The organism is Azohydromonas caseinilytica (genome assembly GCF_012927045.1).
Taxonomy (GTDB): domain Bacteria; phylum Pseudomonadota; class Gammaproteobacteria; order Burkholderiales; family Burkholderiaceae_C; genus Azohydromonas; species Azohydromonas caseinilytica.
This window is the reverse complement of sequence record NZ_JABBFW010000026.1, coordinates 1-57671: the sequence shown is the minus strand read 5'-3', so window position 1 is coordinate 57671 and position 57671 is coordinate 1. Positions and strand designations below refer to the sequence as shown.

The window sequence follows — 57671 nt, the reverse complement described above, 5'->3', positions numbered from 1 at the left end:
ATCAGCATCGGCGCCAGGAACAGCCAGGCGGTGCGCGTGCGCTGCGCCAGCAGCGGCTTGCGCGACCCGCGGGAACGGGCCGCGGGCATGACCCAGGTGGTGCGCAGTCTTTGCAGCATGGCAGGTGCCTCCTGCGGGGCGTTGCGGAGGGAGCTCACCACTTGCCGCGCTTGATCTGGTTGAGACGGCCTTCGAGGCGCTTGACGGCGTCCTCGGCGCTGGCCTTGCCCGACATCACGTCGTGCGCGGTGTTCCACAGCGCCTGGCTGACCTCGGGGTACTTGGCGCCGGTGACGGTGGAGGGACGCGGCACGGCATTGACCATGACCTCGTACATCTCGGCCATGAAGGGATTGGCCGCCAGCACGTCCTTGTCCTGGTAGAGCTCCGGCATGGTCGGGTTGAAGGAGTACTTCACGGCGCGCTCCTTCTGGATCTCGCGGCTGCTGAGGTACATCACCAGGTCGGCCGCGACCTCGGGGTTCCTGGAGTACTTGCTCACCGCCCACTGCCAGCCGCCCAGCGCGGCGGCATGCTGGCCCTCGCCGCCGCCGCGCGGCAGCGGCGCCACGCCGACCTTGCCCTTCACGGCGCTGTCCGCGCCCTGCCCCAGCGACCAGGCGTAGGGCCAGTTGCGCATGAAGGCGGCCTTGCCGTTCTGGAACACGCCGCGCGCGTCCTCCTCGGCGTAGTTCAGCACGCCCTTGGGCGCGATGGTGCCGGGCCAGGACGCGGCCATCTTGAAGGCCTGCACGGTGGCCGGGCTGTTGACCGTGACCTTGCCGCCGGCATCGACGATCTGGCCGCCGAAGCTGCTGATCCACTCCAGCGCGTTGCAGCTCAACCCCTCGTAGGCCTTGCCCTGGAACACGTAGCCCTGGAAGTCCGCGGCGCCGGCGGCGCGCTCGCCGTCCTGGATCTTCTTGGCGGCGGCGCCCAGCTCTTCCCACGTCGCCGGCGGCTGCAGGCCGTACTTCTGCAGCAGGTCCTTGCGGTAGTACAGCATGCCGGCGTCGGACATGTTGGGCATGGCCAGCAGCTTCCCGTCCACCGTGTTGTTGGCCACGATGGCCGGGAAGTGGCTCTTCTCCGCGCCCTTGCTGTAGGGCTTGAGATCGAGCAGGTGGTCCTTGATGACGCCGGGCCAGACCACGTCGATGTTGAGCACGTCCAGGTCGCTGGACTTGGCCGCGAACATCTGCCGGAACAGCGACAGGATGTCCGTGCTGGAGCTCGGCATGGTGAAGATCTTCACCGTGTGCCCGGTCTTGGCCGCCCACTGCGCCGAGTGGCGCTTGCAGTTCTCGAAATCCACGCCGACCGAGGCGCAGGAAATCGTCACCGTCGCCGCCTGGGCCGCGCCCACCGACGCCAGCGCCGCCACGACTCCCACGCTGCCCACGAAGCGATACAGAACCTTCATGCCGATGTCTCCTGCGGAATAACTAAAGCGGTTTGGATTATTCGGCCAAAGCGCTTTGGGACGGCTTGGCACTTACCCTGAGCCCGATCATTCAGGCGGCGCTGGGTACGGCGCGCATGCGGCGCCCGGCCCTGGCGCAGCCGGCGCCCGAGCAGGAGCAAGCCGCGCAGCCGCCAAGGGCGCGGGGGCCTCCAAAGCGCGCCGCGCTCAATGCAGCTTCACCCGCGGCCCGGTGCGGCCGCCGATCCAGCGCGCCAGCGTGTCCAGCGCCACCTTGGCCCAGCCGTGCAGGCTCAGCTCGTGGCGCTTGTAGAGCGACCGGTACATGGCCAGCGCCAGCCGGCCCTCCACGCGCAGGCCGTCGCCGCACACGCCCGCCAGCATCTCGCCCAGCGCGCCGTGGTGTCCCAGCGAGACCAGCGAGCCGAAGTCGCGGTAATGGAACTCGCGCAGGGGCTGCCCGGCCAGCCGGAGCCGCATCTGCCGGGCCATGTGCCGCGCCTGCTGCTGCGCCGCCTGTGCGCGCGGCGGCACCAGGGCGTCCGGGCCGGCCGCCGGCCAGGGGCAGGCGGCGCAGTCGCCCAGGGCAAAGACATGATCGTCGCGCGTGGCCTGCAGCGTGGGCCGCACCCGCAGCTGGTTGATGCGGGTGCTCTCCAGGCCGCCCAGGTCCTTCAGCACCTCGGGCGCCCGCACGCCCGCGGCCCACACCACCAGCTCGGCGGCGATGGGCCGGCCGTCGGCCAGCCGCACGCCCTCGGGCAGCACCTGCGCCACCCGCGTCCCGGTGTGCACCTGCACGCCCTGGCGCTCCAGCAGCGCCTGCGCGGCCTGCGACAGGCGCGGCGCCAGCGCGGGCAGCACGCGGTCCGCGGCCTCGATCAGGTGCAGCCGGATGTGCCGGTCCGGGTCGATGCGGTCCAGCCCGTGCGCCACCAGCTCGCGCGTGCTGCGGTGCAGCTCCGCCGCCAGCTCCACGCCGGTGGCGCCGGCGCCGATGATCACCACCTGCAGCTGCGCGGGCCGCAGCGGCTGCGGCTGGGCATGGGCACGGATGCAGGCGTTCACCAGCCGCTGGTGGAAGCGCCGCGCGTCCGCGGGCGACTCCAGCTTCAGCGCATGCTCGCTCACGCCCGGGGTGCCGAAGTCGTTGCTCTGGCTGCCCAGCGCCAGCACCAGCGTGTCGTAGCCGAAGCGGCGTGCCGGCGTGACCTGGCGCCCCTCGCCATCGATGAAGGCCGCGACCCGGACCTCGCGCCGCGCCCGGTCCAGCCCTGTCAGCTCGCCGATGCGGTAGCGGAAGTGGTGGCGGTGCGACTGCGCCAGGTAGTCCACCTCGTGCAGGCCCGGGTCCATGGAGCCGGCCGCGATCTCGTGCAGCCGCGGCTTCCAGACATGCGAACGCTGCTTGTCGATGAGCGTGACCTCGGCCCGGCCCCGGCGGCCGAGCCCGTCGCCCAGCAGCGTGGCGAGTTGCAGCCCGGCGGCGCCGCCGCCGACGATGACGATGCGGTGCGCCGCGGACGCTCCCGCGGCGGCCGGCAAGTCTCCAGGGATGTGCGCCATGGCGACGCTCAGGTGGCGGCCCGGCCCTGGGCCGCCACCGCGCGCAGGGAGGCCTCGATCGCGGCGGCGTCGCCGAGGTAGCCGTGGCGCAGCGGCCGCAGCCCGGCGTCGAGCTCGTAGACCAGCGGCTGCCCGGTGGGCAGGTTGAGCTCGGCGATGGCCGCGTCCGACACCCCGTCCAGGATCTTGATCAGCGCGCGCAGGCTGTTGCCGTGCGCGGCGACGATCACGCGCCGGCCGCCGCGCAGCGCCGGCGCAAGGGTGTCGCGCCAGTACGGCAGCACGCGCTCCACCGTGTCCTTGAGGCATTCGGTGCGCGGCACGGCCCCGCCCAGCTCGCGATAGCGCGGGTCGCCGGCCTCGTGCCGCGGATCGCCGGCCTCCAGCGCCGGCGGCGGCTCGTCGTAGGCGCGGCGCCAGCGCTGCACCTGTGCTTCGCCGAACCGCGCCGCGGTCTGCGCCTTGTTCAGGCCCTGCAGCGCGCCGTAGTGGCGCTCGTTCAGGCGCCAGCTCGGCTGGACGGGAACCCACATGCGGTCCATCTCTTCCAGCACGGTCCACAGCGTCTTGATGGCGCGCTTCTGCACCGAGGTGAAGGCCAGGTCGAAGTCGAAGCCGCGTGCCTTGAGCAACTGGCCGGCTGCGCGCGCCTCGGCCAGGCCCTGCTCGCTGAGTGGCACGTCGGTCCAGCCGGTGAAGCGGTTTTCCTGGTTCCAGACCGATTCGCCGTGGCGCAGGAGAACGAGTTGATGCATGGGATCAGGCCTCCGTGATGTGCAGCAGGTTGGTGGTGCCGGCCGTGCCGAAGGGCATGCCGGCGGCAATGGCGATGGGGGCGCCCGGCGCGGCGAAGCCCTGCGCGCGCGCCACGGCGCGGGCGGTCTCGACCATGCCGGCCACGTCGTGGATGCCCTCGCCCACATGCACGGCGTGCACGCCCCAGGCCAGCGCCAGCCGCCGCGCCATGGGCAGGTGCGGCGTGATGCCCAGCACCGGCGCCACCGGGCGCTCGCGCGCGGCGCGCAGGCTGGTGGCGCCGGAGCGCGTGTAGGTGACCAGCGCGGCGATGGGAATCAGGTCGGCCGCCTGCCGCAGCGAGGTGCAGATGGCATCGGCCACGCCGGCCACCGGCGCCACGTGCGAGGCGTCGATGACGGTGCGGTAGTACGGGTCGGATTCGACCTCCCGGATGACGCGGTCCATCATCGCCACCGCCTCCACCGGGTAATGGCCCGAGGCCGACTCCGCCGACAGCATCACCGCGTCGGCACCGTCGTAGACGGCGGTGGCCACGTCCGAGGCCTCGGCGCGGGTGGGCACCGGGGCGTTCACCATCGACTCCAGCATCTGAGTCGCGACGATCACCGGTTTGCCGCTGCGCCGGCAGGCGCGCACGATGCTCTTCTGCAGCCGCGGCACGGCTTCGGCCGGCAGCTCCACGCCCAGGTCGCCGCGCGCCACCATCACCGCGTCGGACTGCTCGACGATGGCGTCCAGGCGCTCGATCGCCGCCGGCTTCTCCAGCTTGGCCAGGATCGCGGCGCGCCCCCGCACCAGCGCGCGCAGCTCCTGCATGTCCTCGGGCCGCTGCACGAAGGACAGCGCCACCCAGTCGATGTCCAGGCCGAGGCCGAAGTCCAGGTCCTGGCGGTCCTTGGCCGTGAGCGCCGAGATCGGCAGCAGCACGCCGGGCACGTTCACGCCCTTGCGCTCGGACAGCGCCCCGCCGGTCACGACGCGCGTGTGGGCGTGATCCAGGCCGCAGTCCTGCACCCGCAGGCGCAGCTTGCCGTCGTCGAGCAGCAGCTCGGCGCCGGGCTCCAGCGCGGCGAAGATTTCCGGGTGCGGCAGGCTCACGCGGGTCGCGTCGCCCGGCGCCGGGTCCAGGTCCAGGCGGAACGCGGCCCCGGCCTCCAGCGCGACGGGGCCGGCAGCGAAGCGGCCGATGCGCAGCTTCGGACCCTGCAGGTCGAGCAGGATCGCGATCGGGCGCCCCGTCTCCTGCTCCACGCGGCGGATGAGCGCCACGCGCTCGCAGTGGTCGGCATGGCTGCCGTGACTGAAGTTGAGGCGGAACACGTCCGCGCCGGCCTCGAACAGCGCGCGGATGGTGTCGAGGGAAGAACTGGCCGGACCGAGGGTCGCGACGATCTTGGCTTGTCGTTGACGGCGCATCTGGGCTTCAGGCACGGTGGCCTGCCTTTTCGGTGGGGTGAAGGAACATCGGTGGGCACCGCGGCAAGGGCGCCGCGGCGGCGGGCGCGGCGCTCAGGCGCCGCAGGCCTGGGCGGCCGGATGCCGGCGCAGCAGCTCGGCGCTGCAGCGGCGCAACAGGGAGGACTCGCTGGACAGTCCGAGGCGGGCACAGTCGCCCAGGTAGCCGGCATCGCGGCACAGGCGCGTGAGGTCGATGCGCCAGCCCAGGCCGGCCATCAGCCACTTGAAGTCCACCAGCGCCAGCAGGCTGTCGTCGCCCTCGCCCATGACCGGTACTGCGTCCATGTGAGCTCCTCGTCCGTACGTGCCGCTCGGCCCGACACCGGCCTTCGATCTTTCAAATGCCTTGACCCAAAGCGCTTTGAATGCATCTCTAGGGTAGTCAAAGCGCTTTGGATAAAGCATGGTATTTACCCGTAGTGCTCAGTGTTCCGCCCTTGGCCGCCGCAGGATTCCAGATCAGCGTGCTACGATCCAAACCGCTTTAGATGCCGTGTAACGCACGGTGCACGAACCAGAACCGAAGCTCGCAGGAGGCATGGCCTTGAAGGTGAATCTCAAAGTGCTGTCCCAGTCGCTGGGCCTGTCGCAGACGACGGTGTCGCGGGCGCTGGGGGGTTATTCGGATGTCAGCCCGGTGACGCGCCAACGCGTGTTGGAGGCGGCCCGGGCTTCGGGCTACCAGCCCGACACCACGGCGCGGCGGCTGGCCACGGGCCGGGCCGAGGCGGTGGGCATCATTTATCCCTTCGGCGACAGCGGCTTGGGCGATCCGCGCTTCGTGGAGGTGATGGGCGGGCTGTCGGACGGGCTGGCCGAGGCCGGCATGGAGCTGATGATCGCGGCGGCGCGCCCGGCCACCGAGCTGGACAGCTACCGCCGCCTGACCAGCGCGCGCAGCGTCGATGCCCTGATCGTGGCCAACACGCGGCTGGCGGACGAGCGCATCCGCTTCCTGCAGCAGCGCAAGTTCCCCTTCGTGGCCTACGGGCGCACGGACAGCGCCATGCCCTATGCCTGGTTCGATTTCGACAACGAGGCCGGCGCGCGGCTGGCGACCGAGCGGCTGCTGGGCTTCGGGCACCGGCGCATCGCGCTGATCCATGCGCCCGTGAGCATGACCTTCGCCGCGCAGCGCCACGCGGGTTACCTGGCGGCGATGCGCGCCGCCGGCCTGGAGCCCGACCCGGCGCTGGTGGTGGAGGTGCCGCTGGACCGCCACGGCGCCTATGAGGCCACGCGCCGCCTGCTGGCGCTGCCCGAAGGGCCCACGGCGCTGCTGGTGGACAACAACCTCAGCGGCGTGGGGACGCTGCGCGCGCTCATGGAAAGCGGCTGGCAGCCGGGCCGGGGCGGGCCGTCGCTGATCGTCTACGACGGCGTGCCCGCCGACCTGCCGCTGCCCTACCGCGTCACCTCGGTGGAGCAGCCCACCGGCGTGGAAAGCGGCCGCGCCATCGCGCAGCTGGTGCTCAACCTGCTGGCCGGCGAGCCGGTGGACAAGCTGCACCAGCTGGCGCAACCGGTGATCGCGCCGGGGGACACGGACGGGCCCGTCGCGCACCGGGGTTGAGGACATCGCCACCGCCATGCTGCTGTCCCTGTGACGCCTGCCTTGCCCGAAGCGCTCAGCCGTCGATCTTGAGAAACAGGTCGCGGTCCGGCGCGAAGTTGGCGTACAGCGGCAGCAGCGCCGCGCCGATGGCGCGCGCGTCGGCGCCGATGGTGCCGGCCGCCAGCTGTGGCCGCGCCACGCCTTCCCAGCTGTAAAGCGCCATCGCCTGCTCCACCGCGCGCAGCAGCGCCTGCAGCAGCTCGCGGTCGAAGGCGCCATCCACGATCACGCCCTCCAGGTCCAGCAGGCAGGTGGCCGCATTCGCCGCCATGGCGATGGCCCGCCCCGCCTGCTGCAGCCAAGCCTCGGTGTGCTCGCGCCACGGCGCCTGCAGCGCCTGGCCCTGGGCCAGCGCGTCGGCCGCCAGCCCGGCCTGGCGCCAGCGCTGCTCCAGGCCCAGCAGCGAGGCCACGCTGAGCAGTTGCGCCGGCATCGACGCACCCGCGCCCGCCAACCCCAGCGGCAGCGAGCCCACCGCGCCGGCGTTGCCGTGCAGCCCGGCGCGCAGCCGGCTGTCGAGCACCAGCCCGCCGCCGATGAGGGTGTCCACGAACAGGTACAGGAAGCTGTGCACGCTGTGGCCGCGCCCGGCCACCAGCTCGGACACGCAGGCGGCGGCCGTGTCCTTGAGCGCCTGCACCGGCAGCCCGGTGCGCCGCGCCACCTCCTCGTGCAGCTCGATGCCGCTCCAGCGCGCGGCCTGCGCCGGGTCCACGCCCAGCAGCGAGGCCCAGCCGCCCATGGACTGCGGGGCCGCCAGCCCGATGGCGGTGATGCGCTCGCTGCCCTCGGGGCCGAGCTTGCGGCGGATGGACTTCAGCCGGCGCTCGATCTCGGCCAGCACCGTTTCCGGATCGGGAAAGTCGTGCTCCAGCGTCCAGCGCTCGCGCACCGCGCCCACGAAATCCACCAGCACCAGGTCCAGGCTGCGCCGGCCCACGTGCACGCCCACGGCGAAGGCGCCGTCGGGGCGCAGGCCCAGCGGCACCGAGGGCTGGCCCACCTTGCCGCGCACCGGCTCGCCCTTGACCAGCAGCCCCTCCTCCAGCAGCCGCTTGCTGATCTGCGACACGGTCTGCGCCGTCAGCCCGGTCAGGCGCGCCAGGTCGGCGCCCGGCAGCGCGCCGTGCAGCCGGATCGCGTGCAGCACCACGCGCTCGTTGTACTGGCGCAGGCCCCCCTGGCTGGAGCCGCGCGGCTTCAGGCGCGGCGCCGGGGCGCTCCGGTCAAGCAGGTCCGTGGTCAAGGCTTCTCCTTCAGAGGGTTGCGGGTCTCAATGGGCCAGGCACTCGGGCGGGATCTCCTCCGGCCGCATGGCGCCGGTCATCACGGCCACCGTGTCGCTCATGCTGATCTTCTTCGGGTCGAGCACCGCGGCGCGCCGGCCCAGCCGCGCGACGTGGATGCGGTCGGCAATCTCGAAGACATGCGGCATGTTGTGGCTGATGAGGACCACCGGCAGGCCGCGGTCGCGCACGCGCCGGATCAGCTCCAGCACCATGTTGCCTTCCTTCACGCCCAGCGCCGCCGTGGGCTCGTCCATGATCACCACATGCCGGGCGAAGGCGGCGGCGCGCGCCACCGCTACGCACTGGCGCTGGCCGCCGGAGAGCGTGGACACCGGCTGCGTCATGGAGCGGATGCCGACCTTGAGGTCGTTCAGGCGCTCGACGCTCTGCTCCAGCATGGTCTTCTTGTCCAGCATGCGCAGCACCTTGCCGCGCCAGTCCGGCAGCCGCAGCTCGCGGCCCAGGAACAGGTTCTCGGCAATCGTCATGTCCGGCGCCACGGCCAGGTCCTGGTACACGGTCTCGATGCCGGCGCGGCGCGCGTCAATGGGGCTGCCGAAGCGCACCGGCTGGCCGTCGAGCAGGATCTCGCCCTCGTCCGGAATCGAGGCCCCCGACAGGCACTTGATGAGGGACGACTTGCCGGCGCCGTTGTCGCCGATCACGGCCAGGATTTCACCCGCACGCAGCTCGAAGTCGGCGCCGTCCAAGGCCGTGACTTGGCCGTAGCGCTTGATCAGGCCGCGGGCCTGCATCACCAGCGGCGCGGTGGCGGCAGCCGGACGGGTGGCGGGGGTGGGTCGGGTCAGCGTTTCCATCAGCGCGCTCCCTTGTGCGAAAGCTGGTCGGCCGCGACGGCCAGGATGACGAGGATGCCGGTGACGAGCACCTGGTAGATCGAGGACACGCCCATGAGCGTCAGGCCGTTGCGGAACACGCCCACGATCAGCGCGCCCACCAGCGTGCCCAGCACCGCGCCGCGCCCGCCGAACAGGCTGGTGCCGCCCAGCACCACGGCGGTGATGGCGTCCAGGTTCTCGGTCTGTCCCGCGTTGGGGTCGCCCACGCCGGTGCGGCCCACCGACAGCAGCGCCGCCAGCCCGTAGAACAGGCCCGCGAGCGCGTACACGCCCAGCAGCACGCGCTGCGTCGGGATGCCGGTCAGCCGCGTGGCCTCGGGGTTGTTGCCTACGGCATAGACATGGCGCCCGCGCGCCGTCTCCTTCAGCGCGAACCAGGTGATGCCGTACAGCGCCAGCATCAGCAGCACGCCCCAGGCCATCGAGGTGCCGCCCAGGCTGAAGGTGTCGCCCAGGGCGATCATGGACGGCGGCAGGTCGGTGATGGTCTGCGACTGCGAATACAACTGCGTGATCGCGAAGGCGATGTTCATGGTGCCCAGCGTCACGATGAAGGGCGGCAGCTTCACCTTGGTCACCAGCAGGCCGTTGAGCAGGCCGAAGGCGCTGGTGACGGCCAGCCCGCAGGCCACGGCCGCGGCCGGCGGCAGGCCCAGCTCGGTGGCGAACTTGCTCATCACGATGCCGCCCAGCGCCATCACCATGCCGCAGCTCAGGTCGATGCCGGCGGTGAGGATGATCAGCGTCTGGCCGATGGCGATCACGCCCACCACCATCACCTGTTGCAGGATCAACGCCAGGTTGGCGCCGGTGAGGAAGCGGTCGCTCTGCGTGGCGAAGAAGGCGCAGGCGGCCAGCAGGGCCAGCAGCGGCCCCAGCGCCGCCAGCGGCGGCAGGTGGCGCGCGGACTTGGCGCCGAAGGTCGAGGTGTTCAAGGCAAGGCTCATTTCTTTCCCCAGCAGAGTTCAAGGCCCTTGGCGACGTCGAGGCTGGCGACGCCTTCCACGGGACGGGCGGTGATCAGGTTCACGCCGGTGTCGGTGAAGCCGGAGAGCTTCCGGCCGCTGCGGGCGTACTCGATGCCCGCCTCCACGCCCATGGCGGCCATGCGCAGCGGGTACTGCTGCGAGGTGGCGGCAATGGCCCCGGCGCCCACGTCGCGCACGCCCTGGCAGCCGCCGTCCACCGAGACGATGACCACGCCCTTGTCCTTGCCCGCGGCGCGCAGCGCCCGGTAGGCGCCGGCCGCGGCGGGCTCGTTGATGGCGTAGACGAGGTTGATGTCCGGGTTCTTCTGCAGGCAGTTCTCCATCACGGTCTGCCCCTTGGCCTGGTCGCCGTAGCTGTCGGCCATGCACACCACCTCGGACGGTTGCGCCAGCAGCTTGCTGTTGATGTCCAGGCTCTTCAGGCCGAAGCCCTGCAGGAAGCCGTTGTGGCGCTGCGCCCCCACCGGGTGGCCGGGGAACAGGTCCAGCGTGGCGATGACGGGCTTGCGGCCATCGAGCGCCGAGCGCGCGTACTGGCCGATGAGCACACCAGCCTTGTAGTTGTCGGTGGCCAGCAGCGCGTCCGTGGCCTCCAGCGGGTCGGTCGGGCTGTCCAGCGCGATCACCTGCACGCCCTTGGCGCGCACGCGGCGCAGCGTCGGCACGATGGCCTTGGCGTCGCTGGGCGTGATCAGGATCGTCCTGGCCCCGGCCGCCACCATGTTCTCCAGCGCCGCCACCTGGCCCAGGTTGTCGCCGTCGGTGCGGCCGGCGGCGGTCAGCAGCACGGCGCCCTGCGCCTTGGCGGCAGCAGCCGCGCCTTCCTTCATCTTCACGAAGAAGGGGTTGGTTTCGGTCTTGGTGATCAGGCCGACCACCGGCGGCGCCGCGGTGGCCGAGAGCGCCGCCACGCTCAGGGCCGCGAGGGCTGTTCGCTTCAGCATGCATGTCTCCTTGGGGACGCCCGCGGTAGCGCTGCTGTCGGCGTCCGGGGTGTGGGAGAAGTCTCGTCCACGCTGTTTAATAAATCAAGCTGATTGATTAATGGAAAACCCGCTGTCGCGGCGCGTCGCTTGGCGGCAGCATGGCGGGCAGGCAAAGGCGCTTTGGATGCGCCGTTTGGCAGGAGAAAAGCGATGTTCATGGTGTGTGGCGAGGCCTTGATGGACGTGTTCAGCGCGGGCGACAGCACCGAAGGGGTGGCGCTGGATGCGCGCGTGGGCGGCTCGCCCTTCAACGTGGCGCGGGGCCTGGCGCGGCTGGGCCGCGAGGTGGGTTTCCTGAGCGCGGTGTCCACCGATTTCCTGGGCGAGCGGCTGATGCGCGCGCTGCGCGAAGAGGGCGTGGACACGCGCTGGATCGCGCGGCTGAACGCGCCCACCACGCTGAGCCTGGTGGGGCTGGACGAGAGCGGCGCCCCGGCTTACGCCTTCCACGGCACGGGCTGCGCCGACCGGCTGCTGCAGCCGCAACACCTGCGCGAGCTGCCGGCCGGGGTGCGGGCACTGCATTTCGGCTCCTACGCCATGGTGGTGGAGCCCAGCGCGAGCACCCTGCGTGCCCTGGCCGCGGCCGAGCGCGGCCGGCGCCTGATCGCCTACGACCCGAACGTGCGCCTGAACGTGGAACCCGACTTGGCGCGCTGGCGCGAGACGGTGGAGGGCATGGCGCGCCAGGCGGACCTCATCAAGGTCAGCGACGAAGACCTGAGCCTGCTCTACCCCAACCGCCCGCCGCAGGCCGTGGCCGATGCCTGGCTCGCCGCCGGCTGCGCGCTGGTGGTGGTGACGCGCGGCGCCGAGGGTGCGCTGGCCTTCCGGCGCGGCGAGCGGCTGCAGGTGCAGGCGCCCGCCACGGTGGTGGTGGACACCGTGGGTGCCGGCGACACCTTCCAGGCCGCGCTGCTGTCGGCGCTGGGTGACTGCGACGCGCTGAGCGCGGCCACGCTGGCGGCGCTGGAGCGCCCGCGGCTGGAGCAGGCACTGCGCTTCGCCGCACGCGCCGCGGCCCTGACCTGCTCGCGCCGCGGCGCCGACCTGCCGCGCGCGGCGGAGCTGCGCTGAGCTTCCTCCCCCGGCCAGCCTGAACCCTCGGCGCAGCCGGAAGCCGCCCCCAGCTCGGCAGCGGTTCCGGACGGCCTCGATTCAAACCGATTTGGCTTCCGGTTTCAAATGAACCGACACCCGCCCGGGCCGGCGCTGGCCCGCCCTTCGACCCAGCCCCTCGGAAACTCCATGTCCTTCGATCTCGTTCTCATCGGCGGCACCGGCGACCTGGCCTGGCGCAAGCTCATGCCGGCGCTGTTCCAGGCCTGGCGCCACGGCTCCCTGCCCGCGGGCGGCCGCATCCTGGCGGTGTCGCGCGAGCCGCTGGACAGCGCCGGCTACCGCGGCTGGCTGCAGCAGCGCTTCAACGACCTGGAAGGGCCTACGCGACCTTCCGCCGAGGCCTTCGACGGCTTCGCCGCGCTGCTGCACTACCTGCAGGTGGACCTGTCCCAGCCTGAGCACTACCGGCGCCTGCAGCAGTGGATCGCCAAGCCGAAGGCCGAGGACGGCCGCGGCGACGGCCCGGCCGGCACGGTGGTGTTCTATCTCGCCACCAGCCCGCACCTGTTCCCGCAGATCTGCGAGCAGTTGGGCGCCGTGGGCCTCAACGGTCCCGAGGTGCGCGTGGTGCTGGAAAAGCCCCTGGGCCACGACCTGGAGAGCGCGCGCGCCATCAACCGCGCCGTGGGCGCCGTGTTCAGCGAGAGCCAGGCGCTGCGCATCGACCACTACCTGGGCAAGTCCGCGGTGCAGAACCTCACCGCGCTGCGCTTCGGCAACGCCCTCTTCGAGCCGCTGTGGCGGCGCGAGAGCATCGCCAGCATCGAGATCACGCTGGCCGAGTCGCTGGGCGTGGGCACGCGCGGCGACTTCTACGACCGCACCGGCGCTTTGCGGGACATGGTCCAGAACCACGCGCTGCAGCTGCTGACCATGATCGCGATGGAGCCCCCGGCGCGCCACGAGGCCGATGCCATCCGCAACGAAAAGCTCAAGGTGCTGCAGGCGCTCAAGCCTTTTGACGCCCACAGCGCCCGGCGCGACGTGGTGCGCGGCCAGTACCGCGCCGGCGTGTGCCAGGGCCGCGCCGTGCCCGGCTACACCGAGGAGGGCAGCGTGCCCGCGCACAGCAGGTGCGAAACCTTCGTGGCGCTGCGCACCGAGGTGCGGAACTGGCGCTGGGCCGGCGTGCCCTTCTACCTGCGCACCGGCAAGCGGCTGGCGGCGGGCAGCGCGTACATCGTCGTGAACTTCCGCGCCGTGCCGCACCCGATCTTTCCGGGCCCGCACCCGGCCAACAAGCTCGTCATCAAGTTGCAGCCCGAGGACGGGCTGGAGCTGCACCTGCTCGCCGCCAAGGGCGCTTCGGGCTTGGAGACGCTGGCGCCGGTGAGCCTGGACCTGGACTTCGACAAGGCCTTCCTCGAGGACCGCGTCGGCGCCTACGAGCGGCTGTTGCTGGAGGCCATCCACGGCCGGCTCAACCTGTTCGTGCGCAGCGACGAGCAGGAGGAGGCCTGGCGCTGGGTCGAGCCCGTGCTGCAGGCCTGGCGCGAGGACGACGCCGCCGGGCTGGGCCCGCGCCCCTACGCCGCGGGCAGCTGGGGCCCGGCCAGCGCCAGCGCGCTGGTGGCCAGAGACGGGTTCAGCTGGGCCGAGGAGCAGTGAACCCCCGGGCCGCCGCCTGCCGGCGGCCGATCCCGCAAGGCGCCCGTATCCGCGGCGCGCGCCCAAGCCCCGTCCCCCCGCGGACAACAGGAGCACACACCATGGACCCCACCCTGCAAGCCCTCTTCCCCGGCGCCGACCGGATTCCCGAGGCGCACCGCCTGCCCGCGCCCATCCACCAGCGCGAGTCCGTGGTCGGCGGCGAACTCGTGCCCTGGCGCGGCGAGTGCCGCACCGTGCTGTCGCCGGTGTGCGTGCGCCAGGCCGACGGCCGCGTGGCGCAGCTCGAGATCGGCAGCGTGCCGGTGATGGGCGTGGAAGAAAGCGACCAGGCCCTGGCCGCGGCCGTGCGCGCCTGGGACCACGGCCGCGGCGAGTGGCCCACCATGAGCACGGCCCAGCGCATCGCCTGCATGCAGGATTTCGTTCGCCGCATGGCCGCGCAGCGCGACACCGTGGTGCGGCTGATCATGTGGGAGATCGGCAAGAGCCTGGCCGACTCGCGCAAGGAGTTCGATCGCACGCTGGAGTACATCGAGGCCACCCTGGCCGCGCTGAAGAACCTGGACAACGACAGCTCCCGCTTCGCGCAGGCCGAGGGCTTCATCGGCCAGATCCGCCGCACCCCGCTGGGCGTGGTGCTGTGCATGGGGCCCTACAACTACCCGTTGAATGAAACCTTCGCCACGCTGATCCCGGCCCTGCTCATGGGCAATACCGTGGTGTTCAAGCCGCCGCAGTACGGGACGCTTTTGTTCGCGCCGCTGCTGGAGGCTTTCAGGAGCGCCTTCCCGCCGGGCGTGGTCAACACCCTCTACGCCCCCGGCGCGGTGGCGGTGCCGCGGCTGCTGGCCTCGGGGCAGGTGAACGTGCTGGCGCTCATCGGCTCCAGCAAGGTGGCCGACCACCTCAAGAAGCAGCACCCGCGCTCGCACCGGCTGCGCGCGGTGCTGGGGCTGGACGCCAAGAACGCCGCCATCGTGCTGCCCGACGCGGACCTGGACCTCGCGGTGCGCGAGTGCGTGGCCGGCGCGCTGTCCTTCAACGGCCAGCGCTGCACGGCGCTGAAGATGTTGCTGGTGCACCGTTCCATCGTGCAGCCCTTCCTGCAGCGCCTGAGCGCGGCCATCGATGCCCTGAAGATCGGCATGCCCTGGGAGGACGGCGTGCAGATCACGCCGCTGCCCGGCCCGCACCGCACCGCCTACATGGACGAGGCGCTGCGCGACGCGCGGGACAAGGGTGCGCGGGTGATCAATGCCGGCGGCGGCGAGTCCTGCGCCACGCTCTACCGCCCCGCGCTGGTGTACCCGGTGCGCGAGGGCATGAAGCTCTACCGCGAGGAGCAGTTCGGCCCGCTGGTGCCGGTGGCGGACTTCGAGGACATCGAGGAGGCGCTGCAGTACGTGGTCACCTCCGAGCACGGCCAGCAGGTCAGCCTCTTCGGCAGTGACCCGGCGCGGCTGGGTGCGTTGATCGACCCGCTGGTCAACCAGGTCTGCCGCGTCAACCTGAACTCGCAGTGCCAGCGCGGGCCGGACGTGTTTCCGTTTGCCGGCCGCAAGGACTCGGCCGAAGGCACGCTCTCCGTCAGCGACGCGCTGCGCGCCTTCTCCATCCGCTCGATGGTGGCCGCCAGGCAGACCGAGGCCAACAAGCAGCTGCTCAACGCCATCGTCGAGGAGCACCACTCGCGCTTCGTGCACACCGGCTTCATCTTCTGAACGACCGCCTCCGCAAGGACATGCCCATGGATTTCCCCCGTTGCGACCGCACCGCCGCTTGGTCCGCACTGAGTGCGCATTTCAGGCAGCACCGCCACGGCTTCGACCTGCGCGAGGCCTTCGCGCAGGACCCGGGCCGCTTCGGGCGCCTGAGCCTGCAGGCGCCGGAGGTCTTCGCCGACCTGTCGAAGAACCTCGTCGAGGAGCGCACGCTGGCGCTGCTGCTGGAGCTGGCGCGCCAGTGCGGCCTGGAAGCCCGGCGCGACGCGATGCTCGCCGGCGCACCGGTCAACCACACCGAGGGCCGCGCCGTGCTGCACACCGCGCTGCGCGCGCCGCGCGGAGAAGGTCCCTTTTCCGACGAGGTGCACGCCACGCTGGACGCGATGCTGGCCTACGCCGAGCAGGTGCGCGCCGACGGACGCATCCGCCACGTGGTGAACATCGGCATCGGCGGCAGCGACCTGGGGCCGCAGATGGTGCTGCCGGCGCTGGACGCCTTCGTGCACGCGGGCCTCGATTTCCACTTCGTCAGCAACGTGGACGGCCACGACCTCGCGCCGGTGCTGCGCCGCCTCCGCCCGGAGGAGACGCTGTTCATCGTGGCAAGCAAGACCTTCACGACGCAGGAGACCATGGCCAATGCCGAGGCAGCCAAGGCCTGGTTCCTGGCCCAGGGCGGCACGGATCTGGCGCGCCACTTCGCCGCCACCACCACCAACGTGCGCGCGGCGGCCGAGTTCGGCATCAGCACCACCTTCGGCTTCCGCGACTGGGTGGGCGGGCGCTATTCGCTGTGGAGCGCCATCGGGCTGCCCATCGCCATCGCGCTGGGCGCGGAGCACTTCCGCGCGCTGCTGGCCGGCGCGCACGCCATGGACCGGCATTTCGCCAGTGAGTCGCTGGAGCGCAACCTGCCGGTGCTGCTGGGCCTGATCGATGTCTGGTACCGCAACTTCCACGGTTTCACGAGCCGCAGCGTCGCGCCCTACCACCAGGGTCTGAAACGCCTGCCGGCCTACCTGCAGCAGCTGGAGATGGAGTCCAACGGCAAGCGCGTCGATGGGGATGGCGAACTGCTGCCCTTCGGCACCAGCCCGGTGGTGTGGGGCGAGCCCGGCACCACCGGCCAGCACGCCTACTTCCAGATGCTGCACCAGGGCACGGACGTGATCCCGGTCGAGTTCATCCTGGTGAAAGAGCCCACGCACGCGCTGCCGGGGCTGCACGAGAAATTGCTGGCCAACGGCCTGGCGCAGAGCCGGGCGCTGATGATCGGCAAGACGGCCCGGCAGGCGCTGCAGGAGAAGGCGCCGACGGCGTCGGAGACGCTGGATGCGCGGGTGCTGGCGCAGCACAGAACCTTCCCCGGCAACCGCCCCAGCACCACGCTGCTGCTGGAGCGGCTCACGCCCTCGGCGCTGGGCGCGCTGATCGCGCTGTACGAGCACCGCGTCTTCACCAGCGGGGCGCTGTGGGGACTCAACAGCTTCGACCAGTGGGGCGTGGAGCTGGGCAAGGCGCTGGCCGGCGACCTGCTGCCGCGGCTGGGGACGGGCGAGACGGCCGGGCTGGACGCTTCCACCGCCGGGCTGCTGGCGCGGCTGCGCGGCCGTTGAGCGGGACCCCGCAGGCCGGCCCCGCCAGGACGCCGGATGATTTGCGCGAGCCTTTTTCCGCCCAAGGCCCCATACCGGACTGCTCAACCAAAGTCACTTGATGAAAGCCGGGCCGGGCACGAACTTGTTCCTGGGTCCCGCCGCCTGCCCGGACCGGCCTGATGGCCTGATGTCCGTCAGCGCCTTTTGAATCCCTGCAAAGCAGGAGGCAGATACTCGGCCAGCTGGTATGGCGGCAAGGCACAAGCGGTCGAAAGGTCGGATATGGACCTGCGCTTGAACGCGGCACTGTGCGAACGCGCAGCGGAATGCCTGCGCCGGGCGCTGGGGCTGGGGATGCTGGTGGCGCTGGCCGGCATCCTGGCGGCGATGAGCCCCTGGGCGCCCGGGCTGGAGGAGAACGCCGGGCTCTCGACCCTGTTCCACCTGCGCGGGCCGCGCCTGCCGCCGGCCGATGTCGTCGTCGTGGCGATCGACCAGCCCTCGGCCCAGGCGCTCGGCCAGCCCCTCAGGCCGGCGGAGTGGCCCCGTTCGTTGCATGCGCGCCTGGTGGAGGTGCTTGCCCAGGCCGGCACGCGCGTCGTCGCCTTCGACCTGCTGTTTGCGACACGGGCCCGCAATCCCGATGACGACGTCCGCTTCGCGGCGGCCATGGCGCACGCGGGCAACGTGGTGCTGCTCGACTTCCTGGAGCAGCAGGGCACCGGGGGCGGCCCATTGAACGTGGAGCAGCGGCTCAAGCCCCTGCCGTGGCTGGCCGATGCGGCGGCGGCGCACGGCCCCTTCCCGCTGCCCAAGGCCGAGCGCGTGCATGGCTACTGGCTGTACAGGCCCGGCGCGGATGGGGCCGCGACGCTGCCCGTGCTGGCCCTGCAGGTCCACGCGGCCGGGAACCCGTTGCAGCAGGTCGTGCAACGCGGCCAGGCCGGCGGTGCCGAGGCCCGGTACCTGGATTTCTACGGCCCGCCCCGCACCGTGCGCACGGTCAGCTACCACGAGGTCCTCGCGGCGGCCGAGCAGGGAGCCACCGGAGCAGCCTGGCTGCGTGACACTTTCAGGAACCGGGCGGTCTTCGTCGGCGTCTCGGCGGCGCATCCTTCGGAGCAGGACCGCATCCGCGATGACTACCAGACGGTCTTCTCGCGCGCCGACGGCCTCTCGCTCAGCGGCGTGGAGATCGCCGCCACCGCGTTCGCCAACCTGCTGGAGGATCGCGCGCCGCGGCCGCTGACGCTCGCGTCGCAATCCGTCCTGTTGCTGGCCTGGGGCGGGCTGCTCGGCCTGCTCTGCACCGCGCCGCGCGCGCGCCATGCCCTGGCGCTGATGGCGCTGGCCAGCGCGGGCTACCTGGCCCTGGCCCAGCACCGCTTCTCGGCCACGGCGCAGTGGCTGCCGCTGGTGGCGCCGCTGCTGGTGCAGGCCCCCCTGGCGCTGTTCGGCGGCGTGCTGTGGCAAGGCCTGACGGAACGGCGCGAGCGCCAGCGGCTCGGCGCCGTGGTGCAGGACCTGCTGCCCCAGGCCGTCGTCGACAAGCTGCTCCACCGCATCCGCCGCGTCGCGCCGGTCGAGCAGGAGATCTTCGGCGCCTTCGTCATGACCGACATCCAGGGCTTCACCACGATCACCGAGCAACTGACGCCGACCGACGCCACGCGCATGCTCAACGACTACTTTGCGCTGGTGTTTCCGCCCATAGAGAAGCACGGCGGCAGCGTCGGCGAGATCGTGGGCGACGCCGTGCTGGCGTTCTGGCTGGCGCCCAGCTGTGACGCCGGTGCCTGCCGCGCCGCGTGCCTGGCCGCGTGGGAGATTGCCTCGCTGACGCGCGATCCGGCCATGCTGCCGGGGTGGCCCCCGCTGCCCACGCGCATCGGCGTCCACGGGGGGCCGCTGACGCTGGCACGCGTGGGCGCCTCGCGGCACCACGAATACCAGGTGGTCGGCGACGCGGCCAACACGGCCAGCCGCATCGAGGCGTTGTCGAAACACCTTGGAACGAAACTGCTGGTGAGCGAGGCGCTCGTGTCCGGGCTGGACGGATTGCTGGTCCGCCCCGTGGGCAGTTTCGTGCTGGCCGGCAAGGCCACGCCGTTGCGGCTGTGGGAACTGCTGGGGCCGGAGCATGAAGCTTCACCAGCGCGGCGCCGCCTGTGCACGGCCTTCGCCGCCGGGCTGGCGGCCTACGAGGCGCGGCGCTGGGACGAGGCCGTGGCGCGCTGGTCCACGCTGCTGGAGGAGTTTCCGGACGACGGGCCCAGCCGCTTCTACCTGGCGCGCGCGCAGCGCCTGGCCGCTGAGCCGCCGCCAGCCGACTGGGATGCCGTCGTGCGCATGTCAACGAAGTAGCTGCCGCGGTTGGCAGGGCCTGCACAGCGGCATATGCTCCGCCGGCCAACGGGTGCGCGGTCTTCTACCAACGAAACCGGGCACGGCCCACGCCGTGCCCGCCCTGTCAATGAAGCATGAGCGCTTGGGATCCCGAACCGGGCATGTGGCCGGCGTCGCAAGGTGGTCGTTGTTGCGATGGAGCCTGGCCTGGGCCGGCCTGCTCTTCCTTGGCGAGGCGCTGGCCGCGGATTGCGCGGTCGCGCTGGCGCGCCTGGTGTCGATCCAGGGTAGCGTCGAGCTGCAACGCGCCCGGAGCGCGCAGTGGTCGGCTGCTGATAGCGACGCGGAGTTGTGTCCCGGCGACACGCTGCGTGTCGGTCCGCGCAGCCGCGCCGCGCTGCGCCTGGCCAACGAGAGCACCCTGCGCCTGGACCAGGACACCACGCTCACGCTGGGCGAGGACGGGGCCCGCATTTCGCTGATCCAGTTGTTGCGCGGCGCATTGAACGTCATCACCCGCACGCCGACGCCATTCCGGGTCCACACCCCGTTCGTCAATGCGGGCGTGGAGGGCACCGAGTTCCTGGTGCGCGCCGATACGGATTCGGCGCAGGTCGCGGTGTTCGAAGGGATGGTTTCCGCAGGCAACGAGTTCGGAACGCTGGCGCTGTCCAGCGGCGAGATGGCCTTGGCGGCGCGCGACAGCGCGCCCAGGCGCGAGCGCATGGTGCGTCCGGCGGACGCCGTCCAATGGGCGCTCTACTACCCCCGCATCATCATCCCCGGCCAGGGCGACGAGGCGGCGCTGCAGGAGGCCGATGCCCTGGCGCGGCGCGGCCGCATCGGCGAGGCCTTCGCCCGGCTCGACGCGGTGCCGCCGGATGCGCGCAGCGTGCGCCACGGCATCTACCGCGCCGAGCTGCTGCTGTCGGTGGGCCGGGTGGACGAGGCCCGGGTGGAGATCGGGCGTGCGCTCGCCGCCGAGCCGCGCTCGGCCGAGGCGCTGGCCTTGCAAGCCATCATCGCGGTCGTGCGCAACGAGGGGGCGCGGGCCCTGGAGCTGGCGCAGGAGGCGGTGCAATCCGCCCCGGGCTCGGCCGCTGCCCGCCTGGCCTTGTCCTACGCGCAGCAGGCGCGCTTCGACATCCCGGCCGCGCTGGCCGGCGCCGAGCAGGCCACGCAGGTGGCGCCGGACGACGCGATCGCCTGGGCCCGCGTCGCCGAATTGCGCCTGGCCCAGGGTGACCTGGATGCGGCCGTGGCCGCCGCCCGGCAGGCCGCGGGCCTCGAACCGGGCCTGGCGCGCACGCAGACCGTGCTCGGCTTCGCGCACCTGACCCGCATCGAGACCGCCGCCGCGCGGCAGGCGTTCCGCACGGCCATCGAGCTGGACCAGGCTGATCCGCTGCCCCGGCTGGGACTGGGCCTGGCGCGCATCCGCGACGGCGAGCTCAGCGCGGGGCGCCAGGAGATCGAGATCGCGGCCAGCCTCGATCCGCTCAACTCGCTCATCCGCAGCTACCTGGGCAAGGCCTATTACGAGGAGAAGCGAAGCGGTCTCGCCGGCAGCCAGTTCGACCTGGCCAAGGCGCTGGACCCGAACGACCCGACGCCGTTCTTCTACGACGCCATCCGCAAGCAGAGCGAGAACCAGCCGGTGCAGGCGCTGCAGGACTTGGAGAAGTCGATAGCGCTCAACGACAACCGGGCGGTCTACCGGTCCAGGTTGCTGCTGGACAGCGACCTGGCGGCGCGCGGGGCCTCGCTGGCCCGCGTCTTTGGCGATCTGGGCTTCAACCGGCTGGCCCTGGTGGAAGGCAGCCAGGCGGTTGCTTCGGACCCGACCAGCGCATCGGCACACCGCTTTCTCTCCGACGCCTACTTGGCCGAGCCGCGCCATGAGATCGCCAGGGTCAGCGAATTGCTGCAATCCCAGCTGCTGCAGCCAATCAGCATTTCACCGATCCAACCCCAGCTCGCGGAGGACAAGAGCTTTTTTCTGCCCAACGCCGGCCCGGCCCGGGCGGGTTTCAACGAGTTCAACCCGACATTTCTGGCCAATCAGATCAGGGCTAACGCGGATGGCATGGTCGGCAGCAGGAACACTTATGGCGATCAAGTGGTGGTATCGGGAATCCAGAACCGCACTTCGTTCAGCCTGGGGCAGCTTCACTTTCGCACAGACGGCTTCGGACCGGATGCGGCATTGAGGCGCAATATCTACAGCGCCTTTGTACAACACTCGTTCTCAGAAAAATTACACGCCCAAATCGAGGCAAGGGAAGCGACAATAAACCGGAAAACCAGATTCTACGAACACGATCCCAATTCTTATTATACGCAACAAGACGACACAGAAACCCGCAGCATCCGCTTGGGCGTCAATCTCACTATCTCACCGCAGTTGCAGGCCATATTTTCTGGAATCCACCAGCGCCAGCAACAGTCCTTCTTCACGAATCAGCTGATCAGAGGAAATCCTCTATTGAGTGAGTTTTCGGAGCTGAGGCGAAGCCACACAGAAGCTTCGACGGCCGAAGTCCAATTTCTTGGCAACGGCACTGGAATTTCCTTCATCGCCGGGGGCAGCTACTTCTCGTCCCGCGCGCACAACCATTCCACCTACGACAGCGACATCTATGAATTTCCTCCTCTTGATATATTCACAGCCGACAAGAAACTTGCACGAAACATCTACTCGTATCTTTATCTCAAGCAACAGTTCTACCAATTGCAGTTCGGCGTCAGCATGGAAGACCTGCGCGAACTGGGTGCTGAGCGCCGAAAAATAAATCCCAAAGCTGGAATCATCATCAACCCAACTCCTTCGCTCACCATCAGGGCTGCTTTTCTCCAGACATTGAAGCGACCATTCATCGCCAATCAGACTATAGAGCCGACACAGGTTGCGGGATTCAATCAGTTTTTCGACGATTTCAACTTGACTTTTTCCCGGCGCTTAGGTATCGCGCTGGATCACAAGTTATCCCCGAATCTGTTCTGGGGTGGAGAATTCACCACGAGACATCTCAAGGTGCCGATACCGGAAGACCGCCCCCAGAAGGAGAGATTTCATCGCATCTATCTTTCGGCTGCGCCTGTGCCTTGGTTTGCAGCGAGCCTCGGGTATGAGCATGAAGATACGCAGTGGTACCCCGGTACTTCACCCGCAGGCTTCATCGATATTTTTACCCGCCGCATTCCGATCGGAGCTTCGTTTTTCTTTGGCAATCTGGCCCTTCAAGTAAACAGCAGTTTTGTCGATCAGCGCTCGAAGTTGGCATTTCTTTCTGGAGGCCCTGATTTGCTTGAGCAGAGGAACCGGTTCGGGATTACCGACCTGCTGGTCAAGTACAGATTGCCGCAGCGCACCGGAATGCTGACAGTGGGTATCAGCAACGTGTTCGACAGGCGGTTGCGCTTCCAGGACATTGACCAGGCAAACCCGCGCTTCGCACCCGAACGGTTTACCTTCGCCCGCCTAAGCATAGCTTTTTAAACATATTGAACCAACAACAGGGAGTGCAGCCAAGGCAAAAAAGGAGAAAGACATGAAAAGCATATTTTCATTGCAAGCCACCCTCAGCATGGCAGTATCAATCACTGCAGTTGCCGCAAGCTTTAACGTCGCCGCGCAAAACAAGGCCGCGCAGAATGAAAAGTTTCCCGCAGGGCCAGCAGCAATCCATATAATCCTAGAAGGAAAAGAAACAGACCTCAAACAGGAATGCAGATTTTTGTCGCCCAAATTGAATAGACTCAAGCTGCAATATATTGACGGATGCGAGGACCGAAAAGAAGGAAAAATCGTCTACATTTTCCAGCAGGACGATTACCTGAGAAATAAAAAGATTTCGAATCTTTTTCTTGAAACATACAATCGACAAGTAGAACAAAGCGCCGCCCAAAATGGAAAAAATGGAAAAACAAGATCCGCCTCCACCACCAGGCCAGAGGAACAAGCTAGCGCACCCGAGGCAAATCTCACGATGAACATCAAACAACTTCTATGTTTGCCACCGCGAAATTGCGGAGACGGGCGCATACGGCCGTGGCCATGTGGATGCTGAACAGGCAGACATCATTCACCACACAGTCCTGTGCCGCTCACTCATTCCAATTACGCATCGCTATTGAAGCAGCCCACTCACGCCAAGGTATTGGAGTGTGAATCCGCGAGGCTGCGATGGCAGCACCACAGCAATGGCCGTTCGTCCTTCAATACCTCAGGACGAACGGAATACTGCAACGACAAGTGCCGAAGGGCAATTAGAGCCCCAAAGTGCTACAGCTTTAGGTCATGCGCCGCGTGGAGATGGCAATCTTTCTCTGATGGCGGGTGAAATTGCCGACCCGTGCAGGACCGGCCTGGGCCATCACCCAAACAGCTTGGCCGCCGTCTTCGCCACCAGTTCGCCCTGGAAGCGGGCGCCGTCGAGCTCGGTGGGCGAGGGCTGGCGCGAGCCGTCGCCGCCGGCGATGGTGGTGGCGCCGTAGGGCGCGCCGCCCACCACCTCGTCCAGCCGCATCTGGCCCTGGAAGCTGTACGGCAGGCCCACCACCACCATGCCGAAGTGCAGCAGGTTGGTGATGATCGAAAACAGCGTCGTCTCCTGCCCGCCATGCTGCGTGGCCGTGGAGGTGAAGGCCGCGCCGACCTTGCCGTGGAGCGCGCCGCGCGCCCACAGGCCGCCGGTCTGGTCTAGGAAAGCCGCCATCTGCGAGGGCATGCGGCCGTAGCGCGTGGGCGCGCCGATGACGATGGCGTCGTACTGCTCCAGCTCGGCCACGCTCGCCAGCGGCGCATCCTGGTCCAGCTTGAAGCCGGCCTTGCGGGCGATGTCCTCCGGCACCGTCTCGGGCACGCGCCGGACGTCCACCGTGGCGCCGGCACCGCGCGCGCCTTCGGCCAACGCGTTGGCCATCTGCTGGATGTGACCGTAGGTCGAGTAGTACAGGACGAGGACTTTGGCCATCAGGAGCTCCTGGGTTCGAGGTTCAGGCGTTTCGCCTGGGGAGAGGCGCGCCGCGGGGCGGCTGCGCCGGCAAGGGTGATGGGGTCAGGCATGGGCGCGGTGGCAAGCGCCGCGCCGCCGTTCAGGCATGAGCGTGACGGGCGCCGCGCGCCAGGCGCGCGTCCAGGCTCAGCGAACCGGCGCCGAAGGCCGAGGCCAGGAACAGGCCGCCGGCAATGGCCAGGTTCTTCATGAACATGAGCTGCTGCACGTAGGCCTGCTCGGCCGGCGCGCTCCAGTAGGCATGGAACAGCACCGCGGCGGCCAGCGTGAACAGGCCCAGCGCCAGCGCCGCCCAGCGCACCTGGAAGCCCAGCGCCAGCGCGAGGCCGGCGCCCAGCTCCAGCAGGCCCGCGCCCAGGGCCAGGAAGCCGGCCAGGGGCAGCCCGGCGCTGGCGATGTAGCCGGCCGTGCCGGGCAGGTCCGAGAGCTTGGCGAAGCCCGAGGTGATGAAGATCAGCGCCAGCAGGATGCGGCCGGCCGGGACGAGGATTTTTTCAAGCGAAGCGTTCATGGCGGGTCTCCAGAAAGTCGTTGCGTGGGTGAACAAGGAACAGCTCAGCGCGCGAGGTCGAACACCAGCACCTCGGCGCCACGGCCCTGGCGCAGCTCCAACCGGGTTTCGCCGTCCAGCAGCGCGGCGTCGCCGGCCGACAGGCGCTGGCCGTTGACCTCGATCTCGCCGCGGGCGACATGCACGTAGGCCAGGCGCTGCGGGTCCAGCGTCTTGCTCGCCGCCTCGTCGCCGTCGAACAGCCCGGCCTCGATCTCGGCATCGGCATTCATGGACAGCGCGCCCGCCGTGCCGTGGCCCGAGACGACGGGCGTGAGCCGGCCGCGGCGCCGCGCGGCGTCGAAGTGCTTCTGCTCGTAGCCTGGCGCCACGCCGCGGTGCCGGGGCAGGAGCCAGATCTGCAGGAAGTGGGTCGTGCGGTCCTTGGCGTGGTTGAACTCGCTGTGCAGCACGCCGGTGCCGGCGCTCATGCGCTGCACGTCGCCGGGGCGGATCACGCCGGCGTGGGCGCCGCCTGCGCGGCCGTTGCCCATGCTGTCCTGGTGCGCCAGCTCGCCGTCGAGCACGTAGCTCACGATCTCCATGTCGCGGTGGCCGTGCGTGCCGAAGCCGCTGCCCGCGGCGACGCGGTCCTCGTTGATGACGCGCAGGTTGCCAAAGCCCATGTGCGCCGGGTCGTGGTAGTCGGCGAAGGAGAAGCTGTGGCGGCTGTCGAGCCAGCCGTGGTTGGCGTGGCCCCGGTCGGACGACTTGCGCAGCGTGATCATGTGGGCTCCTTTGCTTCGATGGTTTCGAATCAGCTTTTGATGCCGTTTCTCAGCGACATGGCCTCATTGTGTTGACGCAGCTCAAGCTATTGACTGAGACTTTTCGACCGTCATCATCGATGCCATCGAAAAAGGAAGAACCATGGGGAAGCTGAGCCTGGAGGGCCTGGAGCTGATCGACGCCATCGCGCGGCGCGGCTCCTTCAGCGCCGCGGCCGACGAGCTGCACAAGGTGCCCTCGACCATCTCCTACACCGTGGCCAGGCTGGAGGAGGAGCTGAAGGTGCAGCTGTTCCGCCGCAGCGGCCCGCGCATCGAGATGACCGAAGCGGGGCGCGAGCTAGTGCGCGAGGGCCGGCTGCTGCTGCAGGCCGCCGCCGACCTGGAGTGCCGCGTGCAGCGCGTGGCCTCCGGCTGGGAGAGCACTTTTCAACTTGCGCTGGACGGGTTGATCCCGACTGAAATCCTGGGGCCGCACATCGCCGCCTTCCACGAGGTGGCGGACGCGACGCGGCTGCGCGTGGTGGAGGAGACGCTCACCGGCACCTGGGAGTCGCTGCTGGATGCGCGCAGCGACCTGGTGCTGGCCGCCGGACCGGGCCCGGCCGGCGGCGGCTACCTGGCGCGCGAGGTGGCGCGGGTGGACTTCTGGTTCTGCGTCGCGCCCTTCCACCCGCTGGCGCGGGAGGCCGAGCCGCTGACCGAGGCGCAGCTGCGCGGCCACCGCGCCGTGGTGGTGGCGGACTCGGCGCGGCACCTGCCGGCGCGCAGCACCGGGCTGCTCAGCGGGCAGCGCACCGTCACCGTGCCGACCCTGCGCGCCAAGCTGGCGCTGCAGCTCGAAGGCGTGGGCGCGGGCTACCTGCCCGCGCTGTGCGCCGAGGCCTACGTGCGCAGCGGCGCGCTGCTGCGCAAGCGCGTGGAGGGCGAGCGCCCGCAGGAGACGCTGAGCCTGGCCTGGCGCGTGGGCGCGCAGGGCAAGGCGCTGGCGTGGTGGAGCGCACGGCTGGGCGAGGCGCAGACCGTTCAAGGCCTGCTGGACAGCGTTGGGCGCCTGCATGGCGGTTCACTCCGCGAGCAGCCCACCTCAATCCCATCACCGGAATGCCGATGAGTGTGGGTTTCACGTTGCTCCCCCCGCCATGGCGTCCGCGATTCCCCAGCTCGATCGGCTTCTCAGCATCATCCAGGCGCAGTCGCAGCTCTCGGATGCCGAGCTGGACCTGGACGCCTTCATGCAGCGCGTCGTGGACAGCGTACAGGCCCTCACCGATAGCGCGGGCGCCGTGGTCGAGCTGGTCGAAGGCGACGCGATGGTCTACCGCTGCGCCAGCGCCTCCTTTGCCGCCCATGCCGGCCTGCGCCTGCGGCGCGGGGGCAGCCTGTCGGGCCTGAGCGTGGCGCAGCGCGCGATCCTGCGTTGCGACGACACCGAGCAGGACCCGCGGGTGGACCGCGAGGCCTGCCGGCGCATCGGCATCCGCTCCATGGTGTGCACGCCGCTGTTCTGCGGCGGCGAGGCGGTCGGGGTGCTGAAGGTGATGGCGCAGGCGCCGCACGGCATCGACGACATGGCGGTGCAGACGCTGGAGCTGATGGCCGCCACGCTGGGCGGGGCGCTGGGGCGCCAGCTGGCCTACGAGCAGCGCCTGCAGATGGCGGCGCAGCTGCACATGAGCGAGGCGCGGCTGCGCGCCATGCTGCTGCACGCCAACGACGCCATCGTGTCGATGGACGCCGCCGGCGTGGTCACGGAGTGGAACCCGGCGGCCGAGCGGCTGTTCGGCTGGCGCGCGGACGAGGCCCTGGGGCAGCCGCTGTCGGCACTGATCATTCCGCCGGCGCTGCGCCAGGCGCACGACGGCGGCATCGCGCGCTTCCTGGCGCGCGGGGGGGCGCTCCGGGCCAGCCGCCTGGAGCTGCCCGCGGTGCACCGCGACGGCCAGCCCATGAGCATCGAGCTGAGCTGGAGCGGCGCGCAGGTCGGCGGCGCCTGGGAGTTCACCGGCTTCATGCACGACATCTCCGAGCGCAAGCGGCTGGAGGCGGCGCTCAGCACCCTGGCGCTGCAGGACCCGCTCACCGGGCTGCTCAACCGGCGCGCCTTCACGGACGCGACCGACAAGGCGCTGCACCACCTCGACCGCCACGGCACGCCCGCGGCGCTGCTGTTCCTGGACCTGGACGGCTTCAAGCGGCTCAACGACACCCGGGGCCACCAGGCCGGCGACGACGCGCTGGTCGCGGTGGCGCAGGCGCTGCGTGGTGGCGTGCGCAAGAACGACGTGGTGGGCCGCCTGGGCGGCGACGAGTTCGTGGTGCTGGCCGACGGCCTGGGCGACGCGGCCCAGGCCCGCGCCATGGCGCAGAAGGTGCTGCAGGCCGTGCGGGAGGCGGTGCCCGGCTCGGGGCTGTCGTGCAGCGTCGGCATCGCGCTGGCCCGCCCGCGGCAGAGCGCCACCGAGCTGCTGCAGCAGGCCGACCAGGCCATGTACGGCGCCAAGCAGCGCGGCCGCGGCGGCATGGCGATGCATGGCGAGGCGCAGCCGGCCGGCGCCGGGGCGTAGCGCGCCGGCGTACCGGCAAGGGCGGCCCTCAAGCCCGTCCGGGCACCCCGATCAGCCCACCGGCAGCGCGGCGCCGGCCGGCGGGAAGCACTGCGCCAGCCTGGCGCGGGGCGTGGCCTGCACGCGCGCCAGCAGGGCATGGCTGACGTCGCCGACGCGGTAGCGCTCGGCCACGTCGGCGCCGATGCGGCACCACAGGTGGCTGGCCATCTCGGCATCGACCATGGCGCGGTGGGCGCGGCCTGACTGGGGCAGGCCCAGCGCATCCACCAGCGTGCCGAGCTTGTGGTTCGCGCAGTCGGGATAGAGGCGCCGCGCCAGCAGCATGGTGCAGGCGAAAGGCGCGTGCGCATCCAGCGCCAGCCGCTGCAGCTCCGCCACCCAGAACTTGCGGTCGAAGGCGGCGTTGTGCGCCACCACCGGCAGCCGGCCGACGAAGCGGGCCGCCTCGCGCATGACCTGGGCCACGGCCGGTGCGCCCGCCACCATGTCGTTGCTGATGCCGGTGAGCTGCGTGACGAAGGCCGGGATGCGGCGGCCCGGGTTCATCAGGCTCTGGAAGCGGTCGACGATGCAACCGTTCTCCACCAGCGCGATCGCCACCTCGGTGGGCCGGTCGCCCTGGCCCGGGCTGATGCCGGTGGTTTCAAAGTCGAGGACTGCGACGCGTTCCATGGGTTTTACGTGAAGGGGCCCAAGGATAGTGAGCCGGCGACGGCTTCCGGCCGACACCCGGGCCTGCGGCGCGACGAATCTCATGCTTTGCACGCCGGCCATCGGAATTGACCAGGCATTAATTCACGGCGTCCATCGAATGAGTGGATTTACGGGGCCGCGCGCCAAAAAGCTTGAAAACCCACGGCGTTGCAGGCAAAAACAGCGCTGGCGTTGCGTATTTTTCCCTCGAAATGTGACGACGCCGCGCCCAATACGGGCAATCAAGCAAACATTTGCTGCAATTTAAAACAATTAATACAGCGCAGAAACGTCTGTATTGATTTGGCATTGTTTGTCTCTTTTCCACGCAAATGGCGATGTTAGCCTTTTCAGGCCACACCCGCCGCGAGACGGGGCCGGAAAGCCGACGGTTCAGTACCTTGAGTATTGAAGGCTGGGTTGCACAGTCTTACGACTGGCTCACGTAATTCCAACTGTTTTACCCACCATCGAGCCTCATCGTGTTTTGAGGGAGAAAACATATGACAACTCAAACTGTACTGGGCAGTTTCATGGGCGCCGTGCTGCTGGCCGGGGCGGCCGTTTCGGCCCATGCCGCGCCCACCGCGGGGTCGAGCGGCTACTGCAGCAACAACAGCGCCTCGACGCTGATGCAGGCCAGCGACCTGACCTATGGCGTGAACCCGGCCGCGGGCACCTCGGCCAGCCATGACTGCTATGGCCTCGTGTTTTCCGACAACGACTCGGCCGCCAAGGTCAACGGGCTGCTCAAGGACACCTGGGGCAACGGCTGGTCGCTGGCCGCCAAGGACGACATCAGCAGCAGCGAATCGCACAATGTCCTGGGCATCGATTTCTCGGTGAAAGCCAATGCAGGCACCTCCGGCACCTGGTCGCTCGGCGGCACCGGTTCCTCGCTGCCGGGCACGGTGTGGCTGGATTTGGTGGGCGTGCTCAAGGCCGGCAATGACTACGCCCTGTATTACTTCGACGACGTGGCTTTCGACGGCTCGGCCGGCGGCTCGTGGGATGCGCCCTTCGTCAACAAGCAGGGCCGTCCCCTGAATCTTTCGCACCTGAGCATTTACGTGCGCGAGGGCGATAACCCGTCGCCGCCGAGCGAAGTGCCCGAGCCCGCCTCGCTGGCGCTGGTGGGCCTGGGTTTGCTTGGCGTGGGCGTGAGCCGGCGCGGCCGCCACAAGGCTGAAAAAACCGCGGCCTGATATCCCGTCGGGTATTCGCCGGGCCGGAATTACCCTCCTTGAGACCTGAAGCCATCGGGTCATCCATGCGCCCACCTTGAGCCAAGGTTTCAATTCATATTCCGGACCGGGCAAAAAGCTCGACCGCCAAACGCCTGCAAATCATGTTGCAGGCGTTTTGCTTTGGGAGGCTCAATTCGTCGTGACCAGGGTGGTGGTCGAGGCGGTATTGCCGGCCGCGTCCCTGGCGCGCGCCTCGATCACGTGCGTGCCGGCGGCCACCTTGCGGGCATTCCAGCTGAAGGACAGGGTGGAGCCCTTGCCGCTGGCCTTGAGCACGTTGTCCACGTAGATCGACTGTTCGATGCCGGCCGCGCCGCCGTTGTCCGAAGCGTTGGTGCTGACGCTCACCGTGCCGGCCACCGGCCCGGGCACTGGCGTGACGATGCTGAGCGTGGGTGCGGTGCTGTCCGCCATCGCCGACACCAGGGCATTGGAGACGCTGACCACCACGGCGCTGGAGGTGCCGCGGTTGCCCGCCGCGTCGAAGGCCACGGCCGTGACGGAGGCCGAGCCGTTGGGCACGCCGCTGCTGTCCCAGCTGAAGCCGTAGGGCGCCGTCGAGTCGATGGCCACGGTCGTGCCGTTGACCTGCAGCTCCACGCGGGCCACGCCGACGTTGTCGCTGGCCGCCACGTCGATGGGCACCAGCCCGCTGACCACGCTGCCGCCGGCCAGGTTGGTGATGCCCGCCACCGGCGGCTGGGTGTCCGGCGCCGGGGTGACGCTCAGCGCCGCGCGCATGGCGGCGGCGGCGTCGATGCGGCCGTAGCCGTAGTACGGGTCGCGCCCGGCGGCGCCCAGGTCGATGGCCGTGCGGTAGAGCAGGTCCTCCACCTGCGTGCTGGAGAGTTCCGGCCGCGCCGACATCAGCAGCGCGGCGGTGGCGGCGGTCACCGGGCTGGCGAAGGAGGTGCCGTCCACCGCGGCGTAGCCGCCGCCGCGGGTCGTGGTGTAGATCGACACGCCCGGCGCCGCCAGCGCCACGGCGGGCCCGTAGCTCGACCAGCTGGCCCGCGCGTTGGCGGAGTTGGTCGCGGCCACCGTGATCAGACTGGTCGTGGCGGCGGCCGTGTTCTGCGTGCCGGTGTTGCCGGCGCTCATCATCACCAGGCCGTTCTTGTCCTTCATGTACTGGGCCGCACTCTTGACGCTGAAGCGGTCGTACATGGCGAAGCTGGCGTTGGCCACGCGCGCTCCCCGGTCGGCGGCATAGGTGAGGCCTTGCGCGACCGTGCTGGTGTAGGCCAGGCCGCTGGTGTCCGTGACGCGGATCGGCATGAGGCGCGCGCCGCCGGCCACGCCGGCCACGCCCGCGCCGTTGTTGGCCACCGCGGCGGCCGCGCCGGCCACCTTGGTGCCGTGGCCGTAGACGTCGCGGGTGTCGCTGTTGTTGTCGTAGAAGTTCCAGCCCGGCACCAGCGCCGCGGCCAGGTCGGCATGGGTGGCGTCCACGCCGGAATCGAGGATGGCGATGGTCACGCCCGTGCCCAGCGTGGTGTCCCAGGCCGCGGGCACGCCGATGTTGGCCAGGTGCCACTGGCTGCCGGCATAGGGATCGTTGGTCGCGAACGACGGTGCCACCCGGTAGTCCAGCTCGGCGAATTTCAGGTGCGGATTGCGCGCGAGCACGTTCACCACGGCCTTCTCGGACAGGCCCGGCGGCAGATCGACGATGTGCAGCTCGCTCTGGCCCACCTTGCGGGCCTTGGCGCCGTGCACCTTCAGCAGGGCGCGCAGCGCGTGAGCGGGCAGTCCGGCGCGCGGCATGATGAGCACCCGGCCCGGCGCGTAATCCTGGCTGTCGCCCGGCGCGGCAGGCGCCGCGGCAGCGCTGCAGGCCAGCCCCGCCAGCAGGGCGGCAGCGGCGATGACCTTGAAAACGGCGGCATTTTTGGAATTGCCGCGCCCGGAATGCAGACGGAATTTCGAGTGGCGCACGATAGTTTCCTGTTGGGTCCTCGGCCCACACAGGAAACACGACTGCAGAACTGCGCTCCGCCCATCAGGCGGCCGTGCCCAGCACGCGGCACATTCGTGCCGCGCGAATCAAATGCTCTGGCAGTCCCGCTATCCTGGGGCCGAAGCCCTGTAGACCGGAGACTTTGCGTCCCTCCCTTTCGAGAGGTTTGCCCTTGTCTGGTAAATGACGGCCGTACCTTAATCCCGCCGGCGCTGCATTTTTTTACACCGGCGCGGCCATATGTGACCTCCATCACGGGCGGCGGGCAAGTTACCTTTTGGGCCGGCCGCCCGGATATACCGCCGAAACTCTGAAGCTTGCCGTACGGCGTGCCGTGAGCCGCTTTCAAGCCTGCGAATGCGCCGCCCACCGCGTCACCACGCCGGGCTCGGGCGCGTAGCGCTCGCGCAGCGCGAAGATCTCCCGCTTGGCCTGCGCCAGCGTCAGCTCGCCGGCCACCGCCCGGCGCTCGATGTCAGCCATGGCCGCCTCGTACTCCGGCGGAGGGCCCATCTGGTTCGAAAGCGAGAAAGTGCTGGCGTGCATGGTGTGCGCCCCTGGTTGGGATGATGCGTCGTGGTCAGGCTGACCGGCCCGAGTGCTTCGTGGGCACAGAAAACCACCGGAATGCTGCGGTGCAGCAATTGTCGTTCCATGTCCCTGCCGGCGGTATTGCAGAAGTCACGTAAGGCGCACGGGGCGGCGTGGGCGAGACACGATTGCCGCGGCAAGGCGGCGCCTCTTTCCACCACGGACCGGGCCCGCATCGCAGCGGGCGGTTGCAGGCGCAACGCATGGCCGGCACCCTGGCCCGGCGGTCTTGCGTGGTGCCGTGGTGATCGCGTCCGCCCATCGGGGTCGAGGCGCTGCAGCGGCTGGGGGACGCGCAGTCCTGACTGCCGGGGCGGCGTCCACGGGGCGCTTATCCTGCCGCGCTGAAACCGGGCGGAACCGGTGCATGAAGTGAGAACCCCCATGAATCCCGACAAAGCGGCCGACTTCTGGCAGGCCGTCCTGGCGCACGCCGACCTGTTGAGAGCGCCGGCCCTGTCCCATCCCGACGCCCCCGACTGGGAGGAGGCCATCGCGGCGGTCAGCCACGCGGTCGATGTCCTGGCCGAGGCCGCCGCGGCCTTCGACGAGCGCCTGAGCGTGGAGATCGACAACACGCCGATGCAGGACGGCGCCGCGGTGCGGCTGGCCGTCACCTGCCACGGCGATCCGCAGGGCATGGAGGCGGTGCTGGCGCTGACGGGCACCGCGCCGGCCCTGCCCGCGGACCTGCTCGTGAGCGCCTTCAAGCCGCCGGTGCCCAGGGAGGTGCTGGCCGAGTTCAGCAGCATGGACTTCGCCGGCACCGAGGTGCAGTTCCAGGACGTGCGCTACGTGGCCGCGCCCAGCGAGGAAACGCCCGGGCGCTACGACATCGGCTGCTTCCTGCCGCCCTCGGCCGCGACCGAGTTCGACGCCGACGTCCCGGGCATCAGCGTCGCCGCCCTGGTGCTGGGCATGGGCCTGGGCGAGCTCAAGGTCATGACGCTGGTGGCGCGGCTGGGCGTGCTGCTGACCAGCGAGCCGCCGCCCGACAGCGTGTCGGCCTGGGAACTGGCCGAACAGCTGTCCGGCCACGTCGGCCACTAGGCCGGGCACGGCCGCCCGGGCGCTCCAGGCGCTTCAGGCGCTCGGCACGCCCAGGCTCAGGGTCACGCTGAACCTGCTGCCTTGCCCGGGCGTGCTCTGGACGCCGAGCTGCCCGTCCATCATCGCGACCAGCCGCCGCACGATGGACAGGCCCAGCCCGCTGCCGCCGTAGCGGCGCGTGGTGGAACTGTCGGCCTGCGTGAAGGGCTCGAAGATGCGCGCCTGCTGCTGCGGCGCTATGCCGATGCCGGTATCGATCACGTCGAAGCGCAGCCGCACCGTCCGGGATGAGCGCTCAACTTCATGGACCTGCAAGCTCACGCTGCCCGCCGGCGTGAACTTCACGGCATTGCCCATGAGGTTGATCAGCACCTGCTTCAGGCGCAGCGCGTCGCCCACCAGCGCGGCGGGCAGCTCCGGCGCGGTCTCCACCTGCAGCCGCAGGCCCTTGGCGTCGGCCTGTGGTTGCACCAGCACCCGAACCGCCTCCAGCAGCGGCGCCAGCTCGAAAGGCAGCTGCTCCAGCAGCATCTCGCCGGCCTCGATGCGCGACAGGTCCAGCACGTCGTTGGTCAGGGCCAGCAGCTGCTCGCCGGCCTGGTGGATGTGGCCCACGAACTGCCGGGCCGTCTCGGGAAGCGCCTGGCGCTGCAGCAGCTGGCTCAGGCCGATGACGGCGTTGAGCGGCGTGCGGAACTCGTGGCTCATGTGGGCCAGGAACGCGCTCTTGGCGCGGCTGGCCGAGTGCGCCTGCGCCTCGCTCGCGCGCAGCGCCTCGTTGGTGTGCTCCAGGCGGCGGATGCCGGCGACGAAGCTCCAGGCCGCGGCCAGCAGCGTCACGCTGAACAGCAGCGTCACGCCCAGCACCACGGTGCGCGTCTGCCGCCATTGCGACAGCGCCTCGTCGGTGGCCGTGGCCACGGCAATGTGCAGCGGCAGCCCCGGGATGCGGCGAAACGCGGTGATGCGCTCGATGCCGTCGAGCGAGCTGGTGAGGATGTCGTGGTTGGCGTCGGCCTGCACGTACCAGCCGCCGGCGGACTCGCTGATCAGCTGCCGGCCCGTGCCCATGGCGACGCCGCCGACCACGCGCGCGCGCACCACGCCGTCACGGCCGACCAGCGACACCGCGCCCTGCCCGCCCAGCTCCACGCCGCCGTACACGGCCTCGAAGTAGCCCGGGTCCACCGAGGCTACGACCACGCCCAGGGGCCGGCCGTCCGTGCCGTCGATGCGCCGCGACAGCTGGATCGTCCAGCGCCCGGAGACCCGGCCCAGCACCGGCTTGCCGATGAAGAGCCCGCTCTCCCCCACGCCCGCGGCGGCCTGCGGCACGCTGCCCGGGTACAGGTGCACGCGGATGTGCTCGCGCTCGCTCAGGTCCACGCGCCCGGTCTTGCCGGCGGTGCGGTCCAGGTTGGAGCCGATGAAGCGCGCGTCCGCCCCCACCAGCGACAGCTGCACCAGGATGTCCGGCGCCAGGCCCGTCTCGTTGGCAAAGCGCGACAGGTCCAGGGGCTCGAACTCGCCGGTGCGCACGGCCTCGCGCAGCCGCAGCATGGCCTGGTCGGCCGCCGTGATCGCGCGCAGCGTCTGCTCCTGCAGGGTGCGCGCGAGGTTGGCGTTCTGCCGGACCTCGGCCTCGACGGCATCGCTCCACTTGATCCACAGCAGCGCGCCCACGGTGCCCCAGACGACCAGCAGCACCAGCATGGCGGCCAGCAGCACCAGGCGGCTCAGCGGGAGGCGCAACGGCAGGAATGGAATGGGCGGGGCCGTGCGGGCGGACGGACTGGCGGGCGACATGGACGGGGACAAGGGAAGGTGCTCGGCAGAGGCACCGCCTCCACCACGGCACGGTTCCACGGCAGGGCTGGGTGCAACCCGTGTTCAAACCGCCCTCCTCGGCCATCGGCCCGGGCGCGGCGCTGGTGCCGGCACGACATCTTCGGCCGGAAAATTATGCCCGCCCCGACCCCCTTGCCCGCTGACGGGCGCGCGCCGCGCCGGCCGGCTCAGCGCCGCGTGATCACGATCTCCAGGTACTCGCTGGGCGCCACCAGCGAGCCGTCCCCGGCACGGTTGAAGCGGCCGTAGAGGTCGAGCAGGTCGTTGGCCAGGGCGGTCTGCCCCGCGGCGTCCAGCGCGGCGAAGGCCTTGAGCACCGGGCCGTAGAAGCCGCGGAACACCTGCAGCATGTGCAGCGGCGAGCGGTAGCGGAACGCGAAGTGGCGCGGCGCGGCCTCGATCCTTGAGGCCTGGGCGCCGAACAGCTCGTCGATGCGCTCGCGCGTGCCCCACAGCGCCGGCGAGCTCACGCCGGGCGGCGGCGGCACGTGGCGGCCGATGGTCTTGAACATCTGGCCGATGAAGCCCTGCGGCGTCCAGTTGGCCAGGCCGATGCGCCCGCCCGGGCGGCACACCCGCAGCATCTCGGCGGCCACGCGCGGCGCGTCGGGCGCGAACATCGCGCCGAAGGTGGAGACGACGGCATCGAAGCTGGCGTCGTCGAAGGGCAGGGCCTCGGCATCGGCCTCGCGGAACTCCAGGTCCAGCCCCTCGGCCGCCGCGCGCGCCCGGCCGCGCTCCAGCAGCGCCGGCACGTAGTCGGTGGAGGTCACGGCGCACCAGCGCCGCGCCGCGGCCAGCGAGGCGTTGCCGTTGCCGGCGGCGATGTCGAGCACGCGCTCGCCCGAGCGCAGGTCCAGGGCTTCGCACAGGGTCTCGCCCACGATCTGCAGCGTGGTGCCGACGACGGCGTAGTCGCCCGAGGACCAGGCCGCGAGCTGGCGCGCCTTGACGGCGGCCAGGTCCGGGGTCGGGACGGGGAAGGGGGACGGGGCAGAGGCGGACAATGCATTCATGGCAGGAACTCCGTTGGCTTGACGCGACCGGCGGCGCATGGGCCGCTGCCGCCGAAGGCCACTGTCCGGCCCGGCCGTGGAAGGCCGCGTGGGAGCGGGCGTGGAAATGGACGTGGAATCTGGCGACGGTTCGGTCCCGGCATTGCGCATCCGGCTGCTCGGGGCGCTGGCCGTCCACCGCGGCGGGGCGCCGGTGGCCCTGCCGCCCTCGCGCAAGGTGCGCGCGCTGCTGGCCTACCTGGCGCTGGCGGCCCGCCCGGTGGCGCGCAGCCACCTGTGCGAGCTGCTGTGGGACCTGCCCAACGACCCGCGCGGCGAGCTGCGCTGGTGCCTGAGCAAGGCGCGCGCGGTGCTCGACAGCGCCGGCCGGGCGCGCGTGGTGGCCGACGCCGACACGGTGCGGCTGGACCTGGCCGGCGCGCAGGTCGATGCGCTGCAGGTGCAGGCCGCCGTCCAGTCCGGCCTGGCGATGCTGGAACCCGCCCACCTGCACGCGCTGGCAGCGCGCTTCGAGGGCGAATTCCTGCAGGACCTCGACATCGAGCGCAGCGCACCGTGGAGCGCCTGGCTGCTGGGCCAGCGCCGGCAGTTCCGCGCCGCGCGGGTGGCGATCCTGGAGCACTTGGCGCACGCCCTGGCGCCGGGCTCCGACGCCGCCCTCGCCAGCCTGGAGCAGTGGCTGCGGCTGGCGCCCTTCGACCGCCGCGCCCACGAGGCGCTGCTGGACGCCCTGGCCCGGCGCGGCCGGCTGCGCGAGGGCGATGAGCACCTGGCCGCCACGGCGCGGATGTTCGAGGCCGAGGGGCAGGACTGGACGCCGCTGGGGCGCGCCTGGCGCGCCGCCAAGGAGCGCCAGGCCGCGCCGGTCCTGGTCATCGCGTCCGCGGCCGAGCCGGTGGCGGCGGCACCGCCGCGGCGCGCCTCCATCGCCGTGATGCCCTTCAGCGACCACGCACCCGGCGTCGCGGCCCGCGGCGGGCTGGCCGACGGACTGGCCTACGACGTCATCACCCGCCTGGCCAAGCTGCGCAGCCTGTTCGTGATCGCGCCGGGCACGGTGTTCGCGCTGGACCGGCAGCACCTGGGCGCGGGCGAGGCCGGCCGCGCGCTGGACGTGGACTACACGGTCAGCGGCCACCTGCGGCGCCAGGGCAGCCGGGTCACGGTGGCGGTGCAGCTGGCCGAGACGCGCAGCGCGCGCGTCGTGTGGGCCGACCTGCTCACCAGCCGGCTCGACGAGGCGCTGCGCGTGCTCGACGAGATCGGCGACCGCATCGTCGCCTCGGTGGCCGGGCAGATCGAGGTGGCCGAGCGCAACCGCGCCATCCTCAAGGCCCCGGACTCGCTCGATGCCTGGGAGGCGCACCACCGCGGCCTGTGGCACGCGTACCGCTTCGACCGCGCGCACAACGAGCAGGCGCGGCACTTCTTCGAAACCGCGGTGCGGCTGGACCCGGGCTTCGCGCGGCCCTGGGCCGGGCTGTCGTTCACGCATTTCCAGAATGCCTTCCTGGGCTGGGGCCCGCGCGACACCGAGGTGGAGCTGGCCTACCGCACGGCCGCGCAGGCGCTGCTGGCCGACGACCGCGACCCGGCCGCCCACTGGGCGCTGGGCCGGGCGCTGTGGTTGCGCGGGCAGCTCGACGAGTCGCTGGTGGCGCTGGACGCCTCCACCGAGCTGAGCCCCAACTTCGCGCTCGGCCACTACACGCAGGCCTTCGTGCATGCCCAGTCCGGCGACCCGCAAGCCGCGATCCGCGCCGCGGACCTCTCGCGCCGGCTCAGCCCCTTCGACCCGCTGCTGTTCGGCATGCTGGCCTCGCGCGCGCTGGCGCTGATGCGCCTGGGCCGCCATGACGAGGCGGCCGACTCGGCGCTGCAGGCCGCGGCGCGGCCCAATGCGCATGTGCACATCCTGGCCATCGCCGCGCACTGCCTGGCGCTGGCCGGCCGGCAGGACAAGGCGCGCGCCGTGGCGGCCTCGATCCAGCAGCGGGTGCCGGGCTACGGCATCGGCGACCTGCTGGCCGCGTTCCGCCTCGCCGACGACATGGCGGCGCTGCTGCGCACGGCCTCGGGCGCCCTGGGCCTGGAACCCTCGGGCCCGGCGCAAATTCCCCAACCGATTTCGGGGGTGGTGCCGCCTTCCCGCACGGGCCAATAGTGCTCCGCCCCCGGCGAGGGGATTTGCGAAAGGAAAAATCGAGATGAAACGCGCGTTTCTCGTGACGGCATTGGCCTCACTGGCCCTGTATGGCTGCGGTGGCGGCGGCAGCGATGGAGCCAACGAAAATACCCTGGAGGCGTCTCAAAGCGCAACGGAAACGGCCTCGGCCGCCGGCAGTGCCAAAAGCAACGGCATCAGCAATCGCAGCATAGAAAACGGCAGTTTCGAAACCGGCACCACCACCGGCTGGGACGTGGACATTGACAAGGGATATTCCAGCCTCTTCCAGCCCAATATCCGCCCCGCGGGCACGGTCACCGTCGTGAGCTCGTGGATGTTCCAGGGCGCCACGCGGCTCCCGGTCGATGGACAGTATTTCCTGCGCGTGGGTACCGGCAACGAATGGTTCGACGGCCAGGGCACCTATGACATCACCGCCAGCCAGAAAGTGCTGCTGCAAAAGGGCGACTCCATCACCGGGTCTTCGTTCTATTACAACGGCGATTTTGCGGCCCAGGACACGGTGTGGGTGAAGGTCTACAACGCGTCCGGCAAGAATCTGCTGGCCACGCCCTGGATCGAGTTTTCAGGCAACGGCAATCCGGGCGACCACAATTCGGTGCCGTATACCCAATCCTCGGACTGGACCGCCTGGGAATGGACCGCGCCCAAGACCGGCGTCTATATCCTGAAACTCGGCGCCACGACCTTTGGCGACAACCGCTTCGCCACCTACGGCTTCCATGACGCCATTTCGGTGGAGCTTGCGGGCATGAAGAAGAAATCCTTCCCCGCTCCGCAGCGCTGGGCGGACGGCCCGCCCAGCCGGGCACCGTTCTACAGGCACTGAGCCCCGGGCCGGGCGGCGCGGGCAAGGCCCCGCCGCCCGGCGCCATAGGCTGCGGCGGGCCGCGGCCTCGCTCAGATCCGGCGCGCCCGGCCGGCCAGCAGGCCCAGCCAGCACTGCAGCCCGATCAGCACCCACATCACGACCAGCGGCAGCTGCCAGCCCGCGCTGGCGTCGTGCAGCAGGCCAAAGCCCACGGGGCCCAGCGCCGCCAGGCTGTAACCCACCGACTGCGCCATGCCCGAGAGCGAGGCCGTCTGCGAGGCGTTGTGCACGCGCAGGCTCAGGAAAGCCAGCGACAGCGCCAGGCAGGCCCCGGAGCCCAGGCCGCCGATCACCACCCAGGCCATGGACGGCGCCTGGCCCGCCAACCCGACGAAGCCCAGCAACGACAGCGCGGACGCGGCGAAGGCGTGCGGACGCTGGTCCTTGGCGCGCGCCGCGAGCAGCGGCGCCACCAGGCTGCCGCACAGGCAGGCCACCTGGTACACGAAGGCGTAGGTGCCCGCGGCCGCCGCGGACACGCCGGCGTCGCGCAGCAGCGTGGGCAGCCAGGCCACGAGCACGTAGAAGGCCAGCGACTGCAGCCCCATGAACAGCGACACCTGCCAGGCCAGCGCCGAGCGCCACAGCGCGCCCGGGCGCGCCGCGCCGGGGGCCGCCGCGGGCGCGGGCAGCGGTTGAGGCCGGGGCGTGCGCGCCAGCGCCCACCAGGCCGCAGCCACGACGGCAGGCACGGCCCACAGCGACAGCGAGAGGCGCCAGCCCAGCTCGGCCGCCAGCGGCACGGCCAGGCCGGCACCCACCGCGGCCACGCCGGCCAGCGTGGTGACGAAGGCCGAGGTCATCACGCCGATGTGCTGCGCGAAGTCGCGGCGGATCAGCGCCGGCACCAGCACGTTGCCCACGGCGATGGCCGCGCCCAGCAGCGCCGCGCCGCCGAACAGCGCCGGCGTGCCCGGCAGCGAGCGCAGCACGATCCCCAGCGCCAGCAGCACCAGCGAGGCCAGCAGCACGCGCTCCAGCCCGAAGCGGCGCGCCAGCGGCGCGGCCAGCGGCGAGATCAGGCCGAAGGCGATCACCGGCATGGTGATGAGCAGGCCCAGCAGCGAAGGCGCCAGGCCGGTGTCGGCCTGGATGTCCTTCAGCAGGGGGCCCACGCCCATCAGCGAGGGACGCAGGTTGGCGGCGATCAGGACCACGCCCACGGCCGGGGCGGCCAGGCGTTGCATCAGGGGCACGGCAAGAGACATCAGGGGTACGGCGGGAACGGCAAAAAGGCCGGGATCATGCAGGAGGCGCCGTCCCGCCGCCCGGGGCGCCGGCCAAACCCCCGACGGCCCGGGTCAGGGTGCCAGCAGCACGGCCGCCGGCCCGGGCCGGGCGGACGGGGCGCCGCCGCGCCGCGCCGCGGGCCGGGCCTTGGCGCCGCCGCGGTGCGCGCGGTGGCCCAGGTCCTGCAGGATCGCCAGCGCGCCGCGGTACAGCGAGCGGCGCTCCTGCAGCAGCGGTGAGCGCGGCTCGCGCACGCGGCGCGCGATGGCCTCGAACTGCAGCCGGTCGGCCAGCTCGTTGAGGCCGCGCTGCTGCCACAGCCAGGCCGCCACCAGGCAGGCCTCCCGCGGGTGGGCCACCAGCTCCGGCTGAGCTTCATAGGGGCGATCCAGCGCCGCGCCGGCGTCGCGGTAGGCGGCGCGGCCGAGCAGGCGCAGCAGGCCCCGGCCGCGGTAGCGCCAGCCGTCGCCGCTGGCGGCGTCGCCGTTGCCGTGGCGGCCGGCATAGACGGTGTTGGCCAGCACTTCCGGCGCGGCCACCAGCAGCTCGGCCTCGTCCACGTCCGGCACGCGCTCGGGCCACATCGCATGGATGCGCTCGGGCGTGCGGAACAGCAGGCCCTGCTCCAGCGTGGTGAAACCGCGGGTCTCGCAGGCGCACTGCGACACGAACGCGGCCAGGCGCAACGGGGTGTGGATGGCAAAGCGCTCGCAGGCCTGCCGCAGCAGCGGCGCGAAGAGGTGGGAGACGCGAGGCACGATGCCCGAGGCCTTGAGGATGGTGCTCAACAAGGTGTTCGAAGCCATAAGAAAACGGACAGGAGAAGTCGTGAGGGCAATGAGGGGGTCGCGGCGCGAAAGCGCCGGCGTCCAGGGTCTTGGGGGTGGTCCGATACGGCGTCCACCCATGCGCCGGGGCACGGACGCTGCGTGCGCCGGCCTGCCCGGAGCAGGCGCAATGGGTGTTGCCGGCTACAGGGCCAGCGCGTCGGCCTCGGCGCTGCCCAGGTCCGGCGTGGCGAGAGGACGGGAGGACGGCAACGCCGCCTGCCGCACCGGCTGCCGGTAGGTGCGCACCAGCGTGCGGCCGTCCGCGGCCCGGCAGCGGCCGTGGCCGGGCACCAGGCCGAAGTCGGCCAGGGTCTCGAACACCTTCACCGCCTCGGTCAGGCGCGTGGTCTCGACGACGTGCACGAGGTCCCCGTACGGGTCCTCGATGCCGATGCGGATGAACGCGGCTTCGGGGTCCTCGGGCGGCTGGTGGCAATGCAGCGCCTGCAGGCGCTGGCACAGCTCGACGGCGTCCGGCGACTTGAACTTGCCAAGGGACAACCCCGGCACTCGATTCATGGAGTTGGATTTGTGGGTACTGCTCATGTCGGGGGAACTGCAATCGCGGGGCCTGCCCTGCGGCCCGCCGCCCCGGGGCATTCCCGGCCGGCCCGGGACAGGCACCGCCCGCTGCCGGACGGCCCTGGGGTGGCTCCTCGGAGCCACCCCGCAGTGCGGATGCCGCAGCGTTGCGCGCTGCCTACAGTCGTTGCGCCTCCTGCGCCCGCCACGCCGCGGGCGCCTCCCGCACCCGGGCCCACCGCGGACCGGGACCCCGGGCCGCGGCGCCGACACCTCCTGCCGGCCCGGCCCGCCCCTTGGCCGGAAGGACCTCCCCATGCTCGATCGGGACCAGCTCGAAGCCTTTGCCGCCGTCGTCGAAACCCTGAGCTTCGAGCGCGCGGCGGAGAAGCTCCATGTCACGCGCGGCGCCATCTCGCAGCGCATCAAGGCGCTGGAGGAAACGGTGGCCGCGAGCGTGCTGGTGCGCCAGAAGCCGCTGGCGCTGACGGCGGCGGGCTCGGTGCTGCTCAAGCACGTGGCGGCGCTGCGGCTGCTGGAGGCCGACACCTTCGGCCAGATCTGCGCCCGCGGCGGCGGCATGCGCGCGGCCCTGCCGCTGGCCGTGGCGGTGGACGCCCATTCCATCGACACCTGGTTCGGCGCCGTGGCGCGCCGGCTGATGCAGCGCGAGACGGTGGAGCTGGAAGTGGTGGTGGGCGACGACGACCCGGCCTTCCCGGCGCTGGTGCGCGGCGACGTCATCGGCTGCGTCTCGCCCATCGCGCGCGCGGCCCCGGGCTGCGCGGCCGCGCCCATCGGCGAGCTGGGCTACCGCTGCGTGGCCACGCCCGAGTTCGTGCGGCGCCACTTCGCGCGCGGCTTCAGCCCGCAGGCCGCGGCCAAGGCGCCGGCGGTGCTGCCGGGGCGCCGCACCGAGCTGCTGGACCGCTACCTGGAAGCGGCCTTCGGCGTCTCGATCGGGCGCACCAGCCGGCATGTGCTGCCCTCGCCGGCGGCGCAGCTGGATTGCATCCTGGCCGGCATGGGCTACGGCCTGCTGCCCGAAGCATCGCTGCGAGCGCACCTGGCGCGCGGCACGCTGGTGGACCTGCGCCAGGACGCCCCCTTCGCGGTGACGCTGTTCTGGCACCACTGGCGCACGGCGCCGCCCGTGTGCCAGGCCGTCGGCGCGGATATCGTGGAATATGGGCTGCGGGCCTTGGGCGACATGGCCCCAACCCCGGCGCCGTCCCATATCCCTGCTTGTTGAATCACCGTTTCTCGCGCGTATCAATTTCCACGATCTCAATATCCGGCACGCTATTTTTCCGCTCCATTCGTAAATGCCGCAGGACCGGGCTTGATGGCGCATGCGCGCTCTGCTGAGCTTGGCCTTTTCAAAGCGCCGAGGTGGTCATGCGGAATTTGCGCTGTGTGCCGGCCGCTGCGGCGGCATTGGTCCTGGCCTGCGCCACGGCCGCGCGGGCCGAGTTGCCGCGGTACCGCGTGACAGGGCTCGCCGAAAGCCCCACGGTCCGGATGACTTATGCCTCCAGCCTGAACAACCGGGGCGAGGTGCTGGGCAACGGCTATTTCGGGGCCGACCGGCCGTCGAACCTGGTCTACAGGAATGGCCGGCTTGAGCAGGTACAGGCCCTGTCACGCGCCTGGCTGCTGGACATGAACGACCGCGGCGACATCGCCGGCAGCGGATTCCAGGACGGCAGTTATCCCTTGCTGTACCGCGATGGCCGGCTCATCAACCTGACTGCTTCATTGAACGGGGTCGTGGGCGGCGTTGCCAATGCGGTCAACAACCAGGGCCACGTCGTCGGCTGGCACACCCAGGACAACGTGAATCTGCGCAAGTTCTATTACGACGGCCACCAGGTCCATACCCTTTCCTTCGAGTATGGATTCATCGACATCAACGACCACGACGTGATGCTCAACGCCGGCGGATTCATTTACGACCATGGCCGCATCGAGGAAATTCCCGGCATTGGCCCCTTGTATGGCAACGCCCGTCCGGTGGCCCTGAACAACTCAGGGCAGGTGGTGGGCTATGCCGATGTGCAGGGCCGCTACGTGCCGTTTCTCTACAGCAACGGTGTCATCACCGATCTGGGCTCGCTGGGCGGTTTCAATGGCGATGCCCGGGATATCAACGACCAGGGCTGGGTGGTGGGCCGCTCGCAATTCGATGCCAACGACTGGGACGCCTTTCTCCATGCCGACGATGCCCTGCACAACCTGGAGGATCTGCTGGCTCCCCGGGAGCGCGGGCGCTGGGACTTTGACACGGCCGTCCAGGTCAACGAGCGGGGCCAGATATTGGTGCTGGGCGCTTATGGCCGCGACATCGGCTACAGCGTGGCCCTGCTCTCGCCCGTGCCGGAGCCGCGGGGCGGCCTGCTGATGCTGGCCGGCCTCCTGGGCGCCCTCGGGGCCGTGGCCGCACGCCGCCGCCGCCGGTGCTCCTGACTCCCCCTTTCCCCCGACGCTGTGAAGGCGCATCGCCCGATGGGGGGCGATGCCGCCCTGTTTCACAGGGTGGCGGGGCCTGATCCGGGCCGGGCGTCGGCCAATAACTGTCCACCGTGAATTTGCATCGCCCACAAGGGGGCGATATCGAGGCGTTTAGCGCAATGCGACGGCCGGCAGAATAATTTCCCATGGCCTCGAATTGCCGCCGCCTGTGCGAAATTCACCCCATCGACCACGACACGGCGGCCCAAGGCGGCCCGAAACGAATCCATGCACCGGCACACGCCCCTCAACCCGGCCCGCCCTGAAATTTCCTTGAACCCGTACCGGCTGCGCCGCAACGAAGCCGGATGTGCCAGGAGACCGCCCATCCCTGAACGACTTCGACGCTCGTCCTGAATGCTTTTCCACGGGTGCGCGGCCCCGGACTGTCGCGCTGATCCGCTCCACCCTCGCGAGGGTTTTTGCTGCAACACCACCATTACAGGATTCACCATGAATCACCCTGCCTCGATTGCCGAATTCAAGGCCCCGAACGGACCGCGCTATCTGATTCCGGAAACGGAATACGACTATGACCATCCCGAGGTGATTTACTGGACCCGGCATTTCATGGACGAGGCGCGCAAGCGCAACGTCTTCGCCAACATCAAGGCCACGCAGAGTCTGCGGCGTTCGCTGGTGGCGGCCGAGACCATGGCCACCGCCTGGTACGACTTCACCCGCTTCGTGCCCACCTTCATCACCAAGGCGGTGACGCTCACCGACGACCCGGAGCGCCAGCACCACCTGATCCAGATCGCCTACGACGAGCTCGGCGGCCGGGACAAGGACTTCATCCACTCCAAGCTGTTCCTGGAGGCGATCCAGCTCATCGGCGTGCGCGTGGTGCCCGGCAGCTCCACCTCCTCCATCAAGGAGATCCTGAAGGTGCTGGACCGCGCGCTCATGGCCACCAAGAGCCAGTGGGGCATCGTCGGGCTGCTGCTGAGTTTCGAGATCATCGCCGAGGAGAATATCGAAACCCTGTTCAACGGTTTGTGCCATGAGGACGGCTGCGTCGCACCGTTGTCCGAAACCCCGTTCTTCATGATCCACCGCGCCGACGAAACCGAGCACATTCGCCACTCGGTGGCGAATTTCCTGCGCTTTTGCAAGACCGACGCGCAGCGCGAGGAATTCAAGCAGTCCTTCGACGAGGGCATCGATTTCTGGCACCGCTTCTGGGACCAGTGCTCGCGCCTGATCAATATCGAGGCCGAACACCGCCTGTGCGCCTGAATCCGGCGCCTCGGCGGCGCTGAAAAGCGCGCCCTCATTTTCTCACTTCACATCACGTGCTGCCAAGAAATGGGCAGCGCGAGGGGTTTGTCATGCCTGCTCCACGGAATACCGCCATGAAAACCGTCGTGTTCATCGAGACCAATTTCAGCGGCCTGGACGCGATCCAGTATTGCAAGCACCAGGGCTACCGCGCCGTGCTGGTCACGGACAACTTCGAGCGCTTCAAGAAGTGGTTCCCCGCGTCCGCCATGCACAAGCTGGACCTGGCGGACCAGGTGATCACGGTCGCCGACTCCAACGACTTCGACCAGGTGCTGGCCGCGCTGCGGGCGCAGCTGTCGCGCATCGACGCGCTGCTGACCTTCGCCGAGATCCGCACCCTGGTGGCGGCACGGCTGTGCCGGGCGCTGGGGCTGCGCGGCTCGAACCCGGAGGCCATCGCCATCGCGCAGGACAAGGCCCGCTTCCGCCAGGTGCTGATGACGCGCGGCGCCGACGACGTGCGCTGCCGCCGCATCGAGCACATCGACGAACTGCCGGCGCTGGCCGGGGCGTTGGACTTCCCCTGCTTCCTGAAGCCGGTGCAGGGCCATTCCAGCATCGGCGCCGTGGCCTGCCCGGAGGCCGCGGCGATCCCGGGCATCGTCGAGTCGCTGCGCGGCATCAGCGAGGACTGGATCTCGCCGGCCTTCGTGGTCGAGGACTGCCTGCGCGGCGAGCTGGTGAGCGTGGAGATGCTCACCACCGGGCCGGGGCGGCACCAGGTGGTGGGCGTGTCCGACCGCGACGTGGTCAAGGACAGCATCGAGATCGGCGCCTCCTTCCCGCTGCAGGGTGCGCAGCGCGAGGCCATCGAGCGCAAGGCCATGGCGGCGCTGGACGCCATCGGCTACGACTTCGGCGCCAGCCACGTGGAGGTGATGCTCACCGACAGCGGCCCGCACCTGGTCGAGGTCAACACCCGCGTCGGCGGCAGCGGCCATTCCGTGATGCTGGACCTGGCCACCGCGCGCAGCATCGTCGGCGACTGGGTCGAGCTGTGCCTGGGCCAGCTGGAGCTGCCGCGGCGCCTGTACCAGCACCACCGCGGCGCGGCCTGGAAGTGCTTCGTCACGGCCGACCAGGGCGTGATCCGCCGCCTGCCCTCGGCGCAGGACATCCAGCGCCTGCACGGCGTGCAGCATGTGTGGCTGCACCGCGAGCAGGGCGACACGGTGGGCGGGCTCGACTCCAACTACAGCTGGATCGTGCAGGTGATGTGCACCGGCAACGACCAGCCCGATGCCAAGCGCAACGCCGCGCGCGCCATCGAGTTCGTGGCCGGCCACACCGTCATCGGCTGAGGAGCGCGGCCATGGCCCTCATCAACCGGGGACGCGCCAACCTGGCGCTCAGCGCCGCGGCCTTCGCCGTCTCCTCCGCGGGCTCCGTGCTGCTGCACATCGTGCTGGCGGTGACGGTCTACCACCGCACCGGCTCGGGCCTGATGACGGCGCTGTTCGTGTCGCTGCAATGGCTGCCGGCGCTGCTGGTGGTGCTGGTGCGCAGCGACTGGGACCATGGCCTGCACCCGCGCACGCGCTGGCTGCTGCTGGACCTGGTGGCCGCCGCCATGACGCTGCCGCTGCTGCTGTTCATCGAGCGCGACGCCTACCTGCCGGTGGCGCTGCTGCTGCTGCTGCGCGGCCTGGTGGACCACGTCAACCGCATCAACAAGACGGTGGCGGCACGGGTGCTGTTCCCCAAGGCCAAGAGCGCGCACTACGCCTCGTTCCTGCAGTCCAGCTACCACGCCGGCATCGGGCTGGCGGCGGTGGCGGGCATCTTCCTGGCCGGCCAGGTGGAGCTGCGGCTGCTGGTGCTCCTGGACGCGGCCACGTACCTCGTGTCCGCGGCGCTGATCGCCTTCACCCGAGGCGTGGAAGCCCCGCCCCCGGCGCCGCAGACCCCGCGGCGCTCGCTGGCGGCCCGGGCCCTGGAGTACCGCGACGCCCTGCGCGGCGACCGCCGCCTGCTGGCCTGCGCCGTGCTGCCGCCGCTGACGGCCACCTTTTTCCAGGGCTCGTACAGCGCGCTGCAGCCGATATTCCCGATTCGCGGCCTGGGCCTGGACGCCTCGGCGGTATCGGCCTCCTACGTGCTGGCCAGCGTGGCCATCATTGCCGGCTCCTCGGGCTTTGCGCTGCTGTGCCGCAAATGGCAGCTGTACGAGCGGGAATTCTCGGCCGTGAAACTGCTGGTGCTGCTGCTGTCGGTGCTGGCCGCGGGTTTCTACATTCTCTCGGTCCAGACCGGCCACCCGGCCGCCAGCGCCGTGGCCTTCTTCCTGATGATCCTGGTTTTCGAATTCGTCTGGATGACGGGCTATACCGGCATCGTGGCCTATGCGCCCAAGGGGCAATTGGGCTCGGTGTTCGGCATTTCCTTCGCACTGGGCTGTTTCTTCGCCAGCGTGCTGACCGGCTTGATCGGCCTTTTCCTGGACCGCTACGGCAGCCATTTCAGCCTGCTGGTCAGCGGCCTGATGGCGATTTACCTGGCCGTGCTGGCTTTCACCCTGTCGGGCCGCGCGGCGGTGGTGCCCGCGACCGCCAGCCAATGACTGTCACTGCCTTGTTTTGACCTCACCAAAGGAGCCTGAAAATGGGCAACTGGATCACCTCCGAGCTGTGCGAGCTCAACGAGCAGAACATGGACCTGCTGCTGGCCTTCAAGATTCCCGGCATCAGGATCGAGAATTTCATTGCGCCGGAATTGTGCGAGCGCATCGCGCAGCGGCTGCGCAGCCTGAGTTTCGAAACCTACGGGCATTTGAAGGACATTCCCGTGCAGCATGTGGGCGTGTGCCACAACCAGTGGGCGCACCAGGACAAGTCGGTCTATTTCGAGAAGATCGACGCGGCGCGGCACCTGGTGGCCGAGCTGTATGCCGGCCTGAACGTGGACCCGGTGGAGATGGTGATGCAGGCCATCGCCGGGCGCACCGGGCGCCGGGTGGGCCTGTTCGAGGAGCCGGGCCACGGCAAGTACTTCGCCGGCGCCTTCCGCAGCTTCCGCGGGCATGGGCGGCTGCATGCGGACCATGCGCCCAGCCACATCAAGCAGCCCTGGGCCGTCACCGAGATCCAGCGCCAGCTCACCTGGAACATTTATTTCAGCATGCTGCGCAGCGGCGGCGAGGTGGTGATCTACGACACCATCCACACCGCGAAAAACGACGTGATGAAAGTGCCGGGCGAGTATTACTTTCCCTATGAAGTCTTGGAGCGCGAGGACCACGTGAAGATCCGCCCGAACGTGGGCGACCTGATCATCTTCAACACCCAGAATTTCCACGAAATTTTGGGAAACACCGACGGCTACCGCATTTCGCAGACTTCCTTCATGGGACTGCGCCGGGACGGCAGCCTGGGTTTGTGGTCCTGATTCTTCAATAGAGCCATCGCCCTGCGGCCGGCGGCCCGCCCGCCGGCCTTCACTCCAGCTTTTTGCGAGCGTCATCATGTCCTTGCGCCAAACCCTTTTGACCCTGGGGGCCGCATTCAGCCTCTCGTGCACCGGCCTGGTTTGGGCCGAGGCGCCGCTGGTGTATTGCTCCGAAGGGAGCCCTGAATCTCTTAACCCGCAGCGCACGCTCTCCGGCACCGCCCGCAATGCCACGGCCACCACGCTGTACGACCGCCTCGTCGATTTCGAGCCCGGCACTACCAAGATCGTGCCGGCCCTGGCGCAGAGCTGGACGGTATCGGCCGACAAGCGCACCTATGAATTCACGCTGCGGCGCGGCGTCAAGTTCCACAGCACGGCCTATTTCACGCCGAGCCGGGATTTCAATGCCGACGACGTGCTGTTTTCCTTCAACCGGCAATTGCGGCCGGACCATCCTTATCACAAGGTCGGTGGCGGGAATTACCAGTATTTCCAGGGCCTGGGGATGGACAAGGTGATCGCCTCCATCACCCGTGTGGACGAGCACAAGGTGCGCATCGTCCTGAACCGGCCCGAGGCACCGTTCCTGTCCGACCTGGCCATGCCCTTCATGTCCATCCTGTCGGCCGAGTACGGCACGAAGCTGCTGGCCGCGGGCGAGCCCGAGGAGCTGGACCGCCGGCCCATCGGCACCGGGCCCTACGCCTTCGTCAGCGCCACCAACAGCATCCGCTACACCGCGCACCCGGCCTACTGGAACGGCGCGCCGAAGACGAAGCAGCTGGTCTTCGCCATCACGCCCGACGCCAGCGTGCGGCTGCAGAAGGTGCGCCGCGGCGAGTGCCACATGGCGGTGTCGCCCGCGCCGGCGGACCTGCCGGCCATTCGCCGCGATCCCCGCCTGGTGCTCGACGAGGCCGAGGGCGTGAACGTGGGCTACCTGGCCCTGAACATGCAGAAGCCGCCCTTCGACAACGTGCTGGTGCGCCGCGCCTTCGCCCACGCGCTGAACAAGCAGGCCTACGTCGACGCGGTCTGGCTGGGCAACGCCACGGTGGCGATCAACCCCTACCCGGCCGGCCAGTGGTCCTGGACCGACCAGGTCAGCACCTACGCCTACGACCCGGCCAAGGCCCGGGCGCTGCTGGCGCAGGCCGGCTACCCCAACGGCTTCAGCGCCACGCTGTGGACGCTGCCCGTGAGCCGGCCCTACCTGCCCAACGGCCGCAAGCTCGGCGAGATGATGCAGGCCGACCTGGCCAAGGTCGGCATCCGCGTCGAGCTCGCCACCTTCGACTGGGGCACCTACCTCGACAAGGTGCGCCGCGGCGAGCACCAGATCGTCCAGCTCGGCTGGGGCACCGACAACGGCGACCCCGACAACTTCCTCTACACCCTGTTCAGCTGCGACGCCGTCACCCGCGGCTCCAACAACGCGCGCTACTGCAAGCCCGACTTCGACGCGCTGATCACCGAGGCCCGCGTGGTGCAGGACCCGCAGGCGCGCGCGGCGCTGTACCGCAAGGCGCTGGCGGTGCTGAGCCGGGACGTGCCCCTGGTGCCCATCGCGCATGCCAAGGTGTACCGGGTGATGAGCACGCAGCTCACGGGCCGCCTGCCGGACCCGCTGGACCTGGACCACTTCCGCCTGCTGGCGCTCAAGGACCATTGAGGAGGCGGCCATGCTGGCAAGACTGGGAGCGCTGACGGCCACGCTGCTGGGCCTGACGCTGCTGGCGTTCTTCCTGATCCGCCTCGCGCCCGGCGACCCGGTGTCGCTGCTGGTGGGCGAGCGCGGCGCCGACGCGCAGCAGCTCGAAGCGGCGAAACACGCGCTGGGGCTGGACCAGCCGCTGGCGCGGCAGTACGGCAGCTTCGTGGCGCGCGCGCTGCATGGGGACCTGGGCCAGTCCATCGTGTCCGGGCGGCCCGTGGCCGCGGAGCTGGGCGAGCGCTGGCCGGCGACCATCGAACTGGTGCTGGCCGCCGTCGCGCTGGCGCTGGCGCTGGGCATCCCGGCCGGGGTGTGGGCCGCGGTGCGCCGCGGCTCGGTGGCGGACCACCTGGTCAACACCGTGGCGCTGGTGGGCTACTCCATGCCGGTGTTCTGGCTGGGGCTGCTGCTGATCCTGCTGCTGTCGGTGCAGCTGGGGCTGACGCCGGTGTCAGGCCGCCTGGGCGTGGAGTTCGAGGTGCCGCCGGTGACCGGGCTGCTGCTGGTGGACGCGCTGCTGCCCGCCGTGCGCGAGCGCCACGGCCTGGCCGCGCTGGGCAGCGCGCTGCAGCACCTGCTGCTGCCGGCGCTGACGCTGGCGGTGATGCCGATGGCGGTGTTCGCGCGCATGACCCGCGCCAGCATGCTGGAGGTGCTGGGCGAGGATTTCATCCGCGCCGCCTGGGCGCGCGGGCTGTCGCGGCGCCGTGTCATCTGGGTGCACGCGCTGCGCAACGCGCTGCTGCCGGTGATCACGGTGGGCGGGCTGTTCTTCGTGAGCGCGGCGGTGGCGGGGTCGATCCTGGTGGAGAGCCTGTTCGGCTGGCCGGGCCTGGGCAGCTACCTGGTGGGCAGCGTGCAGGCGCGCGACTACCCGGTGATCCAGGGCGCCATCGTCGTGGTCGGCCTGCTGGTGCTGGCCACCAACGCCGCCGTGGAAGGGCTCTACCGTGCCGCGAATCCGCGGCTGCGAGGCTGACATGGCCGCGCTCGACGACACGACCCTGCCGGCGCCGCGCCGCGCCTGGCCGCTGGGCCGCTTGAGCCGCCCCGGCCTGCTGGGCCTGGGCGGGGTGATGCTGCTGCTGGCGGTGGGCACGCTGGCGCCGCTGCTCTTCGACCTGGACCCCTACGGCCTGAGCCAGCGGCTGCGCTGGCCGCCCACGCCGGGCGCGGGCGGCCCGTGGCTGGGCACCGACGACCTGGGCCGCGACCAGCTGGCGCGGCTGGTGTACGGCGCCCGCACCTCGCTGGGCATCGGCCTGGCGGTGGTGGCTTCCTCGCTGGGGGTGGGCACGCTGCTGGGCCTGCTGGCCGGCGTGTACGGCGGCTGGGTGGACCGGCTGGTGGCGCGGGCCATGGACCTGGCGATGTCGCTGCCCAGCATCCTGCTGGCCATCGTGGTGGTGGCGGTGCTGGGGCCGGGGCTGCTCAACGCGGTGCTGGCGGTGTCGCTGGTGGCGGTGCCGCGCTTCGTGCGCGTGGTGCGCTCGGTAGCCGTGCTGGAGATGAGGAAGCCCTACGTGCAGGCGGCGCGCTCCTGCGGCGTCTCGCGCTGGCGGCTGCTCTACAGCGAGGTGCTGCCCAACTGCCGCGCGCCGGTGATCGTGCAGGCGGCGCTGGGCTTCAGCGACGCCATCCTGGAGATCGCCGCGCTGGGCTTCCTGGGCCTGGGCGCGCCGGCGCCGGTGGCGGAATGGGGTGCCATGCTCGCAGATGCGCGCCCCTTCATCGAGACCGAGCCGCACCTGATGCTGCTGCCGGGCCTGTGCATCCTGGCCGCGGTGCTGTCCTTCAACCTGCTCGGGGATGCGCTGCGCGACGCGCTGGACCCGCGCACCGGGAGCCGGTGATGAGCTTGCATGTCGAGGAGCTGTCGGTGGAGCTGCCCGCCGGGCGCGGCCTGCGCCGCGTGGTGCGCGAGCTGAGTTTCCACATTGCACCGGGCGAGGTGCTGGGCGTGGTCGGCGAGTCCGGCTGCGGCAAGAGCGTCACCGGCCTGGCGCTGATGGGCCTGCTGCCGCCGGGCGCGGTGGTGTCGGCGCGGCGCCTGGAGCTGTGCGGCCGGGCGCTGCCGCCGGTGGGCTCGCCGGCCTGGGCCGCGGTGCGCGGGCGCCAGGCGGCCATGGTGTTCCAGAACCCGATGAGCGCGCTCAACCCCTGCCTGACGCTGGAGACCCAGCTGGTGGAGACGCTGCGGCTTCGCCATGCCGGAGAAGGCCGCCGGGCCCTGCGCGAGCGCGCGCAGGCGCTGCTGGGCGAGGTCGGCATCGGCGCGGCCGGGCTGCGGCTGCGCTGCCATCCCCATGAACTCTCGGGCGGCATGGCGCAGCGGGTGATGATCGCCCTGGCGCTGGCCTGCGCCCCGGCGCTGCTCATCGCCGACGAGCCCACCACGGCGCTGGACGCCACGCTGCAGGTGCAGATCCTGGATCTCATCGCTCGGCTGGCCCGCACCCACCGCATGGCCGTGCTGCTGGTGTCGCACGACATCGGCGTGGTGCGCGCCTACGCGGACCGGGTGCAGGTGATGTATTCGGGCCAGATCGTCGAGTCCGGCCCGGTGGATGCCGTGGCCCACACGCCCGCGCATCCGTACACGCGCGGCCTGCTGCACGCGTTGCCCGGACGCGGTGGTGCCCCCGGCGCACCGCTGCCGGCCCTGCCGGGCACGGTGCTGCCCGTGGGGCAGGAGGCGGCCGGCTGCCGCTTCGAGAGCCGCTGTGCCCAGGCGCAGCCGGTCTGCCGCCAGCCCGTTGCGTTGCGGCCGCATCCGCGGCATCCCGGCGTGTCGCTGCGCTGCGCCCTGTGAAAGGAAGACCATGGACGAGGAACTGCTCGTGATCGAGGGGCTGTGCAAGCGCTACCCGGTGCGGCGCCCGCTCTGGGGCCGGGCCGGGGCGCTGCTGCCGGCGGTGGACCAGGTGTCGCTGCGGCTGCGGCGCGGGCGCACCCTGGCGGTGGTGGGCGAGTCGGGCAGCGGCAAGAGCACGCTGGCGCGGTTGCTGCTGCGGCTGGAGACGCCCACGGCCGGGCGCATCCGCATCGCCGGTGAGGATGGCCTGGCCGACATCGCCGCGCTGCCGGCCGCCGAGCTGTACCGGCGCGTGCAGATGGTGTTCCAGGACCCGTACGGCTCGCTGAACCCGCGCCGGCGCGTGTGGGAGATCGTCACCACGGCGCTGGCAGCGCGCGGCGGACAGACGCGCGCGGCGCTGCGGCAGACGGCCGCCGCGCTGCTGCGCGAGGTCGGGCTGGGCGAGGAGCACCTGCACGCCTTTCCGGGCGCACTCAGCGGCGGGCAGCGGCAGCGGGTGGGCATCGCGCGGGCGCTGGCCTCGCGTCCGCGGCTGCTGGTGCTGGACGAGCCGCTGTCGGCGCTGGACCTGTCGATCCAGGCCCAGGTGCTGAACCTGCTGATGGCGCTGCAGCGCCGGCTCGGCCTGGGCTACCTGTTCATCTCGCACGACCTGGCCGTGGTGCGCCACGTGGCCGACGAGGTCGCGGTGATGTATGCCGGGCAGCTGGTGGAGTGGGGGCCGGCGGCCGAGGTCATCGCCGCGCCGCGCCATCCCTACACCCGGGCACTGGTGCAGAGCTGCCTGGGCCTGGGCCCGGGCCGGCCGGCTTCGGCGCCGAACGAGGCCGCGCTGGAGCCGCGGCTGCAGCCCGGCTGCCGCTTCGCGCCGCGCTGCCCCGGCGCGCAGGCGCATTGCCGCACCGCGCCGCCGCCGCTGCGCGCGCTGCCCGCGGGCGGCGTCGCCTGCGTCCAGTCCACCGAGCTCCAGGGCGCCCTGCCATGAACACCGTTGCGAACGCATTCACGTTGACCGTCACCATCGACGGCGTCGCCCATGTCGGCGCGGCCAGCCCGGAGCGCACGCTGCTGGAGAACATCGAGGCGCTGCGGCTGCCCATCCGCAGCGCCTGCCGGCGCGGGCGTTGCGGCGCCTGCCGCGTGACGCTGCTGGAGGGACGGCTGCATCCCGAGCTCCAGCTGCTGAGGGACGGCCAGGTGCTGTCCTGCTCGTCGCGGCTGGACGGCGATGCGCATGTCGAGGTGCCGCGCCGCCCGGTCCCCGCCGTCGCGCCCCCGGCCTGCGCGGCCCAGCCCGTGCCTTCTTCCTGAAAAGCGGACGGGCCGCGCAGGAGGCGAAAGCCGGGGTGTTGATGACGGCATCCGCCGGGCAGCAGGGACAATCCGGGCTGCTGGAGATGACGGAACGGATGCCATGACGCGACAAGACGCCGCAGAAGGCGCGGGACGGGCCACGGCGGCCCGTGCCCGCAAGCTCCACGGCGGCCACTTCGCCTTCATGCGTGCCCTGGTGCAGGGGCTGGACTTGCGGGCCAGCTGGGACCGCTACCTGCGGGCCGAAGGCGAGAGCGGCGATGCCCGCGCGGTGCGCTCCACCATCGCCTGGCTGCGCGACGAGTTCGCCGCGGCGGCGCGCCGCGAGCAGCGGCCGGGCGTGGCCCGGCTGGTGCAGCTGGACACCAGCCGCCTGTTCGAAGCGAGCGCCCTGCCCTCGCTGGAGGCCTTTGCCGCGCAACGGGGCCTGGAAGGCTTCTCGGAGCAGGAGCAACTGCAGGCTTACGCCATGGCGTTCGGCCCGCAGCAAAGGCGCCTCAAGCGCCGGGCGCGGCTGGTGGAGAAGCAGCTGCAAGCGCTGCACTGGCTGGAGGGCCTGGTGGCGCAGCCGCCGCAGGCCGGCGACGCGGTGGCCGCCTGGCTCAATCCGCTGCTGGCCTGCAAGCTGGAGGCGGCCGACCTGTTCACGCTGCAGCAGCTGGTTGAGCGCATCAACGGCCTGGGCCAGGGCTGGTTCACGGCCATCCGCGGCATCGGCGAGACCAAGGCGCAGCGCATCGTGGAATGGTTGCGCGCGCATGAGGCGTCCACCGGGCTGCGCCTCGGTGCCCATGTGGGCCGGCGGCGCTCGCAGCTGCCGGCGCAGGCCTTGCAGGCCGTGGTGGCGCCGGCCACGGCGATCCGGCCGCTGGAGAAGATCGTGATGCCCGCCGAGCTCGACGGGCGCCAGGGCCTCTATCGCCGGCCGCAGGCGCAGTGCCTGCTCTCGGCCACCAACGACTACGAAGCCCTGTGGGCCTGGCTGAATGCCAAGCAGGCGCTCACGGCCGAGCAGCAGCGCGCCATGGCGGCGCGGCGCCGCTCGCGCGGCGAAGGCGCCCCTCTTTCCAAGGCGCTCTCGCACACCCAGCGCGCTTACCGCAAGGAAGCGGAGCGCTTCCTGCTGTGGGCGCTGCTCGTGCGCGGCAAGCCGCTGTCCTCCATGACGCAGGAAGACTGCGTGGCCTACCGCGAATTCCTGGCGGACCCGCAGCCGCGCAGCCGCTGGTGCGGCCCGCGTGGGCGCGAGCGCTGGTCGCCGGCATGGCGTCCCTTCGAGGGCCCGCTGTCGCTGCGGGCCGTGGCCCAGGCCATCACCATCCTGCGCAACCTCTACGCCTTCCTGGTGCACCAGAACTACCTGGTGGGCAATCCGTGGATGGGCGTGTCGGTGCCACGCCATGCCGAGCCGCGGGTCAACGCGGGGCGCAGCTTGAGCCTGGCGCAATGGGCCTTCGTGCGCGAACAGCTGGCGCAGCAGCCCGACAACGGCTCCACCCGGCGGCTGCGCGCGGCGCTGCTGCTGCTCTATGCCACGGGCTTGCGCCTGTCGGAGGCGGTGGCCGCGCGCGCGGGCGATCTGCAGTGGCTGGAGTTCCCGCCCGGCGCGGAAGACGGCGACGACGCCGAGTCGCTGGCCGGCTGGGTGCTGCGCGTGGTCGGCAAGGGGCAGCGGCTGCGCGAGGTGCCCGTGCCGATCCCCGTGGCACAGGAGCTGCTGGACTACCTGGCCTCGCGCGGGCTGGTGCCGGACCCGGCGCATCCGGACACCGGCCAAGCCTTCCTGCTGGGCCTGGCCAGCGACGCCGTGGAGCGCGCGCCGCGGCTCATGCGCGCGGCCTTCGATCCGGCGGCAGGCATCGCGCCCAACACGCTTTACGACCAGCTCAAGACCTACTTCGGCCACTGCGCCCGCGTGCTGGAAGCCCAGGGCGATACCCGTGGCGCGCAGCGCCTGGCGGCAGCCAGCACCCACTGGCTGCGCCACAGCCATGCCTCGCATTCGATTGCCAGCGGCACGCCCATCGAGGTGGCGCAGCAGAACCTGGGACACGCTTCGCTGGCCACCACCACGGTCTACGTCACCACCGAGCAGCGCCGGCGCATGAAAGCCATGAACCGGTTCTGGAAGGGTTGAGCCGCCACGGGTCGCAGGCCAGAGGCGGACAAGGCCTGCCCGATCTCACCGCCTCGATGCGATGCAATGAATTTCGCAGGCCACCGCGCCAAAGATATTCGAGACGATATTCGAAGCCGCCAAGCAAAACGCCCCGACCATATTCTGGTCGGGGCGTTTGGCGGGGATATTAGCCTGACAATGTCCTACTTTCACACGGGAATCCGCACTATCATCGGCGCTGAGGTGTTTCACGGTCCTGTTCGGGA

The 57671-nt window shown here is 70.4% G+C and carries 49 protein-coding genes and 2 riboswitches (1 of these 51 running past the window's edge); of the genes, 28 read left to right on the top strand and 21 right to left on the bottom strand.

The features are described from left to right. The 6 genes from HHL10_RS24115 to HHL10_RS24090 all read right to left on the bottom strand — a co-directional run. A protein-coding gene (locus HHL10_RS24115) for a carbohydrate ABC transporter permease (RefSeq protein WP_235971768.1) crosses the window boundary here: on the bottom strand, positions 1-119 show its 5' portion. It extends 862 nt beyond the left edge of the window; the window shows 119 of its 981 coding nt (coding positions 1-119); the start codon lies at positions 117-119; the stop codon falls past the left edge of the window. Between the two features lie 35 nt (positions 120-154). Continuing rightward, positions 155-1423 (bottom strand): ABC transporter substrate-binding protein, encoded by a 1269-nt coding sequence (locus HHL10_RS24110; RefSeq protein ID WP_169162959.1) that lies wholly within the window; start codon positions 1421-1423, stop codon positions 155-157. Between the two features lie 207 nt (positions 1424-1630). Further along, a complete protein-coding gene (locus HHL10_RS24105) occupies positions 1631-2989 on the bottom strand; it encodes an NAD(P)/FAD-dependent oxidoreductase (RefSeq protein WP_169162958.1) in 1359 nt (452 codons plus the stop codon). Positions 2990-2997: 8 nt separating this feature from the next. After that, positions 2998-3744, bottom strand: a complete 747-nt coding sequence (gene gpmA / locus HHL10_RS24100; RefSeq protein WP_169162957.1) for a 2,3-diphosphoglycerate-dependent phosphoglycerate mutase — start codon at positions 3742-3744, stop codon at positions 2998-3000. 4 nt (positions 3745-3748) lie between these two features. Then, positions 3749-5164, bottom strand: coding sequence for a pyruvate kinase (gene pyk, locus HHL10_RS24095; protein ID WP_169162956.1), 1416 nt, complete (start codon positions 5162-5164; stop codon positions 3749-3751). 93 nt (positions 5165-5257) lie between these two features. Continuing rightward, complete coding sequence (locus HHL10_RS24090; protein WP_169162955.1) at positions 5258-5491, bottom strand: hypothetical protein; 234 nt, start codon at positions 5489-5491, stop codon at positions 5258-5260. Between the two features lie 259 nt (positions 5492-5750). On the opposite strand from HHL10_RS24090, the gene HHL10_RS24085 reads away from it, so the two are divergent. Continuing rightward, on the top strand, positions 5751-6779 hold the full coding sequence (locus HHL10_RS24085) for a substrate-binding domain-containing protein (RefSeq protein WP_205833193.1): 1029 nt from the start codon (positions 5751-5753) through the stop codon (positions 6777-6779). Positions 6780-6834: 55 nt separating this feature from the next. Here the strand turns inward: HHL10_RS24085 and HHL10_RS24080 are convergent, their stop codons facing one another. The 4 genes from HHL10_RS24080 to HHL10_RS24065 are packed head-to-tail and all read right to left on the bottom strand — an operon-like array spanning position 6835 to position 10903. Continuing rightward, positions 6835-8067, bottom strand: coding sequence for an ROK family transcriptional regulator (locus HHL10_RS24080; protein ID WP_235971767.1), 1233 nt, complete (start codon positions 8065-8067; stop codon positions 6835-6837). A gap of 27 nt (positions 8068-8094) precedes the next feature. Beyond that, the gene (locus tag HHL10_RS24075) at positions 8095-8928 is read right to left on the bottom strand and encodes an ATP-binding cassette domain-containing protein (protein WP_169162953.1); all 834 of its coding nucleotides are present in this window, start codon (positions 8926-8928) and stop codon (positions 8095-8097) included. Beyond that, positions 8928-9905 (bottom strand): ABC transporter permease, encoded by a 978-nt coding sequence (locus HHL10_RS24070; RefSeq protein WP_235971766.1) that lies wholly within the window; start codon positions 9903-9905, stop codon positions 8928-8930. Before HHL10_RS24070 ends, HHL10_RS24075 begins: the two co-directional genes overlap by 1 nt. Positions 9906-9913: 8 nt before the next feature. Next, complete coding sequence (locus tag HHL10_RS24065) at positions 9914-10903, bottom strand: sugar ABC transporter substrate-binding protein (protein ID WP_205833192.1); 990 nt, start codon at positions 10901-10903, stop codon at positions 9914-9916. A 192-nt stretch (positions 10904-11095) separates the two neighbouring features. Here HHL10_RS24065 and HHL10_RS24060 point away from each other — a divergent pair, with 192 nt between their 5' ends. From HHL10_RS24060 to HHL10_RS24030, 7 genes are all read left to right on the top strand, one after another. Then, positions 11096-12022: a carbohydrate kinase family protein gene (locus HHL10_RS24060; RefSeq protein ID WP_169162951.1), complete on the top strand. Its 927-nt coding sequence runs from the start codon at positions 11096-11098 to the stop codon at positions 12020-12022. 171 nt (positions 12023-12193) lie between these two features. After that, a complete protein-coding gene (gene zwf / locus HHL10_RS24055; protein WP_169162950.1) occupies positions 12194-13675 on the top strand; it encodes a glucose-6-phosphate dehydrogenase in 1482 nt (493 codons plus the stop codon). A 101-nt stretch (positions 13676-13776) separates the two neighbouring features. Next, entirely contained in the window at positions 13777-15399 is a 1623-nt protein-coding gene (locus tag HHL10_RS24050) for an NADP-dependent glyceraldehyde-3-phosphate dehydrogenase (RefSeq protein WP_169162949.1), read from the top strand. Positions 15400-15425: 26 nt separating this feature from the next. Continuing rightward, positions 15426-17018, top strand: a complete 1593-nt coding sequence (gene pgi, locus HHL10_RS24045) for a glucose-6-phosphate isomerase (protein WP_169162948.1) — start codon at positions 15426-15428, stop codon at positions 17016-17018. Positions 17019-17282: 264 nt separating this feature from the next. Then, positions 17283-19364, top strand: a complete 2082-nt coding sequence (locus HHL10_RS24040) for a CHASE2 domain-containing protein (RefSeq protein WP_169162947.1) — start codon at positions 17283-17285, stop codon at positions 19362-19364. Between the two features lie 124 nt (positions 19365-19488). After that, positions 19489-22845: a FecR domain-containing protein gene (locus HHL10_RS24035; RefSeq protein ID WP_169162946.1), complete on the top strand. Its 3357-nt coding sequence runs from the start codon at positions 19489-19491 to the stop codon at positions 22843-22845. A 52-nt stretch (positions 22846-22897) separates the two neighbouring features. Continuing rightward, positions 22898-23416 carry a hypothetical protein gene (locus HHL10_RS24030; RefSeq protein WP_169162945.1) on the top strand — a complete coding sequence of 173 codons (519 nt, stop codon included), beginning with the start codon at positions 22898-22900 and terminating at the stop codon, positions 23414-23416. Between the two features lie 306 nt (positions 23417-23722). Here HHL10_RS24030 and wrbA read toward each other — a convergent pair whose 3' ends face one another. From wrbA to HHL10_RS24015, 3 genes are all read right to left on the bottom strand, one after another. Continuing rightward, positions 23723-24322 carry an NAD(P)H:quinone oxidoreductase gene (gene wrbA / locus HHL10_RS24025; RefSeq protein ID WP_169162944.1) on the bottom strand — a complete coding sequence of 200 codons (600 nt, stop codon included), beginning with the start codon at positions 24320-24322 and terminating at the stop codon, positions 23723-23725. Between the two features lie 121 nt (positions 24323-24443). Next, positions 24444-24875 (bottom strand): DoxX family protein, encoded by a 432-nt coding sequence (locus HHL10_RS24020; protein ID WP_169162943.1) that lies wholly within the window; start codon positions 24873-24875, stop codon positions 24444-24446. Positions 24876-24919: 44 nt separating this feature from the next. Then, entirely contained in the window at positions 24920-25642 is a 723-nt protein-coding gene (locus tag HHL10_RS24015) for a pirin family protein (RefSeq protein ID WP_169162942.1), read from the bottom strand. A gap of 142 nt (positions 25643-25784) precedes the next feature. Here HHL10_RS24015 and HHL10_RS24010 point away from each other — a divergent pair, with 142 nt between their 5' ends. Both HHL10_RS24010 and HHL10_RS24005 read left to right on the top strand, forming a co-directional pair. After that, positions 25785-26756, top strand: coding sequence for a LysR substrate-binding domain-containing protein (locus tag HHL10_RS24010; RefSeq protein WP_169162941.1), 972 nt, complete (start codon positions 25785-25787; stop codon positions 26754-26756). Positions 26757-26784: 28 nt separating this feature from the next. Further along, entirely contained in the window at positions 26785-28209 is a 1425-nt protein-coding gene (locus HHL10_RS24005) for a diguanylate cyclase domain-containing protein (protein WP_169162940.1), read from the top strand. A 51-nt stretch (positions 28210-28260) separates the two neighbouring features. Here the strand turns inward: HHL10_RS24005 and HHL10_RS24000 are convergent, their stop codons facing one another. Next, on the bottom strand, positions 28261-28884 hold the full coding sequence (locus HHL10_RS24000; RefSeq protein ID WP_169162939.1) for a 3'-5' exonuclease: 624 nt from the start codon (positions 28882-28884) through the stop codon (positions 28261-28263). 365 nt (positions 28885-29249) lie between these two features. Next, a riboswitch (cyclic di-GMP riboswitch) is annotated at positions 29250-29333 on the top strand. A gap of 75 nt (positions 29334-29408) precedes the next feature. On the opposite strand from HHL10_RS24000, the gene HHL10_RS23995 reads away from it, so the two are divergent. Further along, complete coding sequence (locus tag HHL10_RS23995; protein WP_169162938.1) at positions 29409-30110, top strand: PEP-CTERM sorting domain-containing protein; 702 nt, start codon at positions 29409-29411, stop codon at positions 30108-30110. Between the two features lie 171 nt (positions 30111-30281). On the opposite strand, the gene HHL10_RS23990 is transcribed toward HHL10_RS23995, so the two are convergent. Both HHL10_RS23990 and HHL10_RS23985 read right to left on the bottom strand, forming a co-directional pair. Then, on the bottom strand, positions 30282-32090 hold the full coding sequence (locus HHL10_RS23990; protein WP_310734668.1) for a S8 family serine peptidase: 1809 nt from the start codon (positions 32088-32090) through the stop codon (positions 30282-30284). 116 nt (positions 32091-32206) lie between these two features. Beyond that, a riboswitch (cyclic di-GMP riboswitch) is annotated at positions 32207-32293 on the bottom strand. A 164-nt stretch (positions 32294-32457) separates the two neighbouring features. Further along, on the bottom strand, positions 32458-32658 hold the full coding sequence (locus HHL10_RS23985; RefSeq protein WP_169162937.1) for a hypothetical protein: 201 nt from the start codon (positions 32656-32658) through the stop codon (positions 32458-32460). Positions 32659-33087: 429 nt separating this feature from the next. Here HHL10_RS23985 and HHL10_RS23980 point away from each other — a divergent pair, with 429 nt between their 5' ends. Next, positions 33088-33753, top strand: coding sequence for a hypothetical protein (locus HHL10_RS23980; RefSeq protein ID WP_169162936.1), 666 nt, complete (start codon positions 33088-33090; stop codon positions 33751-33753). Positions 33754-33786: 33 nt separating this feature from the next. On the opposite strand, the gene HHL10_RS23975 is transcribed toward HHL10_RS23980, so the two are convergent. Further along, on the bottom strand, positions 33787-35505 hold the full coding sequence (locus tag HHL10_RS23975; RefSeq protein WP_235971765.1) for a hybrid sensor histidine kinase/response regulator: 1719 nt from the start codon (positions 35503-35505) through the stop codon (positions 33787-33789). Positions 35506-35768: 263 nt separating this feature from the next. After that, positions 35769-36617: a class I SAM-dependent methyltransferase gene (locus HHL10_RS23970; protein ID WP_169162935.1), complete on the bottom strand. Its 849-nt coding sequence runs from the start codon at positions 36615-36617 to the stop codon at positions 35769-35771. Positions 36618-36723: 106 nt separating this feature from the next. Here HHL10_RS23970 and HHL10_RS23965 point away from each other — a divergent pair, with 106 nt between their 5' ends. Together HHL10_RS23965 and HHL10_RS23960 are read left to right on the top strand one after the other, a co-directional pair. Further along, positions 36724-38781 carry a transcriptional regulator gene (locus tag HHL10_RS23965; RefSeq protein WP_169162934.1) on the top strand — a complete coding sequence of 686 codons (2058 nt, stop codon included), beginning with the start codon at positions 36724-36726 and terminating at the stop codon, positions 38779-38781. A 43-nt stretch (positions 38782-38824) separates the two neighbouring features. Further along, positions 38825-39634, top strand: a complete 810-nt coding sequence (locus HHL10_RS23960) for a hypothetical protein (protein WP_169162933.1) — start codon at positions 38825-38827, stop codon at positions 39632-39634. Between the two features lie 71 nt (positions 39635-39705). Here HHL10_RS23960 and HHL10_RS23955 read toward each other — a convergent pair whose 3' ends face one another. The 3 genes from HHL10_RS23955 to HHL10_RS23945 all read right to left on the bottom strand — a co-directional run bounded on the left by HHL10_RS23955 (position 39706) and on the right by HHL10_RS23945 (position 42282). Further along, positions 39706-40863, bottom strand: a complete 1158-nt coding sequence (locus tag HHL10_RS23955) for an MFS transporter (protein WP_205833191.1) — start codon at positions 40861-40863, stop codon at positions 39706-39708. 114 nt (positions 40864-40977) lie between these two features. Beyond that, a complete protein-coding gene (locus tag HHL10_RS23950) occupies positions 40978-41694 on the bottom strand; it encodes a glycoside hydrolase family 19 protein (protein ID WP_169162931.1) in 717 nt (238 codons plus the stop codon). A 183-nt stretch (positions 41695-41877) separates the two neighbouring features. Next, positions 41878-42282 carry a hypothetical protein gene (locus tag HHL10_RS23945; RefSeq protein WP_169162930.1) on the bottom strand — a complete coding sequence of 135 codons (405 nt, stop codon included), beginning with the start codon at positions 42280-42282 and terminating at the stop codon, positions 41878-41880. A gap of 292 nt (positions 42283-42574) precedes the next feature. Here HHL10_RS23945 and argP point away from each other — a divergent pair, with 292 nt between their 5' ends. The 14 genes from argP to HHL10_RS30290 form a co-directional block, all read left to right on the top strand. Next, the gene (gene argP / locus HHL10_RS23940; RefSeq protein WP_169162929.1) at positions 42575-43510 is read left to right on the top strand and encodes an HTH-type transcriptional regulator ArgP; all 936 of its coding nucleotides are present in this window, start codon (positions 42575-42577) and stop codon (positions 43508-43510) included. A 146-nt stretch (positions 43511-43656) separates the two neighbouring features. Next, entirely contained in the window at positions 43657-44724 is a 1068-nt protein-coding gene (locus tag HHL10_RS23935; RefSeq protein WP_169162928.1) for an HAF repeat-containing PEP-CTERM protein, read from the top strand. 498 nt (positions 44725-45222) lie between these two features. Then, positions 45223-46008 (top strand): iron-containing redox enzyme family protein, encoded by a 786-nt coding sequence (locus tag HHL10_RS23930; RefSeq protein WP_169162927.1) that lies wholly within the window; start codon positions 45223-45225, stop codon positions 46006-46008. A 116-nt stretch (positions 46009-46124) separates the two neighbouring features. Then, a complete protein-coding gene (locus HHL10_RS23925; protein ID WP_169162926.1) occupies positions 46125-47354 on the top strand; it encodes an ATP-grasp domain-containing protein in 1230 nt (409 codons plus the stop codon). 11 nt (positions 47355-47365) lie between these two features. Continuing rightward, on the top strand, positions 47366-48613 hold the full coding sequence (locus tag HHL10_RS23920; RefSeq protein ID WP_169162925.1) for an MFS transporter: 1248 nt from the start codon (positions 47366-47368) through the stop codon (positions 48611-48613). 41 nt (positions 48614-48654) lie between these two features. Further along, positions 48655-49437, top strand: coding sequence for a 2OG-Fe(II)-dependent halogenase WelO5 family protein (locus tag HHL10_RS23915; protein WP_169162924.1), 783 nt, complete (start codon positions 48655-48657; stop codon positions 49435-49437). Positions 49438-49513: 76 nt separating this feature from the next. Next, a complete protein-coding gene (locus HHL10_RS23910; RefSeq protein ID WP_169162923.1) occupies positions 49514-51112 on the top strand; it encodes an ABC transporter substrate-binding protein in 1599 nt (532 codons plus the stop codon). 10 nt (positions 51113-51122) lie between these two features. Beyond that, the gene (locus HHL10_RS23905) at positions 51123-52133 is read left to right on the top strand and encodes an ABC transporter permease (RefSeq protein WP_169162922.1); all 1011 of its coding nucleotides are present in this window, start codon (positions 51123-51125) and stop codon (positions 52131-52133) included. Between the two features lies 1 nt (position 52134). Next, positions 52135-53007 carry an ABC transporter permease gene (locus HHL10_RS23900; protein ID WP_169162921.1) on the top strand — a complete coding sequence of 291 codons (873 nt, stop codon included), beginning with the start codon at positions 52135-52137 and terminating at the stop codon, positions 53005-53007. Then, positions 53007-53966 carry an ABC transporter ATP-binding protein gene (locus tag HHL10_RS23895; RefSeq protein WP_169162920.1) on the top strand — a complete coding sequence of 320 codons (960 nt, stop codon included), beginning with the start codon at positions 53007-53009 and terminating at the stop codon, positions 53964-53966. The genes HHL10_RS23900 and HHL10_RS23895 overlap by 1 nt, the downstream gene beginning before the upstream one ends. A 10-nt stretch (positions 53967-53976) precedes the next feature. Next, positions 53977-54957: an oligopeptide/dipeptide ABC transporter ATP-binding protein gene (locus tag HHL10_RS23890; RefSeq protein WP_169162919.1), complete on the top strand. Its 981-nt coding sequence runs from the start codon at positions 53977-53979 to the stop codon at positions 54955-54957. Next, a complete protein-coding gene (locus tag HHL10_RS23885; RefSeq protein ID WP_169162918.1) occupies positions 54954-55283 on the top strand; it encodes a 2Fe-2S iron-sulfur cluster-binding protein in 330 nt (109 codons plus the stop codon). The genes HHL10_RS23890 and HHL10_RS23885 overlap by 4 nt, the downstream gene beginning before the upstream one ends. A 103-nt stretch (positions 55284-55386) precedes the next feature. Further along, a complete protein-coding gene (locus HHL10_RS23880; protein ID WP_169162917.1) occupies positions 55387-57423 on the top strand; it encodes a site-specific integrase in 2037 nt (678 codons plus the stop codon). Positions 57424-57489: 66 nt separating this feature from the next. After that, on the top strand, positions 57490-57671 hold a 182-nt coding region (locus HHL10_RS30290), incomplete at its 3' end, for a hypothetical protein (protein ID WP_205833190.1).

Coding starts and splice junctions, on each gene's coding strand:
- HHL10_RS24110 (WP_169162959.1), bottom strand. CDS start 1,423: ATGAAGGTTCTGTATCGCTTCGTGGGCAGCGTGGGAGTCGTGGCGGCG.
- HHL10_RS24105 (WP_169162958.1), bottom strand. CDS start 2,989: ATGGCGCACATCCCTGGAGACTTGCCGGCCGCCGCGGGAGCGTCCGCG.
- gpmA (WP_169162957.1), bottom strand. CDS start 3,744: ATGCATCAACTCGTTCTCCTGCGCCACGGCGAATCGGTCTGGAACCAG.
- pyk (WP_169162956.1), bottom strand. CDS start 5,164: ATGCGCCGTCAACGACAAGCCAAGATCGTCGCGACCCTCGGTCCGGCC.
- HHL10_RS24090 (WP_169162955.1), bottom strand. CDS start 5,491: ATGGACGCAGTACCGGTCATGGGCGAGGGCGACGACAGCCTGCTGGCG.
- HHL10_RS24075 (WP_169162953.1), bottom strand. CDS start 8,928: ATGGAAACGCTGACCCGACCCACCCCCGCCACCCGTCCGGCTGCCGCC.
- HHL10_RS24065 (WP_205833192.1), bottom strand. CDS start 10,903: ATGCTGAAGCGAACAGCCCTCGCGGCCCTGAGCGTGGCGGCGCTCTCG.
- HHL10_RS24060 (WP_169162951.1), top strand. CDS start 11,096: ATGTTCATGGTGTGTGGCGAGGCCTTGATGGACGTGTTCAGCGCGGGC.
- zwf (WP_169162950.1), top strand. CDS start 12,194: ATGTCCTTCGATCTCGTTCTCATCGGCGGCACCGGCGACCTGGCCTGG.
- HHL10_RS24050 (WP_169162949.1), top strand. CDS start 13,777: ATGGACCCCACCCTGCAAGCCCTCTTCCCCGGCGCCGACCGGATTCCC.
- pgi (WP_169162948.1), top strand. CDS start 15,426: ATGGATTTCCCCCGTTGCGACCGCACCGCCGCTTGGTCCGCACTGAGT.
- HHL10_RS24040 (WP_169162947.1), top strand. CDS start 17,283: ATGGACCTGCGCTTGAACGCGGCACTGTGCGAACGCGCAGCGGAATGC.
- HHL10_RS24030 (WP_169162945.1), top strand. CDS start 22,898: ATGAAAAGCATATTTTCATTGCAAGCCACCCTCAGCATGGCAGTATCA.
- wrbA (WP_169162944.1), bottom strand. CDS start 24,322: ATGGCCAAAGTCCTCGTCCTGTACTACTCGACCTACGGTCACATCCAG.
- HHL10_RS24020 (WP_169162943.1), bottom strand. CDS start 24,875: ATGAACGCTTCGCTTGAAAAAATCCTCGTCCCGGCCGGCCGCATCCTG.
- HHL10_RS24015 (WP_169162942.1), bottom strand. CDS start 25,642: ATGATCACGCTGCGCAAGTCGTCCGACCGGGGCCACGCCAACCACGGC.
- HHL10_RS24010 (WP_169162941.1), top strand. CDS start 25,785: ATGGGGAAGCTGAGCCTGGAGGGCCTGGAGCTGATCGACGCCATCGCG.
- HHL10_RS24005 (WP_169162940.1), top strand. CDS start 26,785: ATGGCGTCCGCGATTCCCCAGCTCGATCGGCTTCTCAGCATCATCCAG.
- HHL10_RS24000 (WP_169162939.1), bottom strand. CDS start 28,884: ATGGAACGCGTCGCAGTCCTCGACTTTGAAACCACCGGCATCAGCCCG.
- HHL10_RS23995 (WP_169162938.1), top strand. CDS start 29,409: ATGACAACTCAAACTGTACTGGGCAGTTTCATGGGCGCCGTGCTGCTG.
- HHL10_RS23985 (WP_169162937.1), bottom strand. CDS start 32,658: ATGCACGCCAGCACTTTCTCGCTTTCGAACCAGATGGGCCCTCCGCCG.
- HHL10_RS23980 (WP_169162936.1), top strand. CDS start 33,088: ATGAATCCCGACAAAGCGGCCGACTTCTGGCAGGCCGTCCTGGCGCAC.
- HHL10_RS23970 (WP_169162935.1), bottom strand. CDS start 36,617: ATGAATGCATTGTCCGCCTCTGCCCCGTCCCCCTTCCCCGTCCCGACC.
- HHL10_RS23965 (WP_169162934.1), top strand. CDS start 36,724: ATGGACGTGGAATCTGGCGACGGTTCGGTCCCGGCATTGCGCATCCGG.
- HHL10_RS23960 (WP_169162933.1), top strand. CDS start 38,825: ATGAAACGCGCGTTTCTCGTGACGGCATTGGCCTCACTGGCCCTGTAT.
- HHL10_RS23955 (WP_205833191.1), bottom strand. CDS start 40,863: ATGCAACGCCTGGCCGCCCCGGCCGTGGGCGTGGTCCTGATCGCCGCC.
- HHL10_RS23945 (WP_169162930.1), bottom strand. CDS start 42,282: ATGAGCAGTACCCACAAATCCAACTCCATGAATCGAGTGCCGGGGTTG.
- argP (WP_169162929.1), top strand. CDS start 42,575: ATGCTCGATCGGGACCAGCTCGAAGCCTTTGCCGCCGTCGTCGAAACC.
- HHL10_RS23935 (WP_169162928.1), top strand. CDS start 43,657: ATGCGGAATTTGCGCTGTGTGCCGGCCGCTGCGGCGGCATTGGTCCTG.
- HHL10_RS23930 (WP_169162927.1), top strand. CDS start 45,223: ATGAATCACCCTGCCTCGATTGCCGAATTCAAGGCCCCGAACGGACCG.
- HHL10_RS23925 (WP_169162926.1), top strand. CDS start 46,125: ATGAAAACCGTCGTGTTCATCGAGACCAATTTCAGCGGCCTGGACGCG.
- HHL10_RS23920 (WP_169162925.1), top strand. CDS start 47,366: ATGGCCCTCATCAACCGGGGACGCGCCAACCTGGCGCTCAGCGCCGCG.
- HHL10_RS23915 (WP_169162924.1), top strand. CDS start 48,655: ATGGGCAACTGGATCACCTCCGAGCTGTGCGAGCTCAACGAGCAGAAC.
- HHL10_RS23910 (WP_169162923.1), top strand. CDS start 49,514: ATGTCCTTGCGCCAAACCCTTTTGACCCTGGGGGCCGCATTCAGCCTC.
- HHL10_RS23905 (WP_169162922.1), top strand. CDS start 51,123: ATGCTGGCAAGACTGGGAGCGCTGACGGCCACGCTGCTGGGCCTGACG.
- HHL10_RS23900 (WP_169162921.1), top strand. CDS start 52,135: ATGGCCGCGCTCGACGACACGACCCTGCCGGCGCCGCGCCGCGCCTGG.
- HHL10_RS23895 (WP_169162920.1), top strand. CDS start 53,007: ATGAGCTTGCATGTCGAGGAGCTGTCGGTGGAGCTGCCCGCCGGGCGC.
- HHL10_RS23890 (WP_169162919.1), top strand. CDS start 53,977: ATGGACGAGGAACTGCTCGTGATCGAGGGGCTGTGCAAGCGCTACCCG.
- HHL10_RS23885 (WP_169162918.1), top strand. CDS start 54,954: ATGAACACCGTTGCGAACGCATTCACGTTGACCGTCACCATCGACGGC.
- HHL10_RS23880 (WP_169162917.1), top strand. CDS start 55,387: ATGACGCGACAAGACGCCGCAGAAGGCGCGGGACGGGCCACGGCGGCC.